This is a genomic window from Streptomyces sp. NPDC043726 (assembly GCF_056436565.1).
Genome location: NZ_JBWKCI010000011.1, coordinates 55,427 through 112,014 on the forward strand (window position 1 = coordinate 55,427; position 56,588 = coordinate 112,014).

At 71.3% G+C, this 56,588-nt stretch carries 51 protein-coding genes (2 of these 51 running past the window's edge); 21 read left to right on the forward strand and 30 right to left on the reverse strand.

Annotated elements, in window-relative coordinates:
• A protein-coding gene (locus AC068Z_RS29695) for an ABC transporter permease (RefSeq protein WP_478562250.1) crosses the window boundary here: on the forward strand, positions 1-242 show its final stretch. Its footprint begins 2,059 nt before the window's first position; only the last 242 of its 2,301 coding nucleotides appear in the window; the start codon falls outside the window, past its left edge; its stop codon occupies positions 240-242.
• A 47-nt stretch (positions 243-289) separates the two neighbouring features.
• Here AC068Z_RS29695 and AC068Z_RS29700 read toward each other — a convergent pair whose 3' ends face one another.
• The 13 genes from AC068Z_RS29700 to uvrC form a co-directional block, all read right to left on the reverse strand.
• On the reverse strand, positions 290-1,093 hold the full coding sequence (locus tag AC068Z_RS29700; RefSeq protein WP_478562253.1) for a hypothetical protein: 804 nt from the start codon (positions 1,091-1,093) through the stop codon (positions 290-292).
• An 82-nt stretch (positions 1,094-1,175) separates the two neighbouring features.
• Entirely contained in the window at positions 1,176-2,828 is a 1,653-nt protein-coding gene (pgi, locus tag AC068Z_RS29705; RefSeq protein WP_478562255.1) for a glucose-6-phosphate isomerase, read from the reverse strand.
• 53 nt (positions 2,829-2,881) lie between these two features.
• Positions 2,882-4,150 carry an MFS transporter gene (locus AC068Z_RS29710; RefSeq protein WP_478562258.1) on the reverse strand — a complete coding sequence of 423 codons (1,269 nt, stop codon included), beginning with the start codon at positions 4,148-4,150 and terminating at the stop codon, positions 2,882-2,884.
• A 188-nt stretch (positions 4,151-4,338) separates the two neighbouring features.
• Positions 4,339-4,674, reverse strand: coding sequence for an RNA polymerase-binding protein RbpA (locus tag AC068Z_RS29715; RefSeq protein WP_003957010.1), 336 nt, complete (start codon positions 4,672-4,674; stop codon positions 4,339-4,341).
• Positions 4,675-4,873: 199 nt separating this feature from the next.
• Positions 4,874-5,104 carry a preprotein translocase subunit SecG gene (gene secG, locus AC068Z_RS29720; protein ID WP_015661252.1) on the reverse strand — a complete coding sequence of 77 codons (231 nt, stop codon included), beginning with the start codon at positions 5,102-5,104 and terminating at the stop codon, positions 4,874-4,876.
• Positions 5,105-5,205: 101 nt separating this feature from the next.
• Positions 5,206-5,982 (reverse strand): triose-phosphate isomerase, encoded by a 777-nt coding sequence (tpiA, locus tag AC068Z_RS29725; RefSeq protein WP_478562261.1) that lies wholly within the window; start codon positions 5,980-5,982, stop codon positions 5,206-5,208.
• A gap of 6 nt (positions 5,983-5,988) precedes the next feature.
• Complete coding sequence (locus AC068Z_RS29730; protein ID WP_478562264.1) at positions 5,989-7,200, reverse strand: phosphoglycerate kinase; 1,212 nt, start codon at positions 7,198-7,200, stop codon at positions 5,989-5,991.
• A 134-nt stretch (positions 7,201-7,334) separates the two neighbouring features.
• Positions 7,335-8,342, reverse strand: coding sequence for a type I glyceraldehyde-3-phosphate dehydrogenase (gene gap, locus AC068Z_RS29735; protein WP_478562267.1), 1,008 nt, complete (start codon positions 8,340-8,342; stop codon positions 7,335-7,337).
• A gap of 218 nt (positions 8,343-8,560) precedes the next feature.
• Positions 8,561-11,515 (reverse strand): M14 family metallopeptidase, encoded by a 2,955-nt coding sequence (locus AC068Z_RS29740; RefSeq protein WP_478562270.1) that lies wholly within the window; start codon positions 11,513-11,515, stop codon positions 8,561-8,563.
• Positions 11,516-11,661: 146 nt separating this feature from the next.
• On the reverse strand, positions 11,662-12,651 hold the full coding sequence (gene whiA / locus AC068Z_RS29745) for a DNA-binding protein WhiA (RefSeq protein ID WP_478562272.1): 990 nt from the start codon (positions 12,649-12,651) through the stop codon (positions 11,662-11,664).
• Complete coding sequence (locus tag AC068Z_RS29750) at positions 12,642-13,709, reverse strand: gluconeogenesis factor YvcK family protein (protein ID WP_451724805.1); 1,068 nt, start codon at positions 13,707-13,709, stop codon at positions 12,642-12,644. The genes whiA and AC068Z_RS29750 overlap by 10 nt, the downstream gene beginning before the upstream one ends.
• Complete coding sequence (gene rapZ / locus AC068Z_RS29755; RefSeq protein ID WP_478562276.1) at positions 13,706-14,710, reverse strand: RNase adapter RapZ; 1,005 nt, start codon at positions 14,708-14,710, stop codon at positions 13,706-13,708. Before rapZ ends, AC068Z_RS29750 begins: the two co-directional genes overlap by 4 nt.
• A complete protein-coding gene (uvrC, locus tag AC068Z_RS29760) occupies positions 14,707-16,881 on the reverse strand; it encodes an excinuclease ABC subunit UvrC (RefSeq protein WP_478562278.1) in 2,175 nt (724 codons plus the stop codon). Before uvrC ends, rapZ begins: the two co-directional genes overlap by 4 nt.
• Before the next feature lie 249 nt (positions 16,882-17,130).
• Between uvrC and AC068Z_RS29765 the strand changes: the two genes are divergently transcribed.
• The gene (locus AC068Z_RS29765; RefSeq protein ID WP_478562280.1) at positions 17,131-18,198 is read left to right on the forward strand and encodes a hypothetical protein; all 1,068 of its coding nucleotides are present in this window, start codon (positions 17,131-17,133) and stop codon (positions 18,196-18,198) included.
• Positions 18,199-18,216: 18 nt separating this feature from the next.
• Here the strand turns inward: AC068Z_RS29765 and AC068Z_RS29770 are convergent, their stop codons facing one another.
• Positions 18,217-18,645, reverse strand: a complete 429-nt coding sequence (locus tag AC068Z_RS29770) for a Rieske (2Fe-2S) protein (protein WP_478562283.1) — start codon at positions 18,643-18,645, stop codon at positions 18,217-18,219.
• Positions 18,646-18,879: 234 nt separating this feature from the next.
• Here AC068Z_RS29770 and AC068Z_RS29775 point away from each other — a divergent pair, with 234 nt between their 5' ends.
• Complete coding sequence (locus AC068Z_RS29775) at positions 18,880-19,923, forward strand: LacI family DNA-binding transcriptional regulator (RefSeq protein WP_478562286.1); 1,044 nt, start codon at positions 18,880-18,882, stop codon at positions 19,921-19,923.
• Entirely contained in the window at positions 19,920-20,843 is a 924-nt protein-coding gene (locus tag AC068Z_RS29780) for a carbohydrate kinase family protein (protein WP_478562289.1), read from the forward strand. Before AC068Z_RS29775 ends, AC068Z_RS29780 begins: the two co-directional genes overlap by 4 nt.
• Position 20,844: 1 nt before the next feature.
• Here the strand turns inward: AC068Z_RS29780 and AC068Z_RS29785 are convergent, their stop codons facing one another.
• A complete protein-coding gene (locus tag AC068Z_RS29785; RefSeq protein ID WP_478562292.1) occupies positions 20,845-21,699 on the reverse strand; it encodes a helix-turn-helix domain-containing protein in 855 nt (284 codons plus the stop codon).
• A gap of 101 nt (positions 21,700-21,800) precedes the next feature.
• On the opposite strand from AC068Z_RS29785, the gene AC068Z_RS29790 reads away from it, so the two are divergent.
• Complete coding sequence (locus AC068Z_RS29790) at positions 21,801-22,355, forward strand: YceI family protein (protein WP_478562295.1); 555 nt, start codon at positions 21,801-21,803, stop codon at positions 22,353-22,355.
• 94 nt (positions 22,356-22,449) lie between these two features.
• On the opposite strand, the gene uvrA is transcribed toward AC068Z_RS29790, so the two are convergent.
• Positions 22,450-25,515, reverse strand: coding sequence for an excinuclease ABC subunit UvrA (gene uvrA, locus AC068Z_RS29795; protein WP_478562298.1), 3,066 nt, complete (start codon positions 25,513-25,515; stop codon positions 22,450-22,452).
• Between the two features lie 223 nt (positions 25,516-25,738).
• Here uvrA and AC068Z_RS29800 point away from each other — a divergent pair, with 223 nt between their 5' ends.
• Both AC068Z_RS29800 and AC068Z_RS29805 read left to right on the forward strand, forming a co-directional pair.
• Complete coding sequence (locus AC068Z_RS29800; RefSeq protein WP_478562301.1) at positions 25,739-26,425, forward strand: maleylpyruvate isomerase family mycothiol-dependent enzyme; 687 nt, start codon at positions 25,739-25,741, stop codon at positions 26,423-26,425.
• 9 nt (positions 26,426-26,434) lie between these two features.
• Entirely contained in the window at positions 26,435-27,091 is a 657-nt protein-coding gene (locus tag AC068Z_RS29805; protein ID WP_478562304.1) for an MBL fold metallo-hydrolase, read from the forward strand.
• A gap of 255 nt (positions 27,092-27,346) precedes the next feature.
• Here AC068Z_RS29805 and aroQ read toward each other — a convergent pair whose 3' ends face one another.
• Entirely contained in the window at positions 27,347-27,820 is a 474-nt protein-coding gene (aroQ, locus tag AC068Z_RS29810) for a type II 3-dehydroquinate dehydratase (protein WP_478562307.1), read from the reverse strand.
• A 103-nt stretch (positions 27,821-27,923) separates the two neighbouring features.
• Here aroQ and AC068Z_RS29815 point away from each other — a divergent pair, with 103 nt between their 5' ends.
• Positions 27,924-28,970 (forward strand): S66 family peptidase, encoded by a 1,047-nt coding sequence (locus tag AC068Z_RS29815; RefSeq protein WP_478562309.1) that lies wholly within the window; start codon positions 27,924-27,926, stop codon positions 28,968-28,970.
• An 85-nt stretch (positions 28,971-29,055) separates the two neighbouring features.
• Entirely contained in the window at positions 29,056-30,333 is a 1,278-nt protein-coding gene (locus tag AC068Z_RS29820; RefSeq protein WP_478562312.1) for an MFS transporter, read from the forward strand.
• Here the strand turns inward: AC068Z_RS29820 and AC068Z_RS29825 are convergent.
• The 7 genes from AC068Z_RS29825 to AC068Z_RS29855 all read right to left on the reverse strand — a co-directional run bounded on the left by AC068Z_RS29825 (position 30,323) and on the right by AC068Z_RS29855 (position 38,995).
• A complete protein-coding gene (locus tag AC068Z_RS29825; RefSeq protein ID WP_478562315.1) occupies positions 30,323-31,423 on the reverse strand; it encodes a calcium:cation antiporter in 1,101 nt (366 codons plus the stop codon). The genes AC068Z_RS29820 and AC068Z_RS29825 overlap by 11 nt on opposite strands.
• A gap of 69 nt (positions 31,424-31,492) precedes the next feature.
• A complete protein-coding gene (locus AC068Z_RS29830; RefSeq protein ID WP_478562318.1) occupies positions 31,493-31,795 on the reverse strand; it encodes a hypothetical protein in 303 nt (100 codons plus the stop codon).
• Between the two features lie 129 nt (positions 31,796-31,924).
• Entirely contained in the window at positions 31,925-32,926 is a 1,002-nt protein-coding gene (locus AC068Z_RS29835) for a TerC/Alx family metal homeostasis membrane protein (protein ID WP_478562321.1), read from the reverse strand.
• Positions 32,927-33,181: 255 nt separating this feature from the next.
• The gene (locus AC068Z_RS29840) at positions 33,182-35,170 is read right to left on the reverse strand and encodes a TerD family protein (protein WP_478562324.1); all 1,989 of its coding nucleotides are present in this window, start codon (positions 35,168-35,170) and stop codon (positions 33,182-33,184) included.
• Between the two features lie 61 nt (positions 35,171-35,231).
• Complete coding sequence (locus AC068Z_RS29845) at positions 35,232-35,810, reverse strand: TerD family protein (protein ID WP_451724768.1); 579 nt, start codon at positions 35,808-35,810, stop codon at positions 35,232-35,234.
• A gap of 152 nt (positions 35,811-35,962) precedes the next feature.
• A complete protein-coding gene (uvrB, locus tag AC068Z_RS29850; RefSeq protein WP_478562328.1) occupies positions 35,963-38,089 on the reverse strand; it encodes an excinuclease ABC subunit UvrB in 2,127 nt (708 codons plus the stop codon).
• 39 nt (positions 38,090-38,128) lie between these two features.
• Positions 38,129-38,995, reverse strand: a complete 867-nt coding sequence (locus AC068Z_RS29855; RefSeq protein WP_478562331.1) for an MHYT domain-containing protein — start codon at positions 38,993-38,995, stop codon at positions 38,129-38,131.
• Positions 38,996-39,272: 277 nt separating this feature from the next.
• Between AC068Z_RS29855 and AC068Z_RS29860 the strand changes: the two genes are divergently transcribed.
• Positions 39,273-40,145: a glycerophosphodiester phosphodiesterase gene (locus tag AC068Z_RS29860; protein ID WP_478562334.1), complete on the forward strand. Its 873-nt coding sequence runs from the start codon at positions 39,273-39,275 to the stop codon at positions 40,143-40,145.
• A gap of 51 nt (positions 40,146-40,196) precedes the next feature.
• Complete coding sequence (locus tag AC068Z_RS29865; protein WP_478562337.1) at positions 40,197-40,751, forward strand: methylated-DNA--[protein]-cysteine S-methyltransferase; 555 nt, start codon at positions 40,197-40,199, stop codon at positions 40,749-40,751.
• 16 nt (positions 40,752-40,767) lie between these two features.
• Here the strand turns inward: AC068Z_RS29865 and AC068Z_RS29870 are convergent, their stop codons facing one another.
• Positions 40,768-41,196 (reverse strand): VOC family protein, encoded by a 429-nt coding sequence (locus tag AC068Z_RS29870; RefSeq protein WP_478562340.1) that lies wholly within the window; start codon positions 41,194-41,196, stop codon positions 40,768-40,770.
• A 101-nt stretch (positions 41,197-41,297) separates the two neighbouring features.
• On the opposite strand from AC068Z_RS29870, the gene AC068Z_RS29875 reads away from it, so the two are divergent.
• Both AC068Z_RS29875 and AC068Z_RS29880 read left to right on the forward strand, forming a co-directional pair.
• Positions 41,298-42,206: a pseudouridine-5'-phosphate glycosidase gene (locus AC068Z_RS29875; protein ID WP_478562343.1), complete on the forward strand. Its 909-nt coding sequence runs from the start codon at positions 41,298-41,300 to the stop codon at positions 42,204-42,206.
• Positions 42,203-43,120: a carbohydrate kinase family protein gene (locus AC068Z_RS29880; protein WP_478562346.1), complete on the forward strand. Its 918-nt coding sequence runs from the start codon at positions 42,203-42,205 to the stop codon at positions 43,118-43,120. Before AC068Z_RS29875 ends, AC068Z_RS29880 begins: the two co-directional genes overlap by 4 nt.
• A gap of 209 nt (positions 43,121-43,329) precedes the next feature.
• On the opposite strand, the gene AC068Z_RS29885 is transcribed toward AC068Z_RS29880, so the two are convergent.
• Positions 43,330-44,127 carry a methyltransferase gene (locus AC068Z_RS29885; protein ID WP_478562349.1) on the reverse strand — a complete coding sequence of 266 codons (798 nt, stop codon included), beginning with the start codon at positions 44,125-44,127 and terminating at the stop codon, positions 43,330-43,332.
• Positions 44,128-44,352: 225 nt separating this feature from the next.
• Between AC068Z_RS29885 and AC068Z_RS29890 the strand changes: the two genes are divergently transcribed.
• Positions 44,353-45,480, forward strand: coding sequence for a magnesium and cobalt transport protein CorA (locus AC068Z_RS29890; RefSeq protein WP_478562352.1), 1,128 nt, complete (start codon positions 44,353-44,355; stop codon positions 45,478-45,480).
• Between the two features lie 57 nt (positions 45,481-45,537).
• Here AC068Z_RS29890 and AC068Z_RS29895 read toward each other — a convergent pair whose 3' ends face one another.
• From AC068Z_RS29895 to AC068Z_RS29905, 3 genes are all read right to left on the reverse strand, one after another.
• Positions 45,538-45,966: a CBS domain-containing protein gene (locus AC068Z_RS29895; protein WP_478562355.1), complete on the reverse strand. Its 429-nt coding sequence runs from the start codon at positions 45,964-45,966 to the stop codon at positions 45,538-45,540.
• A gap of 169 nt (positions 45,967-46,135) precedes the next feature.
• The gene (locus tag AC068Z_RS29900; RefSeq protein WP_478562358.1) at positions 46,136-46,579 is read right to left on the reverse strand and encodes a PPOX class F420-dependent oxidoreductase; all 444 of its coding nucleotides are present in this window, start codon (positions 46,577-46,579) and stop codon (positions 46,136-46,138) included.
• 54 nt (positions 46,580-46,633) lie between these two features.
• Complete coding sequence (locus AC068Z_RS29905; RefSeq protein ID WP_478562361.1) at positions 46,634-47,275, reverse strand: nucleoside/nucleotide kinase family protein; 642 nt, start codon at positions 47,273-47,275, stop codon at positions 46,634-46,636.
• A gap of 137 nt (positions 47,276-47,412) precedes the next feature.
• Between AC068Z_RS29905 and AC068Z_RS29910 the strand changes: the two genes are divergently transcribed.
• The 3 genes from AC068Z_RS29910 to AC068Z_RS29920 all read left to right on the forward strand — a co-directional run bounded on the left by AC068Z_RS29910 (position 47,413) and on the right by AC068Z_RS29920 (position 50,724).
• Positions 47,413-48,108, forward strand: coding sequence for a DUF2293 domain-containing protein (locus tag AC068Z_RS29910; protein WP_478562363.1), 696 nt, complete (start codon positions 47,413-47,415; stop codon positions 48,106-48,108).
• Between the two features lie 556 nt (positions 48,109-48,664).
• Positions 48,665-49,144, forward strand: coding sequence for an anthrone oxygenase family protein (locus AC068Z_RS29915; RefSeq protein ID WP_478562365.1), 480 nt, complete (start codon positions 48,665-48,667; stop codon positions 49,142-49,144).
• 92 nt (positions 49,145-49,236) lie between these two features.
• Positions 49,237-50,724: a glutamate synthase subunit beta gene (locus tag AC068Z_RS29920; protein ID WP_478562368.1), complete on the forward strand. Its 1,488-nt coding sequence runs from the start codon at positions 49,237-49,239 to the stop codon at positions 50,722-50,724.
• 18 nt (positions 50,725-50,742) lie between these two features.
• Here the strand turns inward: AC068Z_RS29920 and AC068Z_RS29925 are convergent, their stop codons facing one another.
• On the reverse strand, positions 50,743-51,219 hold the full coding sequence (locus AC068Z_RS29925) for a carboxymuconolactone decarboxylase family protein (RefSeq protein ID WP_478562371.1): 477 nt from the start codon (positions 51,217-51,219) through the stop codon (positions 50,743-50,745).
• A 47-nt stretch (positions 51,220-51,266) separates the two neighbouring features.
• On the opposite strand from AC068Z_RS29925, the gene pdxR reads away from it, so the two are divergent.
• The 4 genes from pdxR to AC068Z_RS29945 form a co-directional block, all read left to right on the forward strand.
• On the forward strand, positions 51,267-52,688 hold the full coding sequence (pdxR, locus tag AC068Z_RS29930; RefSeq protein WP_478562374.1) for a MocR-like pyridoxine biosynthesis transcription factor PdxR: 1,422 nt from the start codon (positions 51,267-51,269) through the stop codon (positions 52,686-52,688).
• Between the two features lie 198 nt (positions 52,689-52,886).
• A complete protein-coding gene (locus AC068Z_RS29935; RefSeq protein WP_478562377.1) occupies positions 52,887-55,256 on the forward strand; it encodes a PEP/pyruvate-binding domain-containing protein in 2,370 nt (789 codons plus the stop codon).
• Entirely contained in the window at positions 55,253-56,170 is a 918-nt protein-coding gene (locus AC068Z_RS29940) for a hypothetical protein (RefSeq protein WP_478562380.1), read from the forward strand. The genes AC068Z_RS29935 and AC068Z_RS29940 overlap by 4 nt, the downstream gene beginning before the upstream one ends.
• Positions 56,171-56,306: 136 nt before the next feature.
• Positions 56,307-56,588, forward strand: partial view of a protein-tyrosine phosphatase family protein gene (locus AC068Z_RS29945; RefSeq protein WP_478562383.1) — the 5' portion only. 423 nt of this gene lie beyond the right edge of the window; the window shows 282 of its 705 coding nt (coding positions 1-282); the start codon lies at positions 56,307-56,309; the stop codon falls past the right edge of the window.

The following is a 56,588-nucleotide window of genomic DNA, read 5'->3' on the forward strand; positions in this document are numbered from 1 at the left end:
TCTGCACGACGGTCGCGGCGGTGGTGGCGGGCACGGCTCTCGGCGCACCGCTGGGCCGCTGGCTGATCGACGCCCAGGGCGAATCGAGCGGCATCGGAGCGGGCATAGCGCACGGCCCGTCGGCCGCCCTGCTGCTGCTGTTCGGCGCGGCAGCGGTGGCAGGCTCGGCAGCGCTGGCCGCCGTACCGGCGACGAGAGCAGCCAGGCGGAAATTGGCGGACACTCTGAGCGCCGTCGCCTGAAGCCACGTAGGGGGCGCGACCAGCCCCCACGCAGCCGCAGCAAACACTCAACCCATGTACGGATTGCCCTGCGGCGGAACATACGGCGGACAAGCGGGCGGCACAGGCGGAGCCATCGCCGCCGGATGCGCATCCAGCCGTATCCCGTAGTACCGCTTCAACCGCCCCATCTCCAGCAACGCGATGGCCGTGACCGTCACCGGCGCCCCCAGGATGAAGACGATCCCCATCGTCAGACTCATCCCGTGCAGATCGCCGGTGACGAGATCCGGAATGGCCATCAGCCACGTCGTCACCGTGGCGAGCAGCGGCGGCAGACACCGATGCACCGCCGCCGTCCCGAAGAAGTTCCCGGAGACCCTGAACGCCCCCGCTCCCACGAACCCGGTCATCCACAGCGCCGCGAGACCGAGGGGCAGGATCGCGAGCCCCCCGAGCGACGACGACAGCCGAAAGAGCAGCACCGTCGCCACCACCGAGCCGATGAACAGCAACAGCAGCTTCAGCGAGTTCATCAGCGGCTGCCGCACCAGCCGCCAGCTCCCCGCGCGCCGCCAGCGGAAGAGCATCACCCCGACCGTGAGCGGCGTGAGCACCAACAGCACCGCCGAAGCGGTCAGCGCGTTCTCCATGATCTCCTCGAAGGCGAACCCGCCCTCGACGAAGGTGTAGACGCCCACCGCCGCGACCGCCCCGGCGATGATCCTGACGCGCTTGAGGGTCTCCACGGACGTGTCGAGCGACGCCGGTATCCATTGCGGATGGAACATCACCCGCGCCACGCGGTGCGGCTTCAGAAAGTCCCGCGCCGTCAGCGCGCCGCCGGTCCAACTCCCGTGTGGATTAGCCAACTTCCACTCCCCCGAGTGATCGTTTCCCTGATCGCCCGGGGAGTCTACGGGAAGGGGGCACCCGCAGGGGCACCCCCCTGTGTCACCGCCCGCGCAACTCGCGGTACTTGGCAACCAGCGCCTCGGTGGAGGCGTCCAGGCCGGGGACCTCGGCGCCCTCGGTCAGGGCGGGCTCGACCCGCTTGGCGAGGACCTTGCCGAGCTCCACGCCCCACTGGTCGAAGGAGTCGATGTTCCACACGGCGCCCTGCACGAACACCTTGTGCTCGTACAGCGCGATGAGCTGGCCGAGCACCGACGGGGTCAGCTCCCGGGCGAGGATGGTGGTCGTCGGGTGGTCGCCCTTGAACGTCCTGTGGGCGACCAGTTCCTCGGCCACGCCCTCCGCGCGCACCTCGTCCGGCGTCTTGCCGAAGGCCAGCGCCTGCGTCTGGGCGAAGAAGTTCGCCATCAGCAGGTCGTGCTGCGCCTTGAGTTCCTCGCCCAGCTCGGCGACCGGCTCGGCGAAGCCGATGAAGTCCGCCGGGATCAGCTTGGTGCCCTGGTGGATCAACTGGTAGTAGGCGTGCTGCCCGTTGGTACCCGGCGTCCCCCAGACGACCGGCCCGGTCTGCCACTCCACCGGCAGCCCGTCCCGGCCGACGTACTTGCCGTTGGACTCCATGTCCAGCTGCTGGAGGTACGCCGTGAACTTGGACAGGTAGTGGCTGTACGGCAGCACCGCGTGCGACTGGGCGTCGTGGAAGTTGCCGTACCAGATGCCCAGCAGGCCCAGCAGCAGCGGCACATTGGACTCGGCGGGGGCGCTCTTGAAGTGCTCGTCGACGAGCCGGAAGCCGTCGAGCATCTCCCGGAAGCGGTCCGGGCCGATGGCGATCATCAGGGAGAGGCCGATCGCCGAGTCGTAGGAGTAGCGCCCGCCGACCCAGTCCCAGAACTCGAACATGTTGGCGGTGTCGATGCCGAACTCCGCCACCTTCTCGGTGTTCGTCGACAGCGCCACGAAGTGCTGGGCGACAGCCTCCTGACCGGCGCTCAGCTCGCCGAGCAGCCAGTTGCGCGCGGAGGTGGCGTTGGTGATCGTCTCGATGGTGGTGAAGGTCTTGGAGGCGATGATGAACAGCGTCTCCGCCGCGTCCAGGTCGCGGGTGGCCTCGTGCAGGTCGGCGCCGTCGACGTTGGACACGAAGCGGACCGTCAGTTCGCGGTCGGTGAAGGAGCGCAGCACCTCGTAGGCCATGGCGGGGCCGAGGTCGGAGCCGCCGATGCCGATGTTGACGACGTTCCTGATCCGCTTGCCGGTGTGACCGGTCCAGGCGCCGGAGCGGACGCGGTCGGCGAAGTCGCTCATCTTGTCGAGGACGGCGTGCACCCCGGGGACGACGTTCTCGCCGTCCACCTCGACGACCGCCTCGCGCGGGGCGCGCAGCGCGGTGTGCAGCACCGCCCGGTCCTCGGTGGTGTTGATCTTCTCGCCGCGGAACATGGCGTCGCGCAGCCCGAACACGTCGGTGGCGGCGGCCAGCTCGCGCAGCAGGCGCAGCGTCTCGTCGGTGACGAGGTGCTTGGAGTAGTCGACGTACAGGTCGCCGACCTGGAGCGTGTATCCGGTGCCGCGGCCCGGCTCCGCGGCGAACAGCTCGCGCAGCCCGACCGTGCCGAGCTCCTCGCGGTGCTTGGCCAGTGCGGTCCACTCGGGCGTCTGGTTGAGCCTGGTACGGCCGTCTTGGTTCATCTCGGACTTCAGCCTTCTTTCGTACCTGTCCCCGCTGTGCCCAACCTAGTTGATCAGCGGGTGACGTGAGCCGTCGTGCCGTCGTCGTGCGGGTCAACAACAAGTACGTCCACCTTGAGCACAGGTATCAGCGCGGTGACGGACAGGACGAAGAACGCGGCCGCGAGCAGCGCCGGGCTGTTCAGCCCCCAGGCGGTGGCGACGGCCCCGCCGAGCAGCGCGCCCAGCGGCGCCCCGGCGACGCCGAGGGTCCGGAAGGCCGAGCTGACCCGGCCCAGCAGCTCGGCGGGACTGCGCTGCTGCATCAGGGTCGTGGTGTTGACGTTCCACACCATCCCCATGAACCCGAACACCGCCAGGGCGAGGTCCAGCGCCGCGAGATGACGCACCGAGCCCATCACCACCAGCGCGCCGGTCTGCACGCTCCCGGCGAGCAGCACCGCCCGTATCCGTCCGACCCGGGCGACCAGCGCGCCGCCGGCCAGTCCCCCGGCGAGACTGCCGACGGTGTACGCCGTCATGGCCACCGCGTATCCGGTGGTGCCCGCGTCCAGCCAGCCCGTCACCAGGAGGACGAGCGTGGCGATGAGGGCGCCCATGCCGATGTTGCACAGAGCGGTCGCGGCGCACAGGCCGCGCAGGGCCCGGTCCCGCCACAGGGCGCGCAGGCCTTCGGCGATCTCCCGGCGCAGGGTGCTGCCCGCCGGTCTGGGCGCCCGCTCCGCCGGCGCGGTCCGCAGCGAGGCGACCAAGGCGGCGGCCACCAGGAAGGTGACGGCGTCGGCCGCGAAGGGCGCCGCCGCCCCGGCCGCGAGCAGCAGCGGCACGGCCGGAGCGCCCAGCAGGCCGCCCGCGATGCGCTGCCCGGTCATCAGACGGGCGTTGGCGCCGCCCAGCTCGGAGCGGTCGACCAGCGCGGGCAGCAGGGCCGTGGAGGCGTTGTCGAAGAGGGTCTGAAGCGTGGTCAGGGCGAAGGCCAGCACGATCAGCAGGGCGATCGACGCCTGCCCGAGCGCGACGGCCACGGCGAAGCCCGCGACGAGCAGTCCTCGTAGCGCGTCCACCATCCACATCGCGCGCCGCTGGTCCACGCGGTCGGCGACGGCACCGCCCAGCAGTCCGAAGACGATCCAGGGCAGATAGCCGCAGGCGGTCACCGCGGCGATGAGCAGCGGCTCCTTCGTCAGCGTCGCGGCGAGCAGCGGCAGCGCGGCCGTACGCAGGGCGTCGCCGAAGCTGGAGAGCACGGCGGCGCTCCACAACCGCCCGAACCCCCCGCGCCACGCGGGCGCGGGCACCCGCGCCGCCTCCACCGTCGTCACAGCTCCCCCTCGCGGTCCGCCTGTGCACCGAAACCGATACACCGAGACCGATGCACGAAGACCGATGCACGAAGATCGATGCACAAACCGTAGAGGGCACCACTGACAATCGGCCCGGGCACGGGGACCGGCGGGCCGTGAAACAGCTCCGGCCAGACACCGATCGGTGCCTGGCCGGTCCTCAACTTCTAGATCTCGCCCCGCAGTTTGGCGAGCGCCTCGGCGAGGATCGCCTCGCCGTCCGCGTCACTGCGCCGCTCCCGTACGTACGCCAGGTGCGTCTTGTAGGGCTCGGTGCGCGGCGGGTCCGGCGGGTTGTCCCGGTCCTGTCCGGCGGGGAAGCCGCAGCGCGGGCAGTCCCAGGTGTCGGGGACCTGCGCGTCGCTGGCGAAGCTGGGCTGGGTCTCGTGCCCGTTGGAGCACCAGAAGGAGATGCGCAGCCGGGGCGCGGACTCACCGCGCTCGGCCTCACCCATCGGCCCCGCCCCGACCCGGCTTCCTCGGATCGCGTTGCCACTTGCCACGGTCGTAACTCCCTGCGTGATGGTGCCGCGAAGCGAGTCGGCGTGTCGCCTCGTTGCGAGCGCCTCAGTCTACGTAAGGCCCAACGCGCGTCCAGTGATTGGAGTTACAGCCCCCACATCTAGACGCAAGCCCCATGATAGGCCGCGCTCAGCTGCGCGTACCGAACATGGGGCCTTACGTACGGATTGTGCGTGCCGGTCAGTTGTTCACCTTCATCAGAAGGCCGAGCACGACAATGCACGCGAACCAGAGCAGACCGACCACGACGGTGATCCGGTCGAGGTTGCGCTCGGCGACCGAGGAGCCGCCGACGGAGGACTGCATACCGCCACCGAACATGTCGGAGAGGCCGCCGCCCTTGCCCTTGTGCATCAGCACCAGCAGCATCAGCAGCCCGCTGAAGACGATCAGGGCGATCGAGAACCCCATAACCACGGCTGGACCAACTTCCTCGGATCTGGATGGACGACAGGGGCACAGCCAAGGACTGTGCCCCCGCAAGGGTACGACGGATCCCGCCTACCAGGAACTCACTGGTCGCGGAAGCGCACGATCTTGACGAACTCGTCGGCGTCGAGCGACGCGCCGCCCACCAGGGCCCCGTCGATGTCGGCCTGCGCCATGATCTCGGCGACGTTGCCCGACTTCACGGAGCCGCCGTACTGGATGCGGACCTTGTCGGCCAGCTCCTGCGTGTACAGCTCGGCGATCTTGCCACGGATCGCGGCGCAGACCTCCTGGGCGTCCTCGGCGCCGCAGACCTTGCCGGTGCCGATGGCCCAGACGGGCTCGTAGGCGATCACGACGGACTCGGCCTGCTCGGCCGGGAGGTCCTTCAGACCGCCCTCGACCTGGGCGAGGGTGTGGGAGACGTGGTTGCCCGCCTCGCGGACCTCCAGCTCCTCGCCCACGCACAGGATCGGGGTCAGGCCGTGCTTGTAGGCGGCCTTGACCTTGGCGTTGACGATCTCGTCGGTCTCGTTGTGGTACTGGCGGCGCTCGGAGTGGCCGATCGCCACGTACGTGCACTTCAGCTTGGCCAGCATCGGACCGGAGATCTCACCGGTGTAGGCGCCGGAGTCCTGCGCCGAGATGTCCTGGGCGCCGTATTTGATCTTCAGCTTGTCGCCGTCGACCAGGGTCTGCACGGAGCGCAGGTCGGTGAAGGGCGGCAGGACGGCGACCTCGACGGCCTCGTAGTCCTTGTCCGCGAGGGCGAAGGCGAGCTTCTGGACGTGGGCGATGGCCTCGAGGTGGTTGAGGTTCATCTTCCAGTTGCCCGCCATCAGCGGCGTACGGGTGGTCATTGAGGGTCAGTCCTCCAGTGCGGCGAGGCCGGGGAGCGTCTTGCCCTCGAGGTATTCGAGGGAGGCGCCGCCACCGGTCGAGATGTGGCCGAATGCGGTCTCGTCGAAGCCCAGGATGCGCACGGCGGCCGCGGAGTCGCCGCCGCCGACGACCGTGAAGGCCGGGGAGTCGAGGAGTGCCTGGGCGACCGCCTTGGTGCCCTCGGCGTAGTCGGGGTGCTCGAAGACGCCCATGGGGCCGTTCCAGAAGACGGTGGCCGCGTCGGCGAGCTTCGAGGCGTACAGCTTGCGGGTCTCCGGACCGATGTCCAGGCCCTCCTGGTCGGCCGGGATGGCGTCCGCGGCGACGGTCGTGGGGTTGGCCGGGGCCTTGGTCTTCAGGTCCGGGAACTCCGTCGCGACCAGCACGTCGACGGGGAGAACCAGCTCGACGCCGTTCTTCTCCGCGCGCTCCATGTACTCGGTGACGGCCGGGACCTGGTCCTCCTGCAGGAGGGAGATGCCGACCTCGTGGCCCTTGGCCTTGAGGAAGGTGTAGGCCATGCCGCCGCCGATGAGGATGCGGTCGGCCTTGCCGAGCAGCTGGTCGATGACGGCGAGCTTGTCGGACACCTTGGCGCCGCCGAGCGCGACGACGTAGGGGCGCTTGACGTCCTCGGTGAGCTTCTTCAGGACGCCGACCTCGGTGGCGATGAGGTAGCCGGCGTAGTGCGGCAGCCTGGCCGGGAGGTCGTACACGGACGCGTGCTTGCGGTGCACGGCGCCGAAGCCGTCGCCGACGTAGACGTCGGCGAGGCCGGCGAGGCGGTCGGCGAAGGCGGCGCGCTCGGCGTCGTCCTTGGCGGTCTCGCCCGCGTTGAAGCGCAGGTTCTCGATGACCGCGACCTGGCCGTCGGCGAGGGCGGTGACCACGGCCTCGGCGGACTCGCCGACCGTGTCGGTCGCGAAGGCCACGTCGGCGCCGAGGAGTTCACCGAGCCGGGCGGCGGCGGGCGCCAGCGAGAATGCGGGGTCCGGGGCGCCCTTGGGGCGGCCCAGGTGGGAGGCCACGATCACGCGGGCGCCCGCCTCGGCGAGGGCCTTGACGGTGGGCAGGACGGCGCGGATCCGGCCGTCGTCGGTGATCGTGGTGCCGTCCAGCGGCACGTTGAGGTCGGCGCGGACGAAGACCCGCTTGCCGGTGACACCTTGGGCGAGGAGTTCGTCGATCGTCTTCATTGAGAGGGCTCCCGAGAAGTGTGCGTGATGCTCGTGATCCTAAGAGGGCCGGTCCGTACGTGAGTCAGGGCCCGGGCGGCGCGTCCCTGCGCCGCCCGAGCCCTGCTCTCACATCGAGTGCCTGCTCCGAAGGATCAGAGCTGGTTGCCGACGAATTCCGTCAGGTCGACGAGGCGGTTGGAGTAGCCCCACTCGTTGTCGTACCAGCCGAGGATCTTCACCGAGGTGCCCTCCTGGACCATGGTCAGGGAGGCGTCGAAGGTGCAGGACGACGGGTCGCTGACGATGTCCGAGGAGACGATCTCGTCCTCGGTGTAGGTCAGGTAGCCCTGCAGCTCGCCCTCGGCGGCCTTCTTGAACGCGGCGTTGACCTCGTCCTTGGTGACCTCGCGCGAGAGCTCCACGACCAGGTCGGTGGCCGAGCCGGTCGGGACCGGGACGCGCATGGCCATGCCGTCCAGCTTGCCCTTCAGCTGCGGCAGCACCAGGGCGGTGGCCTTGGCGGCACCGGTGGTGGTGGGGATGATGTTCTCGGCGGCGGCACGGGCGCGGCGCAGGTCCTTGTGCGGGAAGTCCAGGATGCGCTGGTCGTTCGTGTACGCGTGCACCGTCGTCATCAGGCCCTTGACGATGCCGAAGTTCTCGTCGAGAACCTTGGCCATCGGCGCCACACAGTTGGTGGTGCAGGAGGCGTTGGAGATGACGTGGTGGTTCGCCGGGTCGTACTTGTCCTGGTTGACGCCCATCACGATGGTGATGTCCTCGTCCTTGGCCGGAGCCGAGATGAGGACCTTCTTGGCGCCGCCGGCGATGTGCTTCTCGGCGTCGGCCTTCTTCGTGAAGATGCCCGTCGACTCGATGACGATGTCGACGCCCAGCTCGCCCCACGGGATGTCGGCGGGGTTGCGCTCGGACAGGACCTTGATGGTGTGACCGTCGACCGTGATCGTGTCGGCGGTGTGGGTGACCTCCTGCTTGAGGCGGCCCAGAATCGTGTCGTACTTCAGCAGGTGAGCGGTGGTCGCGGTGTCACCCAGGTCGTTGACAGCCACGATCTCGATGTCAGCACCCTGCTCCAGCAGTGCGCGGAAGTAGTTGCGACCGATACGACCGAAGCCGTTGATGCCTACGCGGATCGTCACGAACCGATCTCCTCGTTGGTACGCCGGCCATGCGGTGCCGGCGAGCTGTATTTGGGATGTCCCCGACCGCCTACGACCCTACCTCCCTGAGGCCCCCGCGGTGACATCGAGATGCCCCATACACGGGCAGGCGGTCCGTACCCGTCAGTAGGGGTACGGACCGCCCCTTTGTCCTATCTCCCTGTCATCCTTCGATCACCAGGAGTGCCGCGCGGAGTTCAGTCGGAGTCGAGAGAGGTCAGGGCCTTGCCGAGCAGGGCCGCGCGGTCGGCCGGGGCGACGACGTGCTCCAGGCCGAAGCCCAGCAGCACGGTGTCGTCGGTGGTGACCGCGCCGTAGGTCTGGAAGAGCTGACCCGCGCGCGACCAGTCCTTGACCACCGCGGGGCTGCCCGCGGGCGGGCCGGGGGTGGTCCAGGCGCCGAGCGACGTCTCGAAGCCCTCGGTCTCCGCCGCGCTGCCGCCGATCACGACGGAGGCGTTGTCGACCAGGACGCCGCGGCCGCCGGAGCCGGGGTCGGTGATGTAGCCGAGCGAGACCTCGACGGTCCGGCCCGCGTAGGGGGACAGATCGAAGGAGACCTCCTGCCAGCCGGCCGACGCCCCGGTGAAGCTGTTCCAGGCCCCGCTGGTGCCGGACGGAGTGCAGGCCCCGCCGTCGAGGGTCAGGTACCGCTTCAGCGCGGGGTGGGCCGCGATGAAGTACCCGGCCGAGCACTCCTCGGGCACCGCGGTGCTGGTCGCGCCGTCCTTCTCGGGCAGCGTGGTCCAGTCGTCACCGCCCGCCGTACGGGCCTCCAGCACGGCGTGGTCGTAGCCCGGCTCGGTGCTCCACAGCATCCGGGTGCGCAGCGTGGGCGCCTGCGCGGCGGTCACCGAGGTGAGGTCGATGGTGCGGGTCAGGCGGTTCCAGGCGTAGTCGCTGTGGGTCACGGCCGCCATGTAGCTGCCCTCGTACGGCCCGTACGGGTTGACGGTGCCCGGGTAGCGGCCCGCTCCGGCGCTGGCGAACTGCGGGAACCTGTCCGTGGGCAGCGTCTCGGAGGTGACGCTGTAGGACCCGGCCGCGTTGAGCGGGTTGCCCGGCGCCCCGGTCAACGCGCCCTTGGTGCCCGCGAGATCGCCGGCGCCCTCGAAGGCGGTCGCCCCGGGCAGTGACGTACGGGTGTAGGCGCCGAGGTAGTACTGGCTGAAGTCGTTGGACAGGGTGCCGCCGCCGAGGTCGACGTTGCCGCCGGCCTGCTCGCCCGCCTCGATCAGCTTGCCGCCCTCGTTGAGGTAGGCGCGCAGCTGGAGCTGGGTGGCGTTGCCGGGGACACCCGCGCCCGTGTAGTGGACGACGGTGTCGAAGTGGCCCAGCACACCGAGCGCGTGGGGCGCGCCCTGCGTGGCGACGTCCCAGACGGCCGCCCGGTGCCCGTTGGCCTTCAGCGCGTCGACGTAGGTCTGCGCCTGTGCGGCGGCCGCGCCCTCCTCTGCGACGACGAGGACGTCCGCGCGCGGGCGTTCGGCCACGGTGTAGGTGAAGTGCTCGCTGGAGACGGCCTTTCCGCTCCTGGTCTCACCGGTGAACCACACCTCGACCTTGTCGCCCACATCGCCGTCGGCGACCTTGGCGCGGTACTCGTCGAAGTAGAGGTTGTCCTCACCGCCGTAGGTCTCGCCGCCCTTCCAGGGGCGCAGCGCCATGTCGTGCGTACGGCCGCCGTTGACGCGGTACTTGAGCTCCTTGTCGCGCACGGCCTTGCGGGCGACGACGGAGACCTCCTGGTCGGCGCCGCGGGAGTACGAGGTGGTGAAGGGCGCCGGGGTGAAGTCGGCGGCCTTCAGGCCGACCGCGGACTTCGGCTGGTCCGGACGGGCGGCGGACTCGGCGACGGAGAGCGCGAACGGGACGTTCTTGGCGAACTCCTGCTGGATCAGCTTCTCGTCGTCCGGGAAGTTGAAGATCGACTGGCAGTCGCCGGGGAGCCAGGCGTCGTTCGGGTCGACGTTCGAGGCGCTCTGGCAGGTCGACATCTCGGGCGTGAACATCGCCAAACCGTTGACGTTGGAGGCGTGTCCGTCGGCCTCGCCGTTGGTGGTGTACAGCTCCGAGGAGACCTGCGGGTGGTAGCCCGGGATCGCGGAGTTGCCGGGGGTGCCGGCGAGCGCCTCGTACATGACGTCGTCCGGGGTGTCGGTGGCCACCTGCCATCCGACGCCGTAGAGGAGGAGTTCGGCGGCGGAGTGGTAGTTGATGCCGAGGTCGAAGCCGATGCGCTTCTGGAAGGCGTCGATCGCCTTGGTCTCCGGCTCCGAGCCGGGGGCGTCACCGCGATAGGTCTGGCTGGTGGGGTTGGGGGACGAACCCTCGTCGTCGTAGCCCCACTTGTAGGAGAAGTTGCGGTTGAGGTCGACGCCGTCGCCGGTGCTGATGACACCGTCGCCGTTGACGTCCTTCAGGTTCTTGCGCCACAGCCGCTCGTCGGTGCCCTGGAAGCTGTAGTCGTAGCCGTCGGGGTTGGCCGAGATCACGAACCACAGCTCGGTGGTGTCGACGATCTTCTTGATCCGCCGGTCCGTCCGGTAGTTGTCCAGGTAGTGGTGCATCAGCCGGCGGGTCATCTCCGGAGTGATCCACTCACGCGCGTGCTGGTTGGACATGTACAGCACGGAGGGCTTGGTGCCGTCCTTGGACTTGTCGGCGTTCTTGGTGAGCTTCAGCGCCAGGATGTCCTGGCCGTTCACGGTCTTGCCGATGGAGACGACCTTGGTGAGGCCGGGGTTCTCCTGGCCGGTCCGCAGGATCTCCTCCCGCAGTCCACCGCTGCCGCTGTACGGCCGGTAGACGCCGTCCGCGGCCGCCTCGACCCGCTGTTCGGCCTTGGCCGACAGGGTGTGCTCGGTGAGCTCGACGCCCTGTTTCTCCAGCTTGTCGGCCTGCTTGTCGGTGAGGTAGACCTCGATCGTGGCGGTGCCCTTCTCGGGCGCCTGCTCACTGAGTTCATGGCCGTCCTGGCCGGCGGCCAGCAGCAGGGGAATCTGCTTCTTGGTGACTTCCGCGCGGAAGACCTTGACCTCGTCGGAGTCCGTCTCGGAACCGCTGTTCTGTGCCTGGGCGATGGGTGCGATGCTCGCTCCGCCGATCAGGAGCGCGCCGACAGCGAGGATCGATCTCGCTCTGTGTCTCATGAACCCCCCTAGCGTGGGTTCGCCACGTCAGCGAACAGATGCCAGGCTCATGACACTTCATGATCGAGTCAAGGGTGCCTCAAGGACACGAAAACGCCGGTGACCGTCGCCCAAGTGGACGCGATCACCGGCGTTCTGAGCCGACGTCAGCCGACGAGGTTGTCGGCCAGCTCCTCGGTGAGGCTGGACTCGGTGCCCGGGATGCCGAGGTCCTGGGCGCGCTTGTCGGCCATGGCCAGCAGTCGGCGGATCCGGCCGGCGACGGCGTCCTTGGTCAGCGGCGGGTCGGCGAGCGCGCCCAGCTCCTCCAGGGAGGCCTGCTTGTGCTCCATGCGCAGCCGTCCGGCGGCGGCGAGGTGCTCGGGCACCTCCTCGCCGAGGATCTCCAGGGCGCGCTGGACCCGGGCACCGGCGGCGACGGCCGCCCGCGCGGAGCGGCGGAGGTTGGCGTCGTCGAAGTTGGCGAGGCGGTTCGCCGTGGCCCGGACCTCGCGGCGCATCCGCCGCTCCTCCCAGGCCAGCACGGACTCATGGGCGCCGAGGCGGGTGAGCAGCGCGCCGATCGCGTCACCGTCACGGACCACCACGCGGTCCACTCCGCGCACCTCACGGGCCTTGGCGGCGATGGAGAGCCGGCGGGCGGCGCCGACGAGCGCGAGCGCTGCCTCGGGGCCCGGGCAGGTCACCTCCAGGGAGGAGGAGCGGCCGGGCTCGGTGAGCGAGCCGTGCGCCAGGAAAGCGCCGCGCCAGGCGGCCTCGGCGTCACAGGTGGCGCCGGAGACGACCTGTGGGGGCAGGCCGCGGATCGGTCGGCCCCGCCCGTCGACCAGGCCGGTCTGCCGGGCCAGCTGGTCACCGCCGGCGACGACCCGGACGACGTAGCGCGAGCCGCGGCGCAGCCCGCCCGGCGCCATCACGATCAGCTCGGAGCTGTGGCCGAAGATCTCCAGGATGTCCCGCTTGAGCCGGCGGGCCGCCATCGCGGTGTCCAGCTCCGCCTCGATCACGATGCGCCCGCTGACCAGGTGGAGGCCGCCGGCGAACCGCAGAATGGCGGAGACCTCCGCCTTCCTGCAGCAGGTCCGGGTGACGGGGAGCCGGGAGATCTCGTCCTTCACCGCTGCCGTCATCGCCATGGGCCGATCCTTCCATGCATCCGAAAAATACGGTCGTACGCGGCGGCCAGCAGCTCCGGGTCGTGCCGCGGAGATCCGTCCCGCGCGGCGACCGGAGCCAGCTCGACCGCGGCCCCGAGCCGTTTGGCGGCCTCGGTGAGCACCTCGCGGTCGGGCACGGCAGCCTCGTCGGCCAGCACCACGTCCAGGGCGAGTTTAGGGGCGTGTCGTCCCAAAACCTCCAAATGACGCTGCGGGGAGAAGCCTTCGGTTTCTCCGGGTTGCGGCGCGAGGTTCAGCGAGAGTACCCGGCGCGCCTTGGTCTCGGTCAGCGCGTCCAGCAGCTCGGGCACGAGCAGGTGCGGAATGACCGACGAGAACCAGGATCCGGGGCCCAGCACCACCCAGTCGGCGTCCATGACCGCGGCGACGGCCTCCGGCACGGCGGGCGGGTCGTGCGGCACGAGGTGCACGGACTGCACCTCGCCCGGGGTGAGCGCCACGGTGGCCTGTCCGCGCACGGTGTCGACCTCCTCGGGCCGCTCCGGATCGTGCCCCTTGACCAGCGCCTGCAGCTCCAGGGGTACGGCGGACATGGGCAGCACGCGGCCGTGCGCGCCGAGCAGCTTGCCGACCAGGTCCAGGGCCTGCACATGGTCGCCGAGCTGTTCCCACAGGGCGACGATCAGCAGGTTGCCGACCGCGTGGTCGTGCAGGTCGCCCTGGGAGGTGAAGCGGTGCTGGATCACCCGGGACCAGGTCTGGCCCCAGTCGTCGTCGCCGCACAGCGCCGCCAGCGCCTTGCGCAGATCGCCGGGCGGCAGGACACCCAGCTCGTCGCGCAGGCGCCCGCTGGAGCCGCCGTCGTCGGCCACCGTGACGACGGCCGTGAGGTCACCGGTGATCCTTCGCAGCGCGGCGAGCGAGGCGGACAGCCCCATGCCGCCGCCGAGCGCGACGACCTTGGGCTGGGTGCCCCGGCGGCGCGGCCGGCCGCCGCGCGCCTCGACGGGGCGGCCGATCCGGCTCTCCGGCACGACCCGGCCGACCCTGATCAGCCGCGGTGTACGTCCTGTCATTCGCGTCCCATGTCCCGGTGTACGACCACCGTCTCCACACCCTGCGCGGCGAGCCGTGCGGCGAGCTTCTCCGAGGTGGCCACCGAGCGGTGCTTGCCGCCGGTGCAGCCGACCGCGATGGTCACATAGCGCTTGCCCTCACGACGGTAGCCCGCGGCAATCAGCTGCAGCAGCTCGGTGTACCGGTCGAGGAACTCCTTGGCGCCGGGCTGGTTGAAGACGTACGCCGACACCTCCTCGTTCAGGCCGGTGTAGGGGCGCAGCTCCGGAACCCAGTGCGGGTTGGGCAGGAAGCGCATGTCGACCACCAGGTCGGCGTCGACGGGGAGGCCGTACTTGAAGCCGAAGGACATCACGGTGGCCCGCAGCTCGGGCTCCTCCTCGCCCGCGAACTGGGCGTCCATCTTGGCGCGCAGCTCGTGCACGTTGAGGCTGGAGGTGTCGATCACCAGGTCGGCGTCGCCGCGCAGCTCGCGCAGCAGCTCGCGCTCGGCGGCGATGCCGTCGACGATACGGCCGTCGCCCTGGAGGGGGTGCGGCCGGCGCACCGACTCGAAGCGGCGGACCAGGGCCTCGTCGGAGGACTCCAGGAAGACGATGCGCCGGGTGACGCCCCGGGTGTCGAGGTCGGCGAGCGATTCGCGGAGGTTGTCGAAGAAGCGCCGGCCGCGGACGTCGACGACGACCGCGATCCGGGCGACGTTGCCCTGGGAGCGGGCGCCGAGCTCCACCATGGTGGGGATCAGCGCGGGCGGCAGGTTGTCGACGACGAACCAGCCGAGGTCCTCCAGACACTTCGCCGCCGTCGAGCGACCGGCTCCGGACATGCCGGAGATGATCACCAGTTCGGGGATGGTGGCCTCGGGGGCCCCGTTCGGCTCGCCGGCCGTACTCACCTGTGCTCCGTGTTCCTCGGGCGGTTGCTGTCGGCTCTGATCATCGCCCATGTCCTTGTGGGCCTGATCTCGCTCGGCTGTGGGCTGCTTTTCCTGCTCGGTCATGTCTCCTGCCCCCGTCGTTCGTCCGGGGTGCCCGCGGTCACGGGCTCCCCGGGGGTGCCCGCCGTCGTCCCGGGCGCCCCGTCCTCGATGTCTTCCATGATCTCTCCAGTCGCCGTGTTCACGGCGGGCGCGGCCGGGGCCGCCTGGGCGAAGGCCGCGGCAATGGTCTCGGCCGTTTTACGGCCTATGCCCGGAACCTCACAGATCTGGTCGATTGTCGCCGATCGAAGCTTCTTCACCGAACCGAAGTGCTTGATCAACGCCTGCTTGCGGGTGTCGCCGAGACCCGGCACGTCGTCCAGGGGGCTCGACCGGAAGCGCTTGGCGCGCTTGGTGCGCTGATAGGTGATGGCGAAGCGGTGGGCCTCGTCGCGGACCCTCTGGAGCAGATACAGGCCCTCGCTCGAGCGGGGCAGGACGACCGGGTCGTCCTCGCCGGGCACCCAGACCTCCTCCAGGCGCTTGGCGAGCCCGCACACGGCGATGTCGTCGATGCCCAGCTCGTCCAGTGCCTTCTTCGCGGCGGCGACCTGGGGCTGCCCGCCATCGACGACGACGAGCTGGGGCGGGTAGGCGAACTTCCTGGGGCGGCCGTCATCGTCCTTCAGGCCATTGCCGAGGGCGCCGTCGGGGCCGGTCACAGGGCCCTCAGGACCGGTCACAGGGCCGTCGCTGCCGGTCACAGTGCCCTCGAAGGTGGCCTCAGCGGCGTCCTCGATGCCGGTCCCGGCGGTCTCCCGCGGGTTCTCGTCCCCCCACTCGCCGGTCCTCTCCTTCTCGGCGATGTACCGCTTGAAGCGGCGGGAGATCACCTCGTGCATGGACCGGACGTCGTCCTGCCCCGCGAAGCCCTTGATCTGGAAGCGGCGGTACTCGCCCTTGCGCTGGAGGCCGTCCTCGAAGACGACCATGGAGGCCACGACGTCGTCGCCCTGGAGGTGGGAGATGTCGTAGCACTCGATCCGGAGCGGCGCGCTGTCCAGGTCGAGGGCCTCGGCGATCTCCTCCAGGGCCCGCGAACGGGTGGTCAGGTCGGAGGCGCGCTTGGTCTTGTGCAGGCCGAGGGCCTGGAGGGCGTTGCGCTGGACGGTCTCCATCAGCGCCTTCTTGTCGCCGCGCTGCGGGATGCGCAGGGAGACGTTCGAGCCGCGGCGCCCGGTGAGCCACTCCTGGACCGGCTCGACCGGGTCCGGCAGGGCCGGGACCAGGACCTCCTTGGGGACGGAGTCCCCGGTCTCCTCGCCGTAGAGCTGCTGCAGGGCGTGCTCGACGAGGGCGCCGGTGGTGATCTCCTCGACCTTGTCGGTGACCCAGCCGCGCTGGCCGCGCACCCGCCCGCCGCGGACGTGGAAGATCTGCACGGCCGCCTCCAGCTCGTCCTCTGCGACGGCGATCAGGTCGGCGTCGGTCGCGTCGGCGAGCACGACCGCGTTCTTCTCCATGGCCTTCTTCAGGGCCCCGATGTCGTCGCGCAGCCGGGCGGCCCGCTCGTACTCCATCTCGTCCGCCGCCGCCATCATCTGCTTCTCCAGACGGCGCAGATACGTGCCGGTGCGGCCGGCCATGAAGTCGCTGAACTCCTCGGCGAGTTCGCGGTGCTCCTCGGGCGAGACCCGGCCCACGCAGGGGGCGGAGCACTTGCCGATGTAGCCGAGCAGACAGGGGCGGTCGGTGCGGGCGGCGTTCTTGAACACGCCGGCCGAGCAGGTGCGGACCGGGAAGACCCGCAGCAGGAGGTCGACGGTGTCGCGGATCGCCCACGCGTGGGCGTACGGCCCGAAGTAGCGCACGCCCTTCTTCTTGTGACCGCGCATCACCTGGACGCGCGGGAACTCCTCGTTCATCGTCACGGCGAGGTACGGGTAGCTCTTGTCGTCGCGGTACTTGACGTTGAACCGGGGGTCGTACTCCTTGATCCAGGAGTACTCCAGCTGGAGCGCCTCGACCTCCGTGGACACCACCGTCCACTCCACGGACGCCGCCGTGGTGACCATGGTGCGGGTGCGGGGGTGCAGGCCCGCCAGGTCCTGGAAGTAGTTCGCCAGGCGCTGGCGCAGGCTCTTCGCCTTTCCGACGTAGATCACCCGGCGGTGCTCGTCGCGGAACCTGTACACCCCCGGGGAGTCCGGGATCTGCCCTGGAGAGGGGCGGTAGCTGGAGGGGTCGGCCATGTTTCACACCCTACTGGCGAGGGGTGACAGCGCGGCGCGCCTGTGGACAACGGCGGCGGGCCGAGAGGCTACCCCCGGTAACACGTGAGTGGATCCAGGGCGGGGAACGTATGTGCGGCTGTTGGGTTTCAGGTGTTGTCGGGGCTTGGTCAACACGCTTCAATGCGGAGGAACTCGGGCCCGGCCCTCCTGCCGCCCGCGCGAACGGTCCGACCAGCCGTGGTGAACGCCTCACAGAAAGGCCCCTGCATGCCGCACGCCCCTCAGCACGCGGATGTCGCCGTCGCCACCGCGGAGCCGGAGCCGTACGCGCAGGAGCCGAAGCCGTACGCGCGCGAGCCGGAGCGGTACGCGCACGAGCCCGAGTCGTACGCGGACCGGGACGCCGGGGACCCGCAGCCGGGCCCGGACCTGGACGCGCTGCTGAGCGGCGGTCCCTTCCACGTCGCCCTGCGCGCCGCCATCGCCGCGCGCGGACTGCCGCTCCAGCGCGTGCAGCACCATCTGTCGCGATACGGCGTCAAAGTGGGCGTCACCAGCCTGAGTTACTGGCAGCAGGGCGCCCGCAGGCCGCAGCGCCCCGAGTCGCTGCGCGCGGTACGCGCGCTGGAGGAGATCCTCCAGCTGCCGGACGAGTCACTGATCCGGCTGCTCGCCGACGGCGACGGACAGTCGGCGCAGCGGCGGCCCGCCGGCCGCTCCTACCGGGCCCTGATCGAGGCCGACGGCGTCCTGGAAGAACTGCTCGCCGAGCTGGAGGCCCCGGTCGACGGCGGGCTGCACACCCTCGGGCTGCACGAGCGGGTGCGGATCGGCGGCCGGGGCGAACTGGCCGGACGCGAGTCGCACCACATCGTGCGCGCCCACCGGGACGGCGTCGACCGCTTCGTGGCCGTCTACCACGGCGACCCCGGCTGCACCCCCGAGTTCATGCGCGTCCAGGCCCTGGAGAACTGCCGTACCGGCCGCGTGAGGCTGCACCACGACACCGGCGTCCTCGTCGCCGAGCTGCTCTTCGACACCCGCCTGCGCTCCGGCGACACCTTCCTCTTCCGGTACGGCGTCGAGGACGGCACCGCCGGTGTGTCCCGCGAGTACGCGCGCGGGTTCGGCCTGCCGGGCGGGCAGTACGCCCTCCAGGTGCGCTTCGCGGAGCACCGGCTGCCGGTGCGCTGCCACCGGTTCGCCCAGCACTCGGCGGCGGCCCCGCGCAGCGCCCGTCAGGAACTGCCCGTCAGCCGGCAGCACCGCTCGGTCCACGTCGTGGAGCCGCGGCTCCGCGCGGGGATCCTGGGGATCGGGTGGGACTGGGAGTGAGCCCGGTCCGGCGGGCCGTCAGGCGGTGGCCGCCGGCCCCGCCACGATCCGGCCGTTCTTGGCCTCCACCGGCAGCTCCTTCAGCGGCGCGGTGGCCGGCGCCTGCAGCACCTCACCGCTCGTGGCGTCGAACTCGCTGCCGTGACAGGGACAGATGAGCTTCGTCCCCTCCAGCTTGTTGATGGGGCACAACGCGTGCGTGCAGATCGTGCTGTACGCCTTCAGCGCGCCGTCCGCGTCCCGGCTGACGACCACGTTGTGATCGCGGTACAGCTTCGCGCTCCCCTCGGCGACCTCGCTCTCCGCACCGAGGTCCACCGGCGCGCTCGGCTCGTCGTCCGTCGTCCCCCCGTCCGGTGAGCACCCGGCGAGCCCGAGCCCGGCGACGGGGGTGAGGGCCGCTCCGCGCAGGACGGTACGGCGGGACGGGGTCGGGCGGCCGGACATGCGGGTCTCCACTGGTCAGAGGCGGCGAGCAAGGGCGAGCGAGGCGACGATACCGGCCGGGTCGGGCGGGAGCGGGGTGAGGGCAGGCTGACGTAAACGCTTGCGCAAGCGTTTACGTCAGCCGTCGAATGGGATACCTTCCCGGCCAGAAGCACCGGGCGCGCCGCCAGAGGAGGCACCAGGCGCGCAGCCCGGCGAAGCACCAGGGACACGACCCGAGCAGGGGGATCCGCGATGCCGACCATGGCCGACGTGGCCCGGGACGCGGGCGTCTCCGTGGCGACCGTCTCGCATGTCCTCAACGGCACCCGCCCGGTCCTCCCCCACACCCGGCAGGCCGTCCTGGACGCCGTCGACCGCCTCGGCTACACCCCGAACTCCCTGGCCCGCTCCCTGGTCACCGCCCGCACCCGGTCCATCGGCCTCGCGGTGTCCGCGATCAGCAATCCCTACTTCACGGAGATCCTCCAGGGCGTCGAGGCCGGCGCCCTGGAGCACGGCTACAGCCTGCTCATCGCCGATCCGCACGACGACCCCGACCACGAGCGCAAGGTCGTCCAGCTGCTGCACGAGCGGCGCGTGGACGGCATGATCGTGGCACCCTCCGCCAACCCGGCCGAGCTCCTCGCCTACCTGCGCCGGCACGCCGTACCCACCGTCTTCCTCGACCGGCTGGTGGACGAAGGGTCCGCGCCGCACTTCGACCAGGTGTGCGCGGCGAGCGCCGAGCCGACGACCCGGCTGGTCACCCACCTCGCGGAGCTCGGCCACCGGCGGATCGGCCTGGTCGCCGGGCGGCCCGGGCTCAGCACCACCAGCGAGCGGATCACCGGCTACCGGCACGGGCTCGCGCACGCCGGTCTCCCCCACGACGAACGCCTGGTCGCGCACGGCGACTCCGAGTCGGCCGGCGCCGAACGCGCCACCGCACGGCTGCTCTCCCTCGCCGCACCGCCCACGGCCCTGGTGACCGCCAACAACGCGATGACCATCGGCGCCCTGCGCTCCCTGCGTGCCCACGGCCTGTCCGTGCCCGACGACATCGCCCTGTGCTGCTTCGACGACTTCGCCTGGGCCGATCTGTTCGAGCCGAGGCTCACCGCCATCGCCCAGCCCAGCAAGGAGATCGGCGCCCAGGCCGTCCGCGTGCTCCTGGACCGGCTCGCGGAACCCGACCGGCCCGCCCGGACCGTGCGCCTGGACTGCGCCTTCGTGCACCGCACCTCCTGCGGCTGCCCCGAACCGCTCCCCGCCCCAGCGAAAGGAACCGTCCCGTGATCGTCGTCGCCGGTGAGGCCCTGATCGACCTCGTGCCGCAGGGCACGGGCGCCCTCGCGAGTCTGCGCCCCGCGCTCGGCGGCGGCCCCTTCAACACGGCCGTGGCCCTCGGCCGCCTCGGCTCCCCCACCGCGTTCTGCTCCCGCGTCTCCCTCGACGCCTTCGGCGAGGCCCTGCTGGACGGGCTGCGGCGGGACGGGGTGGACGTGTCGGGCGTGCAGCGCGGGAGCGAGCCGACGACCCTCGCGGTCGCCACCGTCGACGAGGGCGGCTCGGCCGCGTACTCCTTCTACGTCGACGGCACCGCCGACCGCCTGTTCACGGCGCCCGCGGCCCTCCCGGACGGCACGCGCGCGGTGTCCTTCGGTACCTGTTCGCTCGTCCTGGAGCCGGGTGCGACCGCCTACGAGGAGCTGATGCGCGGCGCGGCCGCGCAGGGCGTGTTCACGGCCCTCGACCCGAACATCCGCCCCGGCCTCATCGCCGACCCGGACGCCTACCGGGCCCGGTTCCGCTCCTGGCTGCCGTCGGTGTCACTGCTCAAGCTGTCCGCGGAGGACGCCGAGTGGCTCGGCGGCACCCCGCGCGCGTGGCTGGCCGAGGGACCCGGGGCCGTGGTGGTCACCCATGGCGGCGACGGCCTCACCGTCCTCACCCGCGACGGCGCTGAGCACTCCGTACCCGGCGAGAAGGTCGACGTCGTGGACACGATCGGCGCCGGGGACACCGTGAACGCGGCCCTGCTGCACGGTCTGTCGCTCCGGGACGCGCTGTCCCCGCGGGCGCTCGCACGGTTCGGCGCGGACGACTGGACGGCCCTGCTGCGCTTCGCGGCGCGCGCGGCGGCGATCACCTGCTCGCGCGCGGGCGCGGAACCGCCCTACGCCACCGAGCTGGCCGGCGCACCGCTCACCCGCTGAGTCACCCGCTGACCGCGCGCAGGGCACCGGGCGTACGGCCGTTGAGGCGGTCGAGGGCGGTGGCGGTGGCCTCGTCGGCGGGCAGCTGGACCACCATGCGCTGGCCGTCGTCGGGGAGCGCGAGCGTCTCGTAGGTCAGCCGCAGCGTGCCGGCCTCGGGGTGGACGACGACCTCGGCTCCGGCCTGCCGCGGCGCCGCGGGGACGGCGGAGAGCCGGTCGCTGAAGGCGGCGCCCGCGATGATCGTCAGCTCGTCGGCGAGCGCGGCCACGTACGGGTCCTGCGGCACGGCCTCGTGCCTGAGGTGGGCGACCTGTTCGTCGGCGAGGCGGTCCCAGGCGGGGAACGCGGTGCGGGCGCGCTCGTCGGTGAAGACGTAGCGGAGCAGGTTGGGGCGTTCCTCGTCGAGCAGGCCGAGCGGGCGGGCGAGCCGGTCGTAGCCCATCGTCCAGGCGAGGATGTCGCCGATCCAGTTGAGCAGGACGGCGGGGGTGGGTTCCAGGCGGTCGAGCATGGCGCGCGGTCCGGCCCGGACCGTCCGGGTGGGGGGCACGGCCTGCGTGCACGACGCCCTGCCGCCGGTGGCCTCCTTGGCGAGGCGGCGCAGCAGGACGCGGTCCGGCACGGTGAGCCGGAGGGCGTCGCTCAGGGCGCCGAGGACCTGGGGCGACGGGTTGCGGTCGCGGCCCTGTTCGAGGCGCGTGACGTACTCGACGCTGACGCCGGCGAGGGTGGCCAGCTCGGCGCGGCGCAGACCGGGGGTGCGTCGGCGCGGTCCGGTGGGCAGTCCGGCCTCGGCGGGCTCCACGGCCTCGCGGCGGCTGCGCAGGAAGGCTCCCAGCTCGTTCTCGCTCACCCTCGCAACGTACCGCGCGCACACCCCTCGGAGCGTGGCCCTCGCACTACCACCCTCGACGCGGCCTCCCTCCGGTGCGACGGCCGACGCAGGGTGGAGGCATGACTCAGGACAACGCCTTGACCACCGCCGTGCCCCTGCCGCTCGCCCCCGGCCGGTGGCCCTTCGACCCGCTGCACTCGGCCGTCAACTTCACCATCCGCCACCTCGGCATCGCCAAGGTGCGGGGCCGCTTCCGCGAGGTGAGTGCCGAGTTGTACGTCGGTGAGCGGGCCGACGAGATCCGGGTGAGCGCCGAGATCGCGCTGGCCTCCATCGACACCGGGAACCCCGATCGCGACGCGCACACCCGCGCCGCCGATCTGCTGGACGTGGAGAAGCGGCCGACGATGACGTTCCGCTCGACCCGGGTGTCGGGGGCGGGCGACGACTGGTCGATGGAGGGCGAGCTGACCATCGGGGACGTGACCCGTCCGGTGACGCTGGCCGTGGAGTTCGGCGGGCTCGGCGACTTCGACGGCAGGCGGCACGCCGGGTTCGAGGCGACGGGCGAGATCCGGCGCAGCGACTTCGGGCTGGACTTCGGCGGCGGGCTGCTCAGCGACGTGGTGAAGATCCAGCTGGACATGGAGTTCATGGAGCCCGAGAGGAAGTAGGCGCGCACGGGTGTCGCGAACCGAGAGCGCGTGAACGCCGAGCGCCCCCGCGGGAGGTTTCCGCGGGGGCGCTTCGCCGTACGGCCGGACGGGCTCAGGCCTTGCGGGCCCGGGTCGTCTTCTTCGCCGGTGCCGCCTTCTTGGTGGCTCCGGCCGCCTTCTTGGCGGCGGTGTTGTTGGCGGCCTTCGCCGTCCGCGCGGTGGCGGTTTCCTTCGCCGTGGACTTGGCGGCGACGGTCTTCTTCGCCGTCGACTTGGCCGCGACGGTCTTCTTCGCCGCCGCCTTGCGCGGGGCCCGCACGGAGGCCGCGTCGCTGATCCGGTCGCCGAGGATCTCCCGCAGGAACTTGCCGGTGTGGCTGGCCGGGACCGCGGCGACCTCCTCGGGGGTGCCCTCGGCGACGACCAGGCCGCCGCCCGCGCCGCCCTCGGGGCCCATGTCGACGACCCAGTCGGCGGTCTTGATCACGTCGAGGTTGTGCTCGATGACGATGACCGTGTTGCCCTTGTCGACCAGGCCCGCCAGGACCTTCAGCAGCTTGCTGATGTCCTCGAAGTGCAGACCGGTGGTCGGCTCGTCCAGGACGTAGACCGTGCGTCCGGTGGAGCGCTTCTGCAGCTCGCTGGCGAGCTTCACGCGCTGGGCCTCACCGCCGGACAGGGTGGTGGCGGACTGGCCGAGCCGGACGTAGCCGAGGCCGACGTCGTTCAGCGTCTTCAGGTGGCGGTTGATCGCCGGGACGGCCTCGAAGAAGTCCATGGCTTCCTCGATCGGCATGTTCAGGACCTCGGCGATGGACTTGCCCTTGTAGTGGACCTCCAGGGTCTCCCGGTTGTACCGGGCGCCGTGGCAGACCTCGCACGGGACGTAGACGTCCGGGAGGAAGTTCATCTCGATCTTGATGGTGCCGTCGCCCGCGCAGTTCTCGCAGCGGCCGCCCTTGACGTTGAAGGAGAAGCGGCCGGGCAGGTAGCCGCGGACCTTCGCCTCGGTGGTCTCCGCGAACAGCTTGCGGATGTGGTCGAAGACACCGGTGTACGTCGCCGGGTTGGACCGCGGGGTGCGGCCGATGGGCGACTGGTCGACGTGGACGACCTTGTCGACGAGGTCGTCGCCGTCCACGCGCGTGTGTCGCCCCGGGACGCTCCGGGCGCCGTTCAGCTCGCGGGCCAGGTGCGTGTACAGGATGTCGTTGACCAGCGTCGACTTGCCGGAGCCGGAGACGCCGGTGACCGCCGTGAACAGACCGAGCGGGAACGAGACGTCGATGTCCTGGAGGTTGTTCTCCCGGGCGCCGTGCACCGTGAGCTGCCGGGTCGGATCCTGCGGGCGCCGGATGTCGGGCAGCGGGATGGACTTCTTGCCGGACAGGTACTGACCGGTCTGCGACTCGGCGTTGGCGAGCAGCTCCTTCAGGGAGCCGCTGTGCACGACCTTGCCGCCGTGCTCACCGGCGCCGGGGCCGATGTCCACGATCCAGTCGGCGACCTTGATGGTGTCCTCGTCGTGCTCGACGACGATGAGCGTGTTGCCCATGTCGCGCAGCCGGACCAGGGTCTCGATCAGCCGGTGGTTGTCCCGCTGGTGCAGGCCGATGGACGGCTCGTCGAGGACGTACAGCACGCCCACGAGGCCGGAGCCGATCTGGGTGGCGAGGCGGATGCGCTGGGCCTCGCCGCCGGACAGGGTGCCCGCCGCACGGTTGAGCGAGAGGTAGTCCAGGCCGACGTCGACCAGGAACCGCAGCCGTTCGTTGACCTCCTTCAGCACGCGCTCGGCGATCTTCTTGTCACGGGCGTTGAGCCTGAGCTTGCCGAGGAAGTCGGCGCAGTCGCTGATCGACATCGCCGCGACCTCGGCGATCGACTTCTCCATGACCGTGACCGCGAGGACGATCGGCTTCAGGCGCGTGCCCTCACAGGTGGGGCAGGGCACCTCGCGCATGTAGCCCTCGAAGCGTTCACGGCTGGCGTCGGACTCGGCCTCGCTGTGCCGGCGCTTGACGAAGGGCACCGCGCCCTCGAACGGCGTGGTGTAGACCCGCTCGCGGCCGTACCGGTTGCGGTAGCGGACCTCGATCTGCGTCTTGTGGCCGTACAGCAGGGCCTTCTTGGCGCGCTGCGGCAGGCCCGCGAAGGGGATGTCGGTCCGGAAGCCCAGCGCGTCCGCGAGGGCGCCGACGAGCCGGCCGAAGTAGTCCTTGGTGTGGCCGTGCGACCAGGGGTGGATGGCGCCCTCGTCGAGGCTCTTGTCCTCGTCGGGGACGATCAGCTCGGGGTCCACCTCCATGCGCGTGCCGATACCCGTGCACTCGGGGCAGGCGCCGAAGGGCGAGTTGAAGGAGAAGGAGCGCGGCTCCAGCTCCTCGAAGGAGAGGTCGTCGTACGGGCAGTACAGGTGCTCCGAGTACATGCGCTCGCGCTCGGGGTCGTCCTCGGGGAGGTCGACGAAGTCCAGCACGACCATGCCGCCGGACAGGCCGAGGGCGGTCTCGACGGAGTCGGTGAGGCGGCGCTTGGCGGAGTCCTTCACGGTGAGGCGGTCGATGACCACCTCGATGGTGTGCTTCTCCTGCTTCTTCAGCGTGGGCGGGTTGGAGAGCTGGACGGTCTCGCCGTCCACCCGCGCGCGGGAGTAGCCCTTGGTCTGGAGGTCGGCGAACAGGTCGACGAACTCGCCCTTGCGCTCGCGCACCAGCGGCGACAGCACCTGGAAGCGGCTGCCCTCGGGCAGCTCCAGCACCTTGTCGACGATGGCCTGGGGCGACTGGCGCGAGATCGGGCGGCCGCACTGAGGACAGTGCGGCTTGCCGATGCGCGCGAAGAGCAGGCGCAGGTAGTCGTAGACCTCGGTGATGGTGCCGACCGTCGACCGGGGGTTGCGCGAGGTCGACTTCTGGTCGATGGAGACCGCGGGCGAGAGGCCCTCGATGAAGTCGACGTCCGGCTTGTCCATCTGGCCGAGGAACTGGCGGGCGTACGAGGACAGCGACTCCACGTAGCGCCGCTGGCCCTCCGCGAAGATGGTGTCGAAGGCCAGCGAGGACTTGCCCGACCCCGACAGGCCCGTGAAGACGATGAGCGAGTCGCGCGGCAGATCGAGCGAGACATTCTTGAGGTTGTGCTCGCGCGCGCCACGGACGATGAGACGGTCGGCCACGCCGGTCCGCACCTTTCTTGAGAGAAGTGACAGGGGCGGGGCCCCCGTCGTTCTTCAGACTAGGGGGAGCCACTGACAACGCCGGTCGGATTCCCGGAGGAGTAACAATCCCCAACCATCCAGCATGCCCGACGCCACGTCCGACCATATAGCACGCGCATTCGATTTACGGCACCGCTTCACCACCTTCACCCGAAGGAGTGGCGGGACTAAGGTCAGCAGCATGATTGATCACGCTCATGACCTGGCGTCTGTACGTGACGCGACCGAACGGCTGCTCACCGCAGCGGCCAAAATGGACAACGCCTCGGTCGCCGAGCCGTCACGGCTTCCCGGCTGGACCCGCGGCCATGTCCTCGCCCATCTCGCCCGCAACGCGGACGCCCTCGTGAACGTGCTCGAAGGGCGTCCCATGTACGTCTCCGGCGAGGCACGGGACGCCGACATCGAGCGGGACGCCCCGCGCGCCCTCGACGTCCAGCTCGCCGACGTGCGCGAGAGCGCGGCCCGCTTCGCCCGGGCCGGGGAGGCGCCCGCGGACTGGTCACGCACGGTGGAGCTGCGCAACGGCGTGACCGACTCCGCGTCCCGGGTGCCGTTCCGGCGCTGGGTCGAGGTGGAGCTGCACCACGTGGACCTCGGCATCGGGTACGAGCTGGAGGATCTTCCGGAGGAGTTCGTCCAGCGGGAGATCAACTTTCTTGCGGCACGCTTCCGGGGCAACCCGGGCGTGCCCGCGGTGATGATCGCGGAGGACGACGGCCGCCGCATCCCCACCGGAGGGGACGCGGGGGAACCGGTCACCGTCAGTGGCCGCGACGCGGACCTGCTCGGCTGGCTCTGCGGCCGGCGCGACGGCTCCGCGCTGACCGCCTCCGGAGGGCCGCTGCCGACGCTGCCGCCGCTATAGGCTGCCGCCATGACGTACAGCGGAGACGTGACGGTCGGCGGCCCGGCGGACGTGCACGAGCTGAAGGACCTGATGATCACCAAGATCGCGGTCGGTCCGATGGACAACAACTGCTATCTGCTGCGCTGCCGGGCCACGGACGAGCAGCTGCTGATCGACGCGGCCAACGACGCGGACGCGCTGCTCGGGATGATCGGTGACGACGGCATCGCGTCCGTCGTCACCACCCATCAGCACGGTGACCACTGGCAGGCGCTCGCCCGGGTCGTCGAGGCCACCGGCGCGCGCACGTACGCGGGGCGCGAGGACGCCGAGGGCATTCCCGTGCCGACCGACGTCCCGGTCGACGACGGGGACGTCATCCGCGTGGGGCGCGTGGAACTCACCGCGCGCCACCTGGTCGGGCACACGCCTGGCTCCATCGCCCTGGTCTACGACGACCCGCACGGGCACCCCCATGTGTTCACGGGGGACTGTCTGTTCCCGGGCGGCGTGGGCAACACCCGCAAGGACCCGAAGGCGTTCGCCAGTCTCATCCACGACGTCGAGACGAAGATCTTCGGCGTGCTGCCGGACGAGACCTGGGTCTACCCCGGACACGGCAACGACACGACGCTCGGCGCGGAGCGCCCGCACCTGCCGGAGTGGCGCGCGCGGGGGTGGTGAACGGTGGGGTGCGCGCGGGGCGTGCACCCCTTCACCGCACGCTGGGCGCGACTTCACCGCCATGCGCCCCGCGCGTCCTCTTCCACGTGTTCCACGCGCCCCGTGTGAACGCTTCGCACGCACCCGCGCCCCGCGCGCGCTCCCCCTACATCCCGTCGCGCGGTCGACTTGAGGCAACCCGCACAGGATGACGGCTCCTGAGCGGAACGGGCCGCCGGTCTCATTCCCCGCCCTCGGCCGGCGGCCCGGAGTGCGTCAGGCCTGCGCTCGCGCCGCTCCCACCAGCGCCGCCACCCGCTCGACGCCGAAGACGTAACCCTGCACCCCGCACCCCGCGACGACCCCGTCGGCGCGCAGCGACACGTAGGAGTGGTGGCGGAAGGACTCGCGCTGGTGGATGTTGGAGATGTGGACCTCCAACACCGGCAGGCCGTCACAGGTGTTGAGGGCGTCCAGGATCGCGACGGACGTGTGGGAGTAGGCGCCCGGGTTGATGACGATCCCGCAGTGGCTCAGCCGCGCCTCGTGGATCCAGTCGACCAGCTCGCCCTCGTGGTTGGACTGACGGAAGTCCACCGTCCCGCCGTGCGCGGCCGCCGCCTTGGCGCACATCGCCTCGACGTCCGCGAGGGTGTCGGAGCCGTAGATCTCGGGCTGACGCTGGCCGAGCAGGTTCAGATTGGGTCCGTTGAGGATCATGATCGGGGCGTTGGCCAGGGTGCGGGGCACGGTTCCTCCGGTCCGTTCGACATGCGCGGCCCCGAGGAGGACCGCTGCTCAGACCCGGTTTATCACGGTGCGCCGAGGCGGTGAGGGGCCATACCCTCCCCGGATGACGACGATCTCGTACCCGCCCAAGCCCTCGCCCGGCGACCGTATCGCCGTGATCTCGCCCGGCGCCGGGCTGCCCGGCCTCTTCCCGCACCCCTTCGACCTGGGCCTGGAGCGACTGCGCGAGGAATACGGCCTCGTGCCGGTCGAGTACCCGACGACCCGCAGGATGGGCGCGACCCCGCAGGAGCGGGCCGCCGACGTCAACGCCGCCTTCGCCGACCCGGACATCAAGGTGATCATGGCCTCGATCGGCGGCGACGATCAGATCACCGTGCTGCCCTTCCTGGACCGGGAGTTGATCCGGGCCAACCCGAAGCCGTTCTTCGGGATGAGCGACAACACGAACCTGCTCGCGTTTCTGCACAGCACCGGAATCGTCGGCTATCACGGCGCGACCGTGATGACCGCGCTCGGGCGTCCGGTGGCCATGGATCAGCTGACCGCCGACTCCCTGCGGGCCGCCCTGTTCACCTCCGGTGCGCACGAACTCACGCCCGCCGAGCGCTCGAACGACATCGACCGGGACTGGCAGGATCCCGTGACCTTCGAGACCGAACCACCGACCCGGCCCGGCACGGGATGGACCTGGGTGAACGCCGACCACGTGGTGGAGGGCCGCAGTTGGGGCGGCTGCCTGGAGATCCTCGGCTGGCTGCTGATGGCCGACCGCGAGATTCCGCGCGATCTGTCCGAGTTCGAGGGCGGCGTGCTGCTCCTGGAGACCTCGGAGGAGCTGCCGAGCGCCGAGGAAGTCTTCCGCACCCTGCGGAACATGGGCGAACGAGGGCTCCTCCAGCGCTTCTCCGCCCTGCTGATGGGCCGGCCGAAGACCTGGTCCTTCGAGCACCCGAACAGCCCGGAGGAGGCGGATCGTTACGCCGCCGGTCAACGCGAGGCCGTGCTGCGCGCGATGCGTATGTATGCCCCGAACACGACGATCGTCTTCGATGTGGACTTCGGCCACACCAGTCCCCAACTGGTCATCCCCTATGGCGGTCTCGTACGGGTCGACGGCCCCTCCCGGCGCATCACCGTCACCTACTGACCACCCCCACGCGCCCCCGTAACCCACGATCACTGTGGGTAGTTGACGCGGCATGCACGACGTACGCACCGTAAGGGCGCCCTCCATGCTCCGCCTCGCGGCCGCCTCGCTCGCCGGGACGGCCATCGAGTTCTACGACTTCTTCGTCTACGGGACCGCGGCGGCGCTGGTCCTGGGGCCACTGTTCTTCCCCACGTTCTCGCCGGTGGCGGGGACTTTGGCCGCGTTCGGGACCTTCGGCGTGGGGTTCGTGGCCCGGCCGCTCGGCTCGGTGCTCTTCGGGCACATCGGCGACCGGCACGGGCGGAGGCCGGTCCTGGTCGCCTCCCTGCTGCTGACCGGCGCCTCGACGGTCGCGGTCGGCTGTGTACCGACGTACGACACGATCGGGGTGGCCGCTCCGGTGCTGCTGCTCGTCCTGCGCTTCCTGCAGGGTCTGGGACTCGGCGGGGAGTGGGGCGGCGCCGTGCTGCTGACCGCGGAGCACGCGCCCGCCGATCGGCGTGGGCTGTGGTCGAGTTTTCCGCAGATCGGTCCGGCGGTCGGCTTTCTGCTCGCGAACGGTGTGACGCTCGCGCTCGCGGCCTCGCTGTCCGAGGCGCAGTTCGCGCAGTGGGGCTGGCGGGTGCCGTTCTGGGCCGCAGGGGTGCTGGCCGTGGCGGGGCTGTGGCTCAGGTCGTCGCTCACGGAGAGCCCGCAGTTCCTGAAGATCGACGACCACGCGCGCGTGCCGCTCGCCGAGGTCGTGCGCGACCACTGGCGGCTCGTCCTGCTGACCGCGGGCGCGCTGGCGATCGGGTACGCGATCTTCTACGCCGTGACCACCTGGTCCCTGGCCTATGGCACGGAACGGCTCGGGGTGAGCCGTACGGTCATGCTGGTCTGCATCATGGGCGCCGTCCTGGTGAAGGGCTCGCTGACCCCGCTGGCGGCGCTGCTCGGGGACCGGTACGGGCGCCGGCCGATGTGCCTGGCCGGGTGTGCGGCGGCCGCGGTGTGGATGTTCCCGATGGTGGCGCTGCTCGCCACCGGATCGCCGCTGCTGATGTTCTTCGGCTTCCTGGGGGCGATGCTCGCCTTCATCACGATGTTCGCCGTCATCGCCGCCTATCTGCCGGAGCTGTACGAGCCGCGGGTGCGCTGCACGGGCGCCGCGGTCGGCTACAACCTCGGAGGGGTCCTCGGGGGCGCGCTCACGCCGCTCGCGGCGACCGCGCTGGCCGAGCAGGGGGGCCGGGTGCCGTGGGGCGTGGGGGCGTATCTGACCGGGATCGCGCTGCTCAGCCTGGGCTGCTTCGCGCTGCTGCCGGAGACGCGTCCGGCGCGGCCCGTGGCACCGGCGCCGGCGCCGGTCATGGATTGATCGCGAGTTCCAGGTAGGCGGCGAAGATCACCAGGTGCACCCCTCCCTGGAGAGGTGTGGCCCGGCCCGGCACGACCGTGAGGGAGGCGACCACGACGGTGAGGGCGAGCAGCAGCATGTGCGTGGCGCCGAGGCCGAGGACCAGCGGGCCGGAGAGCCAGATCGTCGCCAGGGCGACCGCCGGGATGGTCAGCCCGATGCTCGCCATCGCCGAACCGAGCGCGAGGTTCAGACTGGTCTGCACCCGGTCCCGGCGGGCGGAGCGCAGCGCGGCGATCGTCTCGGGCAGCAGCACCAGCAGGGCGATGATCACGCCGACTACGGCATGCGGCAGCCCGGCCGACTCCACGCCCGACTCGATGGTCGGCGACACCGCCTTGGCGAGCCCCACCACGCCGACCAGCGCCAGGCCCAGCAGTCCGAGGCTGATCATCGCGGTGCGGGCGCTCGGGGCGAGGGCGTGGTCGTCGATGGTGATCACCTCGCCCTGCCGGGTGATGGGCAGGAAGTAGTCGCGGTGCCGCACGGTCTGGGTCGCGACGAACAGGCCGTACAGGACGAGCGAGGAGATCGCGGCGAAGGTGAGCTGGAGGGTGGAGAACTCCGGGCCCGGCTCGCTGGTCGTGAACGTCGGCAGGACCAGGCTGAGGGTCGCGAGGGTGGCGACGGTGGCGAGCGCGGCGCCGGTGCCCTCGGGGTTGAAGACCGCGGTGCCGTGGCGCAGGGAGGCGACCAGCAGGCACAGACCGACGATGCCGTTGCAGGTGATCATCACGGCGGCGAAGACGGTGTCCCGGGCGAGCGTCGCGCCCTTGGAGCCGCCGTCCGCCATGAGGGTGACGATGAGGGCGACCTCGATCACGGTGACCGCGATGGCGAGGACCAGGGAGCCGAAGGGCTCCCCCACCCGGTGCGCCACGACCTCGGCATGGTGGACGGCGGCCAGGACGGCTCCGGCGAGCACCACCGTGACCACGGCGACGACCGCGCCCGGCAGATCCCGGCCCCAGGTGAAGGCCAGCAGGACGACCGCGAGCACCGGCACGAGGAACGTCCACTGAAGGGCGAGCGACCTCAGCCGAGTGATCATGCAGTGATCGTCGCAAAGGAGGACGGGCCCCGCATGTCGGTCGCACGGGGCCCGTCGCGCTGCACCGGGCTAGGTGAGGTCCTCCGCGTCCAGCAGATCGCAGTTGAGGTAGCGGGCCTCCCGGGTGCACAGAGCACCCATCTGTTCGGCCATCTTGGTCGTCTCGGGGTTCTCGCTGTTGCGCATGGCTTCCTCGTACGAGTCGAACTCGATCACCGCGAAGTAGCGCCCGGGCGTGTCACGGTCCTGGAGGAGCATCCGCCGGGTGGGACCGCCCTCCCGGTCCGCCATGCGCTGCCTGGCGTCGTCCATCAGCTGGTTCATTTCGTCGAGGCGCTCGGTCTCGAAGTCGATGATCTGCACGAACTTCACGGATTACCTCCGCTGGGCACTGCGCTCCCAGGCCGGGAAACGCGCTCGGGACAACGCAATCACCGGGAGCGGTCCGCGGCAATCGCCGCGCACCCCTCCCGGTGATGGTTGTTGCTACGCCCGAAGCCGTCAGGCCTCGATGCTGTCCTTCGGAGCGCCTTCGCTCTCCTTCTGCGCCGCCTCGGCCGCCGCCTGCTTCTTGGAAGCGCGCAGGCTGGTGATCGTGGTGACGATCAGGACCGAGCAGATCACGCCGAGGGAGACCGGAATGCTGATCTCCGGGACGTGCACCCCGGACTCGTGCAGCGCGTGCAGCACGAGCTTCACGCCGATGAAGCCGAGGATGATCGACAGGCCGTAGCTGAGGTGGACCAGCTTCTTCAGCAGGCCGCCGATGAGGAAGTACAGCTGCCGCAGACCCATCAGCGCGAACGCGTTGGCGGTGAAGACGATGTACGGGTCCTGCGTCAGGCCGAAGATCGCGGGGATGGAGTCCAGGGCGAACAGGACGTCCGTCGAGCCGATCGCGAGCATCACGACGAGCATCGGGGTCATGACCCGCTTGCCGTTCTGCTGGATCCACAGCTTGGTGCCGTGGTAGCGGTCGGCGACACCGAACCTGCGCTCGGCGGCCTTGAGCAGCTTGTTCTCCTCGAACTCCTCGTCCTCCTCCTCGGCCCGCGCCTCCTGGATGAGCTTCCAGGCGGTCCAGATGAGGAACGCGCCGAAGATGTAGAACACCCAGGCGAAGCTGGCGATGATCGCGGCTCCGGCGGCGATGAAGATCGCGCGCAGCACCAGGGCTATCAGCACACCCACCAGCAGCACCCGCTGCTGGTACTGCGAGGGCACGGCGAACTTCGCCATGATCAGGACGAAGACGAAGAGGTTGTCTACGCTCAGCGACTTCTCGGTGATGAAGCCGGCGAAGAACTCACCGGCGGGCTGTCCGCCGCCGAAGAAGAGCAGACCAAGGCCGAAGAGCCCGGCCAGGACGACCCAGACGACGGTCCAGATTCCGGCTTCCTTGATGGACACGTCGTGCGGCTTGCGGCCGATGAAGAAATCGACCGCGATCAGGGCGGCGAGGCCCACGATCGTGAGGACCCACAGGGTCAGGGAAACATCCACTGCGCCTCCGGCAGTACGTAACGGCAAATGTCAGCGTCGTCGCTGCCGGAGGTCTCTTCCACCCGAGATCGGGCCGACGCCCCGGGATCTGGCCTGATCCGTATTGACGGGGACGCCGCAGTAGACAGGGAGTACTCCCCTCCGCACGAACGAGAGTACCCAATGACCAAGGAAAGGTAAAGAGCTAAGTAAAAGAAGAACCAAAACCCCAGGTCGGGATGGCTTTACGGTTGCTTTGTAAAGGCCAGATCAGGGTTACCGGTTCCAGTTGCGGCGGGCCGCGGCCACCTGGGCGAGCACCTGCTGGAGCACCTGGCTGCCGGGCGGCGCGAGCGGGGGCTCGTACGTCCAGGCGTGCCCCACCCAGGGGTCGGCGAGGTGGTCCTCGGGCACCGGGGTCAGTCGCAGCAGCGAACGCCACAGCGGGTCCAGCAACGGACCGTAGGCGCTGGCCTCCTCCCGGTCGGCGACCATCATCAGGTGGACGCCGACGGACGGTCCCTCGTCCGCGAGATAGCGCAGCTGGTTCACCGCCCGGTCGTCGAAGCCGTGCGGGAAGTCGTTGACGATCAGCAGTTGCTCGGAGGTGTCGAAGCCGGGCGGCAGCGACTCGGACGCACCGCCGCGCACCGCCATCTGCACCAGGTCGACGCGCTGGGTGAGCCTGCCGAGCACCTCCGTCACCCCGGCCGCCCCCACGGCTGGCGGGGAGGCGAGCACGCCGGTCTGCACGAGCGGGGCGAGCGCCTGGGCCCCGGAGCCTGCCGGGTCGACGACATGAACGGTGAAGTCGCCCGCCGGATAGACGGCGAGCAGCCGGGCCGCGTGCGCCACCGCCGCCTCCAGGGCGAGGCGGCGCAGGTCGTGCGAGTCGTGGAAGGCGCCGTCGACCGACCCGGGCGCTCCGCTGTCGATCCACAGCCCGCGCTCCAGCGGCAGCCGGACCAGCATCGGGATGCGCAGCGGCTCGCTCTCGGGCAGATGCAGATCGCCCAGCCGCAGGGCCATGGGCGTCTCCATCGGCACGCGGTAGGCGTGCCAGACGGGGTTGTCCCAGCGGGCGTACGCGGGCGGCAGCGCGGGCTCGACGACCTCGCACTCGGCGGTGAGCTGGGCGAGGTCCCGGTCGAGGGTGGCCCGCGCCTGGTCCACGAGCTGCGCGTGTTTGGCCTGGGCCGCCTCGCGTGCGGCGTCGCCCTGACCGCCGATCCGGCTGCGCGGATCGGACAGGACCTGGTCGAGCTCCTTCTCCATGCGCGAGTCGGCGAAGTCGACGGCGCTGCGGTAGGCGGCCGTGGACCGGGCCAGGTCCTCGAACATGCCCCAGACCTGGTTGTAGAGCCGCTCGTCCATGGACCAGCCGGTGGCGTCGCCCGCGACGGGCTGCCCGGGCTGACCCGGCTGGGCGGGGGCCGCGGGCGGGGCGGGCGGCGGCGGAGTGGTGTTCCGCCGGCGCGGATGGCTGTAGTCGACACCGCCGGAGGTGGGCGGATCGGCGGGCGCCGCCGGATAGCCGTCCGCGGGCGTCTGCGGCGGCTGCCCTCCGTAGGGCGGCGTGGCGGGCGGCGGCGGTACGGCGGAGGCGCCCTGGGTGCCGTACGGCGAGGTGGGCGCGGAACCGCCCTGGTCGGGGCCGGGGGCGGCGGGCTGCCGGGAGCGGTCGCCCTGGGGCGGCGCCGGGACCGAGCGGGCGACGCCCTGGGCCACCGCGTCGTTGATGCCGCTCGCCAGCAGGCCTGCCTCGGGCAGGTTCTGGTCGGCGAGGAGTTCGGCGAGGCCCCCCGCGTACCCCTGGCCGATGGCGCGCACCTTCCAGGCGCCCTGGCGGCGGTAGAGCTCCAGGGCGACGACGGCCGACTCGGCGTCGAGTCCGGTGATGGTGTAGCTGGCCACCTCGGTGCCGTCGAGGCCGGTGACCGCGACGAAGGGGGCGGCGACCGCTCCGAAGCGGACCGGGCCCCCCACGCCGGTGGGCAGGGCGAGCAGCACACTGACCCGGTGCACGGACTCCGGCACGGCGTCCAGGTCCACCGCGAGGCGATGGTCGGCGGCCGCCTGCCGGGACACCTCAAGACCCGGCAGGGTGGGCGCGCCCGGATGGGCCACCCACTCCGCGCCGTGGACCTTGCCGTTCTCGTCGCTGAGCGTGGCGCCCGCCACGATCGGCGCGCCGGCCGAGACCCGGATCTCGAGACGGGCCTGGGAGAGCGGGTGGTTCTGCCCCCGCACCAGCTCGGCCGTCATCGCCTTCGTCCCCCTGTGTCGCTGTGTGTCGTGTCGGGAAGTGTGCTGCTCGCCGGTGGGCCTACAGGTGCGGCAGGATCGCCGGCATCAGGTCCTGGAAGGTACGGCCGTTGGCGGGCGTGCCGATGGCCGTCATCGTCCAGCCCGGGCCGGTGCGGTGCACCTTGGCCATGATCTGGGCGGTGTAGGCGCCGCCGCCCGCGAGCGTGTAGCGGGCGAGCTCCTGGCCGTTGGTCTCGTCGACCAGCCGGCAGAAGGCGTTCTGCACTTCCTGGAAGGTCTGGCCCGTGAAGGAGTTCACGGTGAAGACGATCTGGTCGATGTGGACCGGGATGCGCTGCAGGTCGACGAGGATCGCCTCGTCGTCGCCGCCCTGGCCGACACCGCCGACCAGGTTGTCACCGGTGTGCCGGACCGAGCCGTCGTCGCTCACCAGGTGGCGGAAGAAGACGACGTCGACCGGCTGCTTGTCGGCGAACAGGACGGCGGAGGCGTCCAGGTCGACCTCCCGGGTGCGCGAGCCGAACAGGCCGCGCCGGGGGGCCGCCTGCCAGCCGAGACCCATGCGCACCGCGGTCAGGCTGCCGCCGTCGTTCTTCTGCAGACTGATGGCCTGACCCTTGGTCATGTTGACGGTCACGCGCTGATTCCCCTCTCGAACTGTCCCCTGTTGCCGCGGAGTCCGCGGATGACGAGAACCCTACGCAGGGGCACTGACAGTGCCTAACCCAGGTCCGCACTTTGTGTCGGTCTTGCAACACTGCGGGCCCCCGCGCGGTCACCCCTGTCCCGTCAGGCCAGGCCCGCCTCCTTCATCTGGCGCAGTTCCTTCTTCATCTCGGAGACCTCGTCACGCAGCCGGGCCGCGATCTCGAACTGCAGATCGGCCGCGGCGGCGCGCATCCGCGCGGTCATCTCCTCGATCTGATCGGTGAGATCGGCCGCCGGACGGTCGCTGGGCACCGTCTCCTTGGCCTTGCCCTTGGTCTTGGCCGCCTTGCCGCCGAGCGAGGGCACGGGGGCCTTGGCGCCCTTGCCGTCCTTGGACTTGCGGTAGCCGGAGCCGATCAGCTGCTCGGTGTCGACGTCCTCGCGGGCGATCTGCGCGACGATGTCGTTGATCTTCTTGCGCAGCGGCTGCGGGTCGATGCCGTTGGCCTTGTTGTACGCGATCTGCTTGTCCCGGCGGCGGTTGGTCTCGTCGATGGCCTTCTCCATCGCCGGGGTGATCTTGTCCGCGTACATGTGGACCTGGCCGGAGACATTTCGCGCCGCGCGGCCGATGGTCTGGATCAGCGAGGTGCCGGAGCGCAGGAAGCCCTCCTTGTCCGCGTCGAGGATGGCCACCAGGGAGACCTCGGGCAGGTCGAGGCCCTCCCGCAGGAGGTTGATGCCGACCAGGACGTCGTACTCGCCGGCGCGCAGTTCGCGCAGCAGCTCCACGCGGCGCAGGGTGTCGACGTCGCTGTGCAGATAGCGGACCTGGATGCCGAGTTCCAGGAAGTAGTCGGTGAGGTCCTCGGCCATCTTCTTGGTGAGCGTGGTGACCAGGACCCGCTCGTCCTTCTCGGTGCGCTCGCGGATCTCGTGCACCAGGTCGTCGATCTGGCCCTCGGTCGGCTTGACGACGACTTCGGGGTCGACCAGACCGGTGGGGCGGATGATCTGCTCGACGGCGCCGTCGGAGCGCGAGAGCTCGTACTGGCCCGGGGTGGCCGAGAGGTAGACCGTCTGACCGATGCGCTCCTGGAACTCCTCCCACTTCAGCGGGCGGTTGTCCAGGGCGGAGGGCAGCCGGAAGCCGTGGTCCACCAGGGTGCGCTTGCGGGAGGCGTCGCCCTCGTACATGGCGCCGATCTGCGGCACGGTCACATGCGACTCGTCGATGACGAGCAGGAAGTCGTCCGGGAAGTAGTCGAGCAGGGTGTTGGGCGGGGAGCCGGGCAGGCGGCCGTCGAAGTGCATCGAGTAGTTCTCCACGCCCGAGCAGGTGCCGATCTGGCGGAGCATCTCGAGGTCGTACGTGGTGCGCATGCGCAGACGCTGGGCCTCCAGCAGCTTGCCCTGCTTCTCCAGCTCGGCCAGGCGCTCGCCCAGCTCCTTCTCAATGTCGTTGACGGCCCGCTCCATGCGCTCGGGGCCCGCGACGTAGTGGGAGGCCGGGAAGACGTACAGCTGCTCGTCGTCGCTGATGATCTCGCCGGTGAGGGGGTGCAGGGTGGACAGCGCCTCGATCTCGTCGCCGAACATCTCGATGCGGACGGCCAGCTCCTCGTAGACCGGGAAGATCTCGATGGTGTCGCCGCGCACCCGGAAGGTGCCGCGGGTGAAGGCCGCGTCGTTGCGCGTGTACTGGATGTCCACGAAGCGGCGCAGCAGCTGGTCGCGGTCGATCTCCTCGCCGACCTTGAGGGGGACCATCCGGTCCACGTACTCCTGCGGGGTGCCGAGGCCGTAGATGCAGGACACGGAGGCCACCACGACGACGTCACGCCGGGTGAGCAGCGAGTTGGTGGCGGAGTGGCGCAGCCGCTCGACCTCCTCGTTGATCGAGGAGTCCTTCTCGATGTAGGTGTCCGACTGCGGGACGTAGGCCTCGGGCTGGTAGTAGTCGTAGTACGAGACGAAGTACTCGACGGCGTTGTTCGGCAGGAGTTCCCGGAACTCGTTCGCCAGCTGGGCGGCCAGGGTCTTGTTCGGCGCCATGACCAGGGTGGGGCGCTGAAGCCGCTCGATCATCCACGCGGTGGTGGCGGACTTGCCGGTGCCGGTCGCGCCGAGCAGGACGACGTCCTTCTCGCCTGCCGTGATGCGCCGGGCGAGATCGGCGATGGCCTGCGGCTGGTCGCCGCTGGGCTGGTAGGGGCTGACGACCTCGAAGGGCGCCACCGTGCGTTCGATGCTGGAAACGGGCCGCATGGATCCACCGTACGACCCACCACTGACAACGCGGTCCGGTCAGCGGTTCTGGGGGGTGCGGGAGCGGCGTTCGCCGAGGGGGCGGCGGGGGCGGAGCTGCGGCCTGCGGGCGGTGTGGGAGGCGACGCTGTGGGCCGGAATGCCGGGCTTGTCGTCGACGGGCGCGAGGTCGGGCTTGCCCATGACGATCAGCGGGTCGATCATCACGACGACTCCGGCCAGCAGCAGGAAGACGAGCGGGCCGATCATCATGGGCGCGAGCAGGGCCGCGGGCGAGTCGCCGGTGGTGATGTCCTGGGATGGGTGCAGATGGACACTGAGGGCGGCCATGCCGGTGTAGTGCATCCCGCTGACGGCGAGCCCCATGACAAGGCTCGCGCCCACGCTCCACAAGAAGCCCCTGACCTGCCCGGCGGCCCACAGGGCGGCGGTGGCCGCGGCCATGGCTATGGCGACGGAGGCGGCGACGGTGAGGGTGTTGTACTCCAGCTTGCCGTTGAGCTGCAGGCCGGCCATGCCCAGGTAGTGCATGGAGGCGATGCCGAGACCGGTGATGGTGCCGCCGGTGAACAGGGCGGTGCCACGCGCGCCCTTGTAGCCGACGATGAAGATCCCGACGCCGACCATCACGACGGCGACCGCGAGGCTCGCGAACGTCATCGGCTTGTCGTAGTGGATCGGGGTCTCCTTGACACTGAACCCCATCATCGCGACGAAATGCATGGTCCATATGCCGGAGCCGATGGCCGCCGAGCCGAGGGCCAGCCAGCCGGGGCGCCAGGAGCGGGTGACGATCATGGCTCTGGTGGTGCAGCGCAGGCCGAGGGCGCCGCCGAGGCAGGCCATGAGGTAGGCCACCAGCGGTGTGACGAGGCCGTAGCTGAATCCGTCGACCGTGCCCTGCATGCGCGGCTGTCCTTCCGCCCTCTTGCATCCCGGAATGTGCTGATATGCGCCCCCTCCCAGGACCGCCCGAGCGGTCAGGGTTGAGGCAGAGAGTATGACTCCCACCGGAATGGTCGAACGATTTTCCGGCAAAGAAACACGGCCCTGCCCCAGTTGTGCGGCAGCGGTGAACGGACTTGGGCAACCCCGTTCAATCCATGGCCATTCTGCAACCCCCTGTCGTTGACGCTCTGCTGTCACAGTGGTGCTTTCCGTGACATCGACACAAGGAGTACGCATGCACGCGCGCGCAGTTGCCGCCACGACCACCGCGCTCCTGGGGACCGCCGCCTTCCTGCTGCCGACCGCCGGTGCCCCGGCGGGCGCCGCGGTGACGCCGCCGACGGTCCTCGCCCACCGTGGTGCCTCGGCCTACGCGCCGGAGAACACGCTGGCGGCCGTCGACAAAGCGGCCGAGCTGGGCATCACCTGGGTCGAGAACGACGTGCAGCGCACCAAGGACGGCGAGCTGGTCGTGGTCCACGACGACAACCTCAGGCGGACCACCGACGTCGAGGAGGTCTTCCCGGGCCGGGCGCCCTGGAAGGTGAAGGACTTCACGGCCGCGGAGATCGCCCGCCTGGACGCCGGAAGCTGGTTCGGCCCCGCGTACGCGGGCGCGCGCGTGCCGACCCTGGAGCAGTACGTGCACCGCGTCGAGCGGCACCACCAGAAGCTGCTCCTGGAGATCAAGAATCCCGCCCTGTACCCGGGCATCGAGCGGCAGACCCTGAAGGTGCTCAGCAACGAGGGCTGGCTCGACCGGGCCCACCTCGGCCGGCTGATCGTGCAGAGCTTCAGCGCGGACAGCGTGCGGACCGTGCATGAGCTCAAGCCGGCCGTCAAGACCGGGTTCCTCGGCACCCCGCCCGTCGCCGACCTGCCCGGGTACGCCGCGTTCACCGACCAGATCAACCCCTCGTACGGCTCGGTCTCCGCGGGCTACGTGGCCGCCGTGCACGCCTTCACCGGACCGCACGGTGAGCCGCTGGAGGTCTTCACCTGGACCGTCGACGACGCGACCGCCGCCCGCCGGGTCGCCGGGTACGGGGTCGACGGCATCATCACCAACAAGCCGGACGTGGTGCGGGACGCCGTCGGCGGGAGCTGACGGGGAGGCGGGGGCCCGGCGTTGTCAGTGCCTGGCCGTACGGTGGGACGCATGGACAGCCATGGGCAGTACGAGCAGCAGGTCGTATGGGCCGTTGTCGGCACCGACATCGGTCCGCTGCTGCTGGCCGCGACCCGCGAGGGCCTGGTCAACGTCGTGTTCCACGCCACCGACGCGGTGCGCGAGAAGGCTCTGGACCGGCTCGCGTCGCGACTCGGCGGCGAGGTCGTCGAGGCACCCGACTCCCCCGTGCTCGCCGAGGCGATACGCCAGCTGAAGGCCTACTTCGCGGGTGAGCGGCACGACTTCGAGCTGCCCCTGGACTGGACGCTGATCTCGGGCTTCAACCGACAGGTCCTGCGCGAGCTGGCCGCCGGCGTGCCGTACGGCTCTGTCGTCGGCTACGGCGATCTCGCGGGGCGGGTCGGCCAGCCGGGCGCGGCCCAGGCGGTGGGCATGGCGATGGGCGCCAATCCGCTGCCCGTGGTCGTGCCCTGCCACCGGGTCGTGGAGAGCGACGGCGGCATCGGCGGCTTCGGGGGCGGCCTGGAGACCAAGCGGAAGCTGCTCGCCCTGGAGGGTGTGCTGCCCGAGCCGCTGTTCTGAGGACCGTCAACCCCCGCTAGTCGTAGTGCCGGGCCTCGAGGACGTTGCCGTCCGGGTCGCGGAAGTAGAAGGTGCGCTTGGCCAGGCCGCGGGCGCCGAAGGAGTCGTGGCCGATCTCCGAGAGGGGCACCGCGCTCTCCTCCAGGCGGGTGCGGAGCGCCTCGAAGGCGTCGGCGGGCAGGGCGACACAGACGTGGTTGACCGGGTGCCCGGCGCTCTCCGCGGCGCCCGGGAGCATCTTCATCCGCTCGGCCATGGTCCGCGGCATCAGATCGAGGATGGTCTCCTCGTTCAGACGCACGGACGGGAACGACACCTGCCCGGCTGCGAAGTCCGTGAGCCGCACGGGCTCCAGGCCCACCGCCTTCTCGTAGAACTCGGCCGAGGCGATCGGGTCGCTCACCCAGAGGACGACATGGTCGAGACGTGCGGTGTGGTCGGTCATGCGTTCCAGGCTGGGTGTCGTCCCCCACAACCCGCAAGTGGTTTGGCCGGGCGCCGCGCCCGCCAGAGATGAGGGAGTACCGACGGACAGGAGGCAGGCGCGTGGTGCTGGTGGTGTCGGAAGAGGTGCGGGAGGCGATCGACGCGCGTCGACCCGTGGTGGCCCTGGAGTCCACGATCATCGCGCACGGGCTGCCGCGCCCGCGCAACCTCCAGGTGGCCCTGGAGCTGGAGGACGTCGTGCGGCGGGAGGGCGCCGTGCCCGCCACCGTCGCCGTACTCGACGGAAAGCCCCATGTCGGCCTGGACAAGGAGCAGGTGGAGCGGATCGCGAACGAGGACGGGATCCGCAAGCTCGGCCACCGCGATCTGCCGCCGGCCGTCGCGGCCGGGGCGAGCGGGGCGACCACGGTGTCGGCGACGGCACTGCTGGCGGCCCTTGCGGGCGTGCGGGTCTTCGCGACGGGCGGGCTCGGCGGGGTGCACCGGGAGTGGACGGTGACCCAGGACGAGTCGGCGGACCTGGGGCTGCTGGCGCGCACCCGGATCACCGTGGTCTGCGCGGGCGTGAAGTCGATCCTGGACGTGCCGGCCACGCTCCAGCGGCTGGAGACGCTCGGTGTCACGGTGGCCGGCTACGACACGGACCGCTTCCCCGGCTTCTACCTGTCGGACTCCGGCCATCCCGTGGACTGGACGCTTCGGTTCCCTGAGGAGGTCGCGGAGGTGATGCGGGCTCAGGACGGTCTCGGCGGGCCCGAGTCGGCGCTGATCGTCGCCAATCCCGTACCGGAGTCGGAGCAGTTGGATCCCGAGCTGCACGCGCGCGTGCTCGCGGACGCGCTGCACGCGTGCGAGGAGGAGGGCGTCACCGGCCAGGCGGTGACCCCGTTCCTGCTCGACCACCTGGTACGGCACACCGACGGCGCCTCGCTGACCGCCAACCTGGCGGCGGTGCGCGGCAACGTACGGCTGGCCGCCCGGATCGCGGCGGCCTGGGCCCGGGCGTGACTGCGGCGCCGGACGGCGGAGCCCTGCTGGTCGTCGGCGATGTCGTCACGGACGTCATCGCCCGGCACCGGGGGCCGCTCGCCTCGGGCACGGACACGGCCGCCGTGATCCGCACGGTGCCGGGCGGGGCGGGCGCCAACGTGGCCTGCTGGGCGGCGTACAGCGGGGGCGCGGAGGTACGGCTGCTCGGCCGGGTGGGCGCCGAGGCGGCGGCGTGGCACGAGCGAGAGCTGGCCGCGTGCGGAGTGCGGCCCCTTCTGGTCGTGGATCCGCGGGCCCCCACCGGCACGGTGATCTGCCTGGTCGACACCGGGGCGGCGGCCGAGCGCACGTTCCTGACCGACAGCGGCGCCTCGCTGCGGCTTGACCCCGGCGACTGGTCGGACGCGCTGCTCGACGGCGTCGCCCGGCTGCATCTGTCGGGCTACCTGCTGTTCTCCGAGCCGAGCCGAGCGCTGGTGGCCGCGGCGCTCGCGTCGGCACGCGCGCGCAGGGTGCCGGTGAGCCTGGACCCGGCCTCGGCGGGGTTCCTGGTGGAGCTGGGCGTGGACCGTTTCCTGGAGCTCGTCGACGGCGTCGACGTGCTGCTGCCCAGCCGCGACGAGGCTTGTCTGCTGGCGGGGTCGCCCGACGCGGAGGACGCGGCAGCCGAGTTGAGCCGCCGGATCCCACTGGTGGTGGTGAAGCAGGGGGCCGCCGGCGCCCTGGTGGCGCGGGACGGGGCCATACGCGCCCGGGTGCCGGCGGAACCCGCGGACCCGGCGGACACCACGGGGGCGGGGGACGCCTTCACGGGCGCGTTCCTCGCCGCGCTGCTGAAGGGCGCGGAACCTGAGGAGGCGGCCCGGGAGGGGTGCCGGGCGGGGGCAGTCGCCGTCGAACGGCTGGGCGGACGGCCGCCGGGGACGGACTGACGGAGAGGCGTTGGCAGGGCGCGGCTGCTCTGTACGGCCGTAGGACGACGTCTTCCATACGGCCGCAGGACGACGTCTTCCATACGGCCGCAGGACGACGTCTTCCATACGGCCGCAGGACGACGTCTTCTTTATGGCCGTAGGACCCGCCGCCGCCCTCGGTGCGGCCGTACCCGGTCCGCTCGGTCCGCTCGGTCCGTCGGCGCTCCTCAGCTCCCCTTGCGCCCCCACGCCGAGATCATCGGCGCCGTGGCCAGGTCCATGCGGCCGGAGGCGACGTTGGCCAGGTGCTGGTCGATGTCCTGGTCGGTGGCGAGGCCCGCGGAGACGAGTCGCTCGCGGACCTGGCGGATCGTGGCCGACTCCAGGGCGGCGCAGGCGGGCGAGCTGACCGGGAAGTACCCGTCGGCCTGGACCCGTTGCAACCCGGCTTCCCGCAGCAGCCGCGGGAGCCTGCGGCCGTAGGATAGATCGGCGCCGCGGTCGGCCAGCAGCTTGCGGAAGCCCTGCCGCAGCCGGTTGGCCAGCTGCTGCTCGGGGCCGTACTCGTCGGGGCAGACCATGGGCTGCAGAGCGGGGTCGGCGTCCTCGACCAGGAGTCGGCCGCCGGGCCGCAGGGCCGCGATCATCGACCGCAACGCCCGCTCCCGGTCCGGGACATGGACGAGGACGAGCCGTGCGTGCACCAGGTCGAAGCCCTCCCCCGGCGGCTGCTCGGCCCCCACGTCGTGGACCCGCACCTCGACCGGCGGCCGGGCGGCCGCGGCGACCCGAGAGGTGTCGATGTCGGTCGCCACCACCCGTCCCGTCGGGCCGACCTTCTTCGCCAGCCACGACACCACCGAGGTGCCGCCCGCGCCGACCTCCCAGCAGCGCCAGCCGGAGCCGATGCCGAAGGCCTCGAAGTGCCGGAAGGTCGTGGGATCGAAGAGGGTGGCGAAGGCGTCGAAACGTTCGCCGGCTTCGCTCTGCCGGTTGTCCAGGAGATACCCGTCGGATCGCGTCATGCCGCGATCATCCCAGGTGTCCGTCTTGTCCGGAGTGGGCGACGCGCACCCGCTCCCCGTTCGCGAGACGAGTGAAAGGGACCCGGCGGGAAAGGCTTGTCCACAGCCGGGAACCAAGCGGAATGCCCTGTTCCCACAGGCTTACCCGGCTCTCACGCCGAACTGGCAGACTGGCGCGACCAGCGCGGGAGAACGGCGCGAGGAGATCCACGCGAGGAGATCCAGATGTCCATGGCGGTAAATCTGCGGAAGGTCACGAGCCTCGGCAAGGTCGGCGGGCTGCGCAAGGTGGCGCGGCTGGCCCGGCGGCGCCGGCGCGTCGACCTGAGCCACCCGGCCCGCTCCCCGCTGGGCTCCTCCGTGGTGAACTGCGTGACCTACCGCGAGGGGGTTCGGATCCCCGCGAGCGGCGATCTGGTCGACACCGTGGAGCGGGTGCGCAAGCACGGCGACGGTTTCGTCTGGCTCGGTCTGCACGAGCCGACGGACCAGGAGTTCGCGGGCATCGCCGAGCTGTTCGAGCTGCATCCGCTGGCCGTCGAGGACGCGATCGAGGCCCATCAGCGTCCGAAGCTGGAGCGCTACGACGAGACGCTGTTCGCGGTGTTCAAGACGGTCTGCTACGTCGAGCACGAGGAGCTGACGGCCACCAGCGAGGTGGTGGACACCGGCGAGATCATGGTCTTCACCGGCGAGGACTTCGTGATCACCGTGCGGCACGGCCGGCACGGCTCGCTCGGGCCACTGCGCGAGGAACTGGAGTCCGCGCCCGAGCAGCTCGCCAAGGGCCCGGCGGCGGTGCTGCACGCCATCGCGGACCATGTGGTGGACGACTATCTGAGCGTCACCGACTCGGTGCAGGCGGACATCGACCAGGTGGAGACGGATGTGTTCGCGGAGTCCGGCGCCCGGGTCGACCCGGGCCGGATCTACCAGCTCAAGCGCGAACTGCTGGAACTGAAGCGGGCGGTGGTGCCGCTGGCCCGCCCACTGGACGAGCTCGCCACCCGGCCGATACGGGTGGTCGACCCGGAGATACAGGCGTACTTCCGCGATGTCTCCGACCATCTGCTGCGGGTCAAGGAGCAGATCGCCTCCTTCGACGAACTGATCAACTCGATCCTCCAGGCACACCTCGCGCAGGTCACGGTCGCGCAGAACGAGGACATGCGGAAGATCACGGCGTGGGCGGCGCTGGTCGCCGTGCCGACGATGGTCTGCGGGGTCTACGGCATGAACTTCGAGCACATGCCGGAGCTGCACTGGAAGCTCGGGTATCCGCTGGTCATAGGCGTGATAGCCGTGGCCTGTCTGACGCTGTACCGCGGCTTTCGGCGCAACGGCTGGCTGTGAGGGCGAGCCCCCACCCCGGCGGCGGGGGCTCCGGACAGGACAGTCGCAACGGTCGAGTCAGCGCCCCGAGGTCCTGGCGTAGACGCTTTCCGCCCAGGAGGCGATCTGGTCCTCCGTCAGGTGCTGGGCCAGGTCGGCCTCGCTGATCATGCCGACCAGGCGCTTGTTCTCGATGACGGGGAGCCGGCGGATCTGGTGGTCCTGCATCTCGCGCAGCACATCGCCGACGTCGGCGTCGGAGGCGATCCAGCGGGGTGTGCCCTGGGCCATCTCGCCGGCGGTGACCTTGGCCGGGTCATGTCCCATGGCCACGCAGCCGACGACGATGTCGCGGTCGGTGAGGATGCCGCACAGCCGGTCGTTCGAGTCGCCGATGGGCAGGGCGCCGACGCCGAGGTCGCGCATCAGCTGGGCGGCGCGGTCCAGGGTCTCGTGGGCCGGGATCCACTGGGCACCGCGGTGCATGATGTCTCCGGCAGTGGTCATGGAGTACCTCCCGTTGCCGGACGGCCGGCGCGGCGCAGGACGCACCGCTAGTCCCGGCGCCCTACATTCTCGCCGCGCCGGGAGACGAGCGCACCTCAGGCTCAGACCGAGAAGGGGTTCGGGACGGGAAGGGGCTCAGGCCGGGAAGGGAATCAGGCCGGGAAGGGGATCAGGCCGAGAAGCGGACGACCTTGCGCGGGACGACACGGACGATCACCCGGACCTCGTCTTGCTTCTCGGCCGGCGGGTCGATGCCGAGGTACTTGTGCGAGAGCTCGTGCGGGAGCCGTTTGCCCTCGTCCGGGAGGATCTCGGCGGTGCCGCGGATCTCGACGGAGGAGTAGGGGTTGGCGAGGTCGAAGACCGAGACGCTGATCCGGGGGTCGCGGCGGAGGTTGCGCACCTTCTGCCGGTTGTCGAGGGAGGAGAAGAGCACGGTGTCGCCCTCGCGTCTGAACCAGACCACCGAGTTCTGCGGCGCACCGTCGGGGCCGAGGGTGGCGACGGAGGCGAAGTTCTTGCCGTCGAGGAGGGCGCGGGTGGAGTCGTCGAAGGAGAGAAGAGGAGCGGGCGCGGGGGAATCCACGGAGTCGCCGGGTGAGGTCGTCGTCATGACACCACCCTAGTTATATGCACGCGCATATAAAAGGGGTTTCCGAGTTTCCGATCAGCCGTTCCAGGCGGGGTGGCGGGGGTCGTCGGCGCGGACCAGGACGTCGGCGAGGGTGGCCGGGTCGGTCTCGTCCTCGTAGCGCTCGAAGGCGGGGAGGGTCCAGTGGTCGGCCTCGGGGGTACGGCGGCGCAGGGCGCCCTCGGAGAGGCGGACATGGACGGTCAGATCGAAGGGGAACCAGTGCCGCAGAAGAAGAGGCCCATGCAGCAACAGCACTCCTCCGGGCGGGAGTTGGACGTACGGGCTGCGGGTGGCGCGATCGGTGACGGGGTCCCACAGGTCGGGCAGGACGCGGCCGTCGCCGTCGGGGTCGAGGGGGCCGAAGACCTCGCGCCACAGGGCGCCGGTGTCCAACCAGCCGTCGTAGTAGGCCTCCACGTCCCGGCGGCCGTGTTCCAGCCGGAGCGAGGCGGGGCGCAGGAAGCCTTCGGCGCCGACGACCAGCGAAGGCCGACCGCGGGCGCGCAGGGCTTCGCCGACGCGTTCCGCCAGGTCTCCTGGACGGGCCGCCGGGGCGCCGTCGAAGGCGACGCGCGGCCAGGGACCGCCGTCGTCCGGCTTCAGCTCGAGCAGCCGCTCGGCGAGGAGGTCGCCGAGCCGCTCCCAGGTGATCGCTTCGAGTCGCACAGGGCCCATGATGCGCCAGGGCGGGCAAGCGGTGACGGGCGGGCAGAGGACAGGGGTGGGCGAAGGGAGGGGCGTGCGGGCGAAGGAGGCGGGCGTCGGGGCGCGGTGTGGGTGGTGGTCGGCTCGTCGGGGGGAATGAAGCGGATATGGCGCAGCCCGTAACTCCCCCGCACCGCGGCGGACTTCTCGTCTTCCAGCCGATACGGCAGCGGCACTGTGCCGAGTGCCGGGGCGGGCCGTTGTCGCTGCTCGTGCTGGAGGACGGGGCGCCGCGGTGTCTGGACTGCGCGGACCTCGGGCACCTGGTGTTCCTGCCACGCGGCGACACCGCGCTGACCCGCCGGTCCCGGGAGGAGAGCGCGCTGTCGGCCGTGGTCGTGCGGTTCAACCGGCGCAAGGGGCGCTACGAGCGGCAGGGCGTCCTCGTCGAGGAGGCGGGGCTCGCCCGGGCCGAGGCGCGCTGCCTCGCGGACGCCGAGGCCAGACGGCGCCGCCGAATGCGGGACGCGCGACGCAGGGCGGCCGAGGACGTGCGGTTCACCGAGGCTTTCGCGGCGGAGATCCGGCGGCTGTTCCCGGGGTGCCCACCGGACCGCGCGGCCGGGATAGCCGCGCACGCCTCGGTGCGGGGCAGCGGCCGGGTGGGGCGCAGCGCGGCCGGGCGGGCCCTGTCCGAGACCGCGGTGACCTCGGCGGTCGTGGCGTCCGTACGGCACCTGGACACGCCGTACGACCACTTGCTGATGAGCGGGGTGGCACGGCCCGAGGCCCGGCGGAGGATCGCGGCGGCGGTGGAGACGGTCCTCGGAGGTTGGCGGGAGCGAGCGACGAACGCAGGCTGACCGGCTACCCGAGCGGCCGAGGCGGGCTGACCGGCGCGCAGGGCCAGACGCGGGAACAGGCAGACCGGCCGGCCGAAGCGACGGGCCGACACAGGCTGACCGGCCGGCCGAAGCGACCGGCCGACACAGGCTGACCGGCCAGCCGGAGAGGACGGCCAAGGCAGGCCGGCCAGAAGGGACGGCCGAGGCAGGCCACCTGGCCGACCGGAGGGGGCGGCCGGGGCAAGCCCACCTGGCCGGCCGGAGGAGGCGGCCCGCCGCCGTAGGCCGACCGGCCGACGGCAGCGGGGCCGAAGCCGGCAGAGCCGTGCCGATCCGGACCGCACCGAGGGGCCTCGGGTCACCTCTTCAAGCGCCCCGCCGCGACAAGGGCCCCTACTCACCGGCTCACCCCACGCCCTCACTCCACCCCCTCACCCCACCCCTCCCCCCGCCTGGACTCTCGCTTATGCCCGCGCGGTTGTCGGCCATGGGATACCGCCGCTCCGGGGATTTCACTTGTGGTGACGGGTGGTGCCGAGGATGATCTCGGCGGAATCGGGGAGCTGAGGACGACATGATCGATGGGCCGTACTTCGTACTGACCGTGCTGGGCGTGCTGGGGACCGGGCTGGTCGCCGGGGTGTTCTGCGCGTTCTCCACCTTCGTGATGAAGGGGCTCGCCGCGCTGCCCCCCGCCCAGGGCGTCGCGGCGATGCAGGCGATCAACGTGGCCGCGGTGACCGCCGCCTTCATGACCGTGTTCATCGGCTCGGCGGTGCTGTGCGCCGTGCTCGCCGTGGTGACGTTCGTGCTGTGGCCGGACGAGGGAACCGTGGAACTGCTGCTGGGCAGCGCGCTGTACCTGTTCGGCTCGTTCGGCGTGACCATGGTCGCCAACGTGCCCCGCAACGACGCGCTGATGAAGCTGGAGCCCGGCACCGCCGAGGCCGCCGGGTACTGGACCGCGTACGTACGCGAGTGGACGGCCTGGAATCACGTCCGCATGGTCGCCTCGGCCGCCGCGGCCGTCTGCTACGTGCTGGCCCTCACCTGACGGAAAGCGCAAGGGGGTGATGAGACGTATCGTGGCCGGAAGAGTGCCGCCCGATGACGCACGGCCCCGCTGCGCACGCAAGGGAGACGGCCATGGCCGATCCCAAGGGATTCATGACCACTCCCCGCCAGGACTGGCCGCGCCGGCCGATCGAGGAGCGGGTCCGGGACTGGGACGAGGTGTACGTCCCAGGGGCGCTGCTGCCCATCGTCAGCAAGCAGGCCGACCGGTGCATGGACTGCGGTGTCCCCTTCTGCCACGACGCCTGTCCGCTCGGCAATCTGATCCCGGAGTGGAACGACCTGGTGAGCCGGGAGGACTGGCGGGCGGCCGCCGAACGACTGCACGCCACCAACAACTTCCCCGAGTTCACCGGGCGGTTGTGCCCGGCACCGTGTGAGGCGGGGTGCGTGCTGGCCATCAACCAGCCCGCGGTCACCATCAAGAACGTCGAGTGCGCGGTCGCCGACCGGGCCTGGGAGCTGGGCTTCACCCCGCCCCGGCCGCCGGACCGGCTGTCGGGACGCACGGTCGCGGTGATCGGCTCCGGGCCCACGGGCCTGGCGGCGGCCCAGCAGCTCACCCGGGCCGGGCACACGGTCGCCGTGTACGAGAAGGACGACCGGATCGGCGGGCTGATGCGCTACGGCATCCCCGAGTTCAAGATGGAGAAGCGGCAACTGGAGCGGCGCGTCGAGCAGATGCGGGCCGAGGGGACCAAGTTCCGTACGTCCACGGCGGTCGGGCGGGACATCGATGCCGCGGAGCTGCGGGCGCGCTACGACGCGGTCGTGATCGCCACGGGGGCCACGGCGTGGCGGGAACTGGACGTACCGGGCCGGGAGTTGGCAGGGATCCATCAGGCGATGGAGTACCTGCCGCTCGCCAACCGGGTGTGCGAGGGCGACATCGAGACATCGCCGATGTCCGCCGCCGGGAAGCACGTCGTCATCGTCGGCGGCGGTGACACGGGCGCCGACTGCCTCGGCACGGCTGTCCGGGAGGGCGCCGCGTCCGTGACCCAGCTCGACATCTACGCCCAGCCGGGCGCCGAGCGCGACGAGGACTGCGAGCCCTGGCCGACGTACCCGAAGATCTACCGGCTCTCGGCGGCGCACGAGGAGGCGGGCGCTCTGCGTACCGCGCCCGCGGCGGACGCGGACGCCCGGCTGTTCGCCGCGTCGACGCTCCGCTTCACCGGAGACGCGGAGGGGCGGGTACGGTCCCTGCACCTGGTCGAGGTCGACTCGAACCGTCGGCCGCTGCCGGGGACCGGGCGCGCGATTCCGGCCGATCTCGTACTGCTCGCGCTCGGCTTCTCCGGGCCCGACCGGGAGGACGGGCTGATCGGGCAGCTGGGCCTCGGCCTGGAGCCCCGTGGCACACTCACTCGGGACGCCGGCTTCGCCACGAACGTCCCCGGCGTGTTCGCCGCCGGAGACGCCGCCCGGGGGCAGTCGCTCATCGTGTGGGCGATCGCCGAGGGGCGGGCGGTCGCGGCGGCGGTCGACCGTCATCTGACGGGCAGCTCGCGACTGCCGACGCCGATCTCACCGTACGACCGCCCCATGACCGTCTAGCCGGGGCGAGCGGGAGCGTTACCGCTCGTCCGTCCCCGCCACCTTGCCCGTCGACAGGGCCACCCGGTTCCAGGTGTTGATCGTGAAGATCAGGGCCAGGACCTGGGCCAGCTCCTGCTCGTCGAAGTGGGCCGCGGCCTCGGCGTAGACGGCGTCCGGAACGCCGCCGGCGGAGACCATAGTGACCGCCTCGGTCAGGGCGAGGGCCGCCTGTTCCTTCTCGGTGAAGAAGTGCCGGGCCTCGCGCCAGACCGCCACCATGTGCAGCCGGTCCTCGGTCTCACCGGCCTTGCGGGCGTCGTTGGTGTGCATGTGCAGGCAGTACGCGCAGTTGTTGAGAAGCGAGGAGCGGATCTGGACGAGCTCGACCAGCGTGGGGTCCAGGCCCTCGCGGGCGGCGGCGTCGAAGCCGATCAGGGCGCGGAAGACCTTCGGGGCGGTCTTCGCGAGGTTCAGGCGGGTCTGGGTCGGCGTCGAGATCGTGTTCGTCGTCATGAGTCATAACCTACGGCCGCGATAGACCCACTGTAGGGTGCATTTTCGTGTCCGAATCATGGGTCAATTCCGCCGAGCGGATCGGCGCCGATCTGCATCTGGAGCTGTCCGGTCCGGGTGGTCGCCGGGCCGCCCTGATCCGGGCCCTGCGCGACGCCGTGCGCGATGGCCGACTCGCACCGGGCACCCGGCTGCCGCCGTACCGTTCGCTCGCCGCCGACCTCGGGGTCGCCCGGAACACGGTGGCCGACGCGTACGCGGAGCTGGTCGCCGAGGGCTGGCTCACCGCCCGCCAGGGCTCGGGCACGCGCGTGGCCGCCCGCACGGAACCCCCTCGACACGCCGGGCAGGGACCCGGAACGACCCCTCCACGCGCGCGTGGCCCGCGGCACGATCTGCGGCAGGGCACCCCGGACGTGTCGGGATTCCCGCGCGTGGAGTGGCTCGCCTCCTACCGGCGGGCCGTCCAGCAGGCGCCCAACGAGGTGTTCGGGCCCGGTGATCCCGCCGGGCGCGTGGAACTGCGCGAGGCGCTGGCGGAGTACCTGGCACGCGCGCGTGGCGTGCGCTGCGCCCCGGACCGGATCGTGGTCTGCTCCGGCTTCGCCCACGCGCTGCGGCTCCTCTTCGAGGGCCGCGTGCTGCGCGGTCCGCTGGCCGTGGAGGCGTACGGCCTGCCCTTCCACCGGGATCTGCTCACCGGCGCGGGAGTACGGACCGTGCCGCTGCCGCTCGACGAGGACGGCGCCCTGGTGGACCGGCTGGGCCGGGAACGCGGAGCCCTGCTCACGCCCGCGCACCAGTTCCCGACCGGCGGGCCGCTGCACGCCACGCGCCGCGCCGCGGTGATCGACTGGGCGCGCGCGCGTGACGCGGTGATCGTGGAGGACGACTACGACGGGGAGTTCCGCTACGACCGCAAGCCCGTCGGCGCCGTGCAGAGCCTCGACCCCGAGCGGGTGATCTTCGTCGGTTCGGTGAGCAAGAGCCTGTCCCCGGCGGTGCGGCTGGGCTGGATGGTGCTGCCGGAGCGGTACGTCGAGGGCGTGCTCGCGGCCAAGGGCGAGCGGGAGGCCTGGGCGAGCGTGCTGGACCAGCTGTGCCTCGCCGACTTCATCACGCGTGGGTCGTACGACCGTCATGTGCGGCGCATGCGGCAGCGGTACCGCGGCCGTCGGGACCGGCTGGTCGCCGCGCTCGCCGAGCGGGCGCCGCACATCGAGGTGACCGGGGTGGCGGCCGGGCTGCACGCGGTGCTGCGGCTGCCGCCGGGGACCGAGGAGGCCACCGTCGCGCGGGCCGAGCGGCTCGGGCTGGCGCTGGACGGGCTCGCCGCGTTCCGGCATCCGCAGGCCGCGGAAGCCGCCGTACCGGTACGGGACGGGCTGGTCGTCGGCTGTGCGACGCCCCCGGAGCACGCCTACGCGGCGGCCCTGGACGCCCTCTGTGCAACTTTTCCTGATCCGTAAATCTCTTCCGGAGTGTCCGAAAAGTGGCTTCCGGGCTACATGGATCCGAACAGCAGTGGGATCATCGAATCAGGAGGCGAACCGCTGTCGCGTCCCCTCGGGCCCGGCGGTGGTCCGTCCCATCCTTCGTTCCGCCGTCAGGCGCAGGGCCCACCCCGCGCGTCCCCCCTGTTGGCGGCCGGTCCTGGAGGGTGCTCGATGACGACGCTCGACGAACGTCACGGAGAAGGCGCGCGCGACGGGGAAGAGCCCCGGGGCGAGGTGGTCCTCGGTCTGGTGGAGACCTACGGCCCGGCCACCGTCCCGCTGAGCCGGCCCCTCGCCGCCGTGCCGGCCCGCGCCGGGTCCAAGGCCGCGCGTCTCGCCCGCGCGGCCGGCGCCGGACTGCCGGTGCTCCCGGGCTTCGTGATCCCGTACCGGGCCGAAGGCGACCCGCATTCCCTGCGCCGGGCCTGGCAGGCACTGTCCGACGGCGGCAGCCGGCCGCTGGTCGTGCGGTCCTCCTCGCCGCAGGAGGACACCGAGGACTCCTCGCTGGCGGGCCAGTTCGCCTCGGTGCTCGACGTCCGCGGCTGGCGGGACTTCCGTACGGCCGTCCGCACCGTGCTGGAGTCGGCGCGCAGGCCGGACGGGTCCACGGCGCCGATGGCGGTGCTGGTGCAGCCGATGCTCACCGCGCGGGTCGGCGGGGTGCTTTTCGGGGCCGATCCCGTCGAGGGGCGGGCCGACCAGATGCTCGTCAGCGCCGTGCGCGGCGGCCCGGACAGCCTGGTCAGCGGCGCACAGGCGGGGACCAACTACTGGCTGAGCGGACGCGGGCGCGTGCTGCGGGCCGAGCCCGCCGAGGTGGACGGGCCGCTCACTCGGAGCGAGCTGTTCCGCCTCGCCCGGCTCGCGCGGCGGGCCCGGCGGGTGTTCGGCGGGCCCCAGGACATCGAGTTCGGGTTCGACGCGGACGATCGGCTGTGGCTGTTCCAGAGCCGTCCGATCACGGCGATGGCGGCCCGTCCGGCCCGCGGGGCGCGGCTGCTCGGTCCCGGGCCTGTGGCGGAGACGCTGCCGGACCAGCTCCAGCCGCTGGAGGAGGACCTGTGGGTCGCGCCGATGGCCCGCGGTCTCGCCGCCGCGCTCGACATCGGCGGCACCGCGCCGCGCCGGCTGCTGCGGGCGGCGCCCGTGGTCACCACCGTCGGCGGACGCGCCGCCGCTGATCTACGGCTGCTCGGCGCGGTGCCGCCCAGGCACCGGTGGCTGACGCTGCTCAACCCGGCGCCGGGGGCGCGCCGGCTCGCGGCTGCCTGGCGGGTGGGACGCCTGGGCGCCGCGCTGCCGGGTCTGGCGACGGACCTGGTGGCGGACATCGACCGCAGGCTGGCCGAGGTGCCGGCGCCGACCGGCCTCTCCGCCACGGAGCTGACCGACGAGCTGCGCTGGACCCGTAGGGCCCTGGTCTCCCTGCACGCCCAGGAGGCCCTCGCGGGCGCGCTGCTGCCCGAGTCGCCGACCGGACGCACGGCGGCGGGCACGGCACTGGCCGCGCTGGCGGCGGCCCGCGCGCGGGGGGTACCCGACGAACGGATCGTCGCGACGGATCCGGTGGTACTGGCCCTGACGGGACCGAGCCTGCGGGGCCGGATACGCCTGCCGAAGCCCTCCCCGTCTTCCCCTCCCTCCCCGCCCTCCCCGCCCTCCCCGGACGGCCGGATTCCGACGCCGATCCCCGGCCAGGCCGACCCGGACACCGACACGAACCGGCTCAGGAACGCGAGGGGTGCCGCACCGGCACCGGCACCAGCGCCGACACCAGCTCCAGCACCGGCACTGGCACCCGCTCCAGCACCAACCCAAGAACAGCCCGGACGGCCACCGAACGGCCTCGGCACTTCCCGCGAGCAGAGCGGCACCGCTGGGACAGCCGACCGCCTCGGCACCGCCGTACGCACCCCCGCCCCCCTCGCCCACCGCTCCCCCGCCCGAACCTCCCCCTCCGCCCTCCCGCCCCGCGAAGCCCTGCGGCTGCGCATCCGCTGGGTGCAGGAGCTGCAGGTACGGCTCGTTCGGGAGGTCGCCCGGCGGGCGGGGCTGGAGCCGGACCGCGTCGGGCTGCTGCGCTGGGCGGAGCTGGTCGCCGCCCTGCGCGGGGACGGTCTCCCCGCCGACGTCGACCTGCGCTCCCCGGCGCCCGCCTCGCCCCCGCTCCCCGACACCTTCCGGCTCGCGGACGGCGGAGTGGTCGTCGCCGAGCGGACCCGGGGCGCGGGCAACGGCATGCGTGGCGTGTCCGGCGGGCGGGCGGTCGGTACGGCCTGGGACGGCCTGGGGCAGCGCCCGGCGGACGCGGTCCTCGTCGTACGCACCCTCGACCCCGCCCTCGCCCCGCTGCTGCCCGGCCTGACCGGACTGATCGCCCAGACCGGCAGCCCGCTCTCCCATCTGGCGGTGCTGGCGCGGGAGTTCCGCCTCCCCGCGGTCGTCGGAGCCGCGGACGCGGTCCGCCGGTTCCCGGTCGGCACCCGCCTGACGGTCGACGGGACGGCGGGTGACGTACAGCTGGGGGACGAGTCATGAGGAAGATCGCGTACGTCTTCGGCGGGCTCGCCGCCGCCGGGGCGGGCACGTACCTCGTGATCTACCTGTACCGGTGGCAGTGGCAGCGGGCCATGATCTGCGGCGTGCTGCTGCTGGTGGTGGAGGTGATGCTGTTCGGTCTGGTGCTGCTGGGACGCATGGCGCGCATCGAGGAGCGGCTGCGCGACAGCGACCGCCGGCAGCGCGAGCTGGCCGCCCGGCAGGAGGACGCGCTCGCCCGGCTGCGCTCGGCGCCGGAGCCGGAACGCACCGCCGACGGCCGGTTCCGCTGGCTGGACGAGCCGGCCGAGCGGACGTACGTCTTCGTACCGGTGCTGATGGTCGCCGGTGTCGCCCTGTCGGGGATCGCCTGGGTCGTCCAGCGGATCGCGTCCGCCACCGCGAGACCCGCCGAGCGACGGCTCGCCGGCCGGCTGGCGGTGCTCACCGCGCCCGACCCGGTCACGCCCGGCGATCTGGAGGACCTGCCACCGGTCGGCGCCCCGCCGCCCCGGGGGCGCACGGCACGAGCCGTCGCCGCCGGCGTCGTCGGTGCCGCCCTGCTGGCCGCGCTGATCGTGACGCTGGCCGACCTGACCCAGACCAGGGAGGAGCGGGCGGACGACAGCGCGGCGACCTCGGTGCTGGTCCAGGTCGATCTCCGGGGCGACGACATGACCGAGGCCCGCCGCACACTGGCCGCGCAGCAGGTCTGGGAGCGCTGCCGGGACTCCACGTCGGTCCCGCTGAACCACGCGACGCTCGGCGAACTCGGGGACGGCCTGTACGCCGGAGTCGTGGAGCCCGCCCTCACCGAGCACGACCGGATGCGGCTGCGCGGCTGCCTGGAGGACGCGACGCTGGAGCGCGCGAGCCTGACTGTCGTAGGCATCGGAGATGCCGAGAGGGAGTGAGCAAGGGGCGCGGCGTCCGAGATGCACGGTCATGACAAATGAGATATACCGCACAAAACGGACGTAAGCCGTGAACGATCATCATACCGGGGTACTCTGCCTTAGCGCCCACGTCCCCTAGTCCCCCGGGTCGCTCATGGCTGTTCTCACCGCAACTCTGCCCCGCCCTGCCCTCCAGAAGCGCCCGCTGTCACAGCGTGCCGTCCGGGCCATCGCCGGCTTCGTCATCGCCTACCTCGCGATGTGGGCCGTCGGCGCGGGAGGCATTCTCGGTCTCTCGTACTGGGCCAAGGCAGAGACCCCGGCACCCGCCGGAACCCGCACCGTCCAGGGAGTCCACAACTTCCAGCCCGTCAGCTCCGACGGCAAGCTCTGGCGCGGCGCCGCCCCCTCACCCGCGGGCTACCGCGAACTCGCG

Coding starts and splice junctions, on each gene's coding strand:
- pgi (WP_478562255.1), bottom strand. CDS start 2,828: ATGAACCAAGACGGCCGTACCAGGCTCAACCAGACGCCCGAGTGGACC.
- secG (WP_015661252.1), bottom strand. CDS start 5,104: ATGGGGTTCTCGATCGCCCTGATCGTCTTCAGCGGGCTGCTGATGCTG.
- tpiA (WP_478562261.1), bottom strand. CDS start 5,982: ATGACCACCCGTACGCCGCTGATGGCGGGCAACTGGAAGATGAACCTC.
- AC068Z_RS29730 (WP_478562264.1), bottom strand. CDS start 7,200: ATGAAGACGATCGACGAACTCCTCGCCCAAGGTGTCACCGGCAAGCGG.
- AC068Z_RS29740 (WP_478562270.1), bottom strand. CDS start 11,515: ATGAGACACAGAGCGAGATCGATCCTCGCTGTCGGCGCGCTCCTGATC.
- whiA (WP_478562272.1), bottom strand. CDS start 12,651: ATGGCGATGACGGCAGCGGTGAAGGACGAGATCTCCCGGCTCCCCGTC.
- AC068Z_RS29750 (WP_451724805.1), bottom strand. CDS start 13,709: ATGACAGGACGTACACCGCGGCTGATCAGGGTCGGCCGGGTCGTGCCG.
- rapZ (WP_478562276.1), bottom strand. CDS start 14,710: ATGACCGAGCAGGAAAAGCAGCCCACAGCCGAGCGAGATCAGGCCCAC.
- uvrC (WP_478562278.1), bottom strand. CDS start 16,881: ATGGCCGACCCCTCCAGCTACCGCCCCTCTCCAGGGCAGATCCCGGAC.
- AC068Z_RS29765 (WP_478562280.1), top strand. CDS start 17,131: ATGCCGCACGCCCCTCAGCACGCGGATGTCGCCGTCGCCACCGCGGAG.
- AC068Z_RS29770 (WP_478562283.1), bottom strand. CDS start 18,645: ATGTCCGGCCGCCCGACCCCGTCCCGCCGTACCGTCCTGCGCGGAGCG.
- AC068Z_RS29775 (WP_478562286.1), top strand. CDS start 18,880: ATGCCGACCATGGCCGACGTGGCCCGGGACGCGGGCGTCTCCGTGGCG.
- AC068Z_RS29790 (WP_478562295.1), top strand. CDS start 21,801: ATGACTCAGGACAACGCCTTGACCACCGCCGTGCCCCTGCCGCTCGCC.
- AC068Z_RS29800 (WP_478562301.1), top strand. CDS start 25,739: ATGATTGATCACGCTCATGACCTGGCGTCTGTACGTGACGCGACCGAA.
- AC068Z_RS29805 (WP_478562304.1), top strand. CDS start 26,435: ATGACGTACAGCGGAGACGTGACGGTCGGCGGCCCGGCGGACGTGCAC.
- AC068Z_RS29815 (WP_478562309.1), top strand. CDS start 27,924: ATGACGACGATCTCGTACCCGCCCAAGCCCTCGCCCGGCGACCGTATC.
- AC068Z_RS29820 (WP_478562312.1), top strand. CDS start 29,056: ATGCTCCGCCTCGCGGCCGCCTCGCTCGCCGGGACGGCCATCGAGTTC.
- AC068Z_RS29825 (WP_478562315.1), bottom strand. CDS start 31,423: ATGATCACTCGGCTGAGGTCGCTCGCCCTTCAGTGGACGTTCCTCGTG.
- AC068Z_RS29840 (WP_478562324.1), bottom strand. CDS start 35,170: ATGACGGCCGAGCTGGTGCGGGGGCAGAACCACCCGCTCTCCCAGGCC.
- uvrB (WP_478562328.1), bottom strand. CDS start 38,089: ATGCGGCCCGTTTCCAGCATCGAACGCACGGTGGCGCCCTTCGAGGTC.
- AC068Z_RS29855 (WP_478562331.1), bottom strand. CDS start 38,995: ATGCAGGGCACGGTCGACGGATTCAGCTACGGCCTCGTCACACCGCTG.
- AC068Z_RS29860 (WP_478562334.1), top strand. CDS start 39,273: ATGCACGCGCGCGCAGTTGCCGCCACGACCACCGCGCTCCTGGGGACC.
- AC068Z_RS29865 (WP_478562337.1), top strand. CDS start 40,197: ATGGACAGCCATGGGCAGTACGAGCAGCAGGTCGTATGGGCCGTTGTC.
- AC068Z_RS29870 (WP_478562340.1), bottom strand. CDS start 41,196: ATGACCGACCACACCGCACGTCTCGACCATGTCGTCCTCTGGGTGAGC.
- AC068Z_RS29885 (WP_478562349.1), bottom strand. CDS start 44,127: ATGACGCGATCCGACGGGTATCTCCTGGACAACCGGCAGAGCGAAGCC.
- AC068Z_RS29890 (WP_478562352.1), top strand. CDS start 44,353: ATGTCCATGGCGGTAAATCTGCGGAAGGTCACGAGCCTCGGCAAGGTC.
- AC068Z_RS29895 (WP_478562355.1), bottom strand. CDS start 45,966: ATGACCACTGCCGGAGACATCATGCACCGCGGTGCCCAGTGGATCCCG.
- AC068Z_RS29900 (WP_478562358.1), bottom strand. CDS start 46,579: ATGACGACGACCTCACCCGGCGACTCCGTGGATTCCCCCGCGCCCGCT.
- AC068Z_RS29905 (WP_478562361.1), bottom strand. CDS start 47,275: ATGGGCCCTGTGCGACTCGAAGCGATCACCTGGGAGCGGCTCGGCGAC.
- AC068Z_RS29910 (WP_478562363.1), top strand. CDS start 47,413: ATGGCGCAGCCCGTAACTCCCCCGCACCGCGGCGGACTTCTCGTCTTC.
- AC068Z_RS29915 (WP_478562365.1), top strand. CDS start 48,665: ATGATCGATGGGCCGTACTTCGTACTGACCGTGCTGGGCGTGCTGGGG.
- AC068Z_RS29920 (WP_478562368.1), top strand. CDS start 49,237: ATGGCCGATCCCAAGGGATTCATGACCACTCCCCGCCAGGACTGGCCG.
- AC068Z_RS29925 (WP_478562371.1), bottom strand. CDS start 51,219: ATGACGACGAACACGATCTCGACGCCGACCCAGACCCGCCTGAACCTC.
- AC068Z_RS29935 (WP_478562377.1), top strand. CDS start 52,887: ATGACGACGCTCGACGAACGTCACGGAGAAGGCGCGCGCGACGGGGAA.
- AC068Z_RS29940 (WP_478562380.1), top strand. CDS start 55,253: ATGAGGAAGATCGCGTACGTCTTCGGCGGGCTCGCCGCCGCCGGGGCG.